The sequence below is a fragment of the Hyphomonas sp. genome, from assembly GCF_016125515.1.
Taxonomy (GTDB): domain Bacteria; phylum Pseudomonadota; class Alphaproteobacteria; order Caulobacterales; family Hyphomonadaceae; genus Hyphomonas.
Genome location: NZ_WGLO01000001.1, coordinates 230,687 through 286,141, shown reverse-complemented (window position 1 = coordinate 286,141; position 55,455 = coordinate 230,687). Strand labels below are relative to the sequence as shown.

The 55,455-nt window shown below is 64.6% G+C and carries 55 protein-coding genes (2 of these 55 only partly in view); 23 read left to right on the top strand and 32 right to left on the bottom strand.

The window, feature by feature from the left end; all coding sequences use genetic code 11:
• The 7 genes from GC148_RS01345 to GC148_RS01315 form a co-directional block, all read right to left on the bottom strand.
• On the bottom strand, positions 1-1,909 hold the 5' portion of the coding sequence (locus GC148_RS01345; RefSeq protein WP_291068226.1) for a 3-hydroxyacyl-CoA dehydrogenase NAD-binding domain-containing protein. Its footprint begins 326 nt before the window's first position; the window shows 1,909 of its 2,235 coding nt (coding positions 1-1,909); its start codon is at positions 1,907-1,909; its stop codon lies beyond the left edge, outside the window.
• Between the two features lie 25 nt (positions 1,910-1,934).
• On the bottom strand, positions 1,935-2,663 hold the full coding sequence (locus tag GC148_RS01340; protein WP_291068225.1) for a hypothetical protein: 729 nt from the start codon (positions 2,661-2,663) through the stop codon (positions 1,935-1,937).
• Between the two features lie 12 nt (positions 2,664-2,675).
• Entirely contained in the window at positions 2,676-3,881 is a 1,206-nt protein-coding gene (locus GC148_RS01335; RefSeq protein ID WP_291068224.1) for an acetyl-CoA C-acetyltransferase, read from the bottom strand.
• Between the two features lie 21 nt (positions 3,882-3,902).
• On the bottom strand, positions 3,903-4,337 hold the full coding sequence (locus GC148_RS01330) for a PaaI family thioesterase (RefSeq protein WP_291068223.1): 435 nt from the start codon (positions 4,335-4,337) through the stop codon (positions 3,903-3,905).
• Between the two features lie 6 nt (positions 4,338-4,343).
• Positions 4,344-5,519, bottom strand: a complete 1,176-nt coding sequence (locus GC148_RS01325) for an acyl-CoA dehydrogenase family protein (protein WP_291068222.1) — start codon at positions 5,517-5,519, stop codon at positions 4,344-4,346.
• Between the two features lie 109 nt (positions 5,520-5,628).
• Entirely contained in the window at positions 5,629-7,413 is a 1,785-nt protein-coding gene (locus GC148_RS01320) for an acyl-CoA dehydrogenase C-terminal domain-containing protein (RefSeq protein ID WP_291068221.1), read from the bottom strand.
• A 111-nt stretch (positions 7,414-7,524) separates the two neighbouring features.
• Positions 7,525-8,007 (bottom strand): MerR family DNA-binding transcriptional regulator, encoded by a 483-nt coding sequence (locus tag GC148_RS01315; RefSeq protein ID WP_291068220.1) that lies wholly within the window; start codon positions 8,005-8,007, stop codon positions 7,525-7,527.
• A gap of 253 nt (positions 8,008-8,260) precedes the next feature.
• On the opposite strand from GC148_RS01315, the gene GC148_RS01310 reads away from it, so the two are divergent.
• Positions 8,261-11,935, top strand: coding sequence for a peptidoglycan-binding protein (locus GC148_RS01310; RefSeq protein WP_291068219.1), 3,675 nt, complete (start codon positions 8,261-8,263; stop codon positions 11,933-11,935).
• A 12-nt stretch (positions 11,936-11,947) separates the two neighbouring features.
• Here the strand turns inward: GC148_RS01310 and GC148_RS01305 are convergent, their stop codons facing one another.
• The gene (locus GC148_RS01305) at positions 11,948-14,119 is read right to left on the bottom strand and encodes a beta-propeller domain-containing protein (RefSeq protein WP_291068218.1); all 2,172 of its coding nucleotides are present in this window, start codon (positions 14,117-14,119) and stop codon (positions 11,948-11,950) included.
• 115 nt (positions 14,120-14,234) lie between these two features.
• Between GC148_RS01305 and nudC the strand changes: the two genes are divergently transcribed.
• Positions 14,235-15,152: an NAD(+) diphosphatase gene (gene nudC / locus GC148_RS01300; protein WP_291068217.1), complete on the top strand. Its 918-nt coding sequence runs from the start codon at positions 14,235-14,237 to the stop codon at positions 15,150-15,152.
• Positions 15,153-15,201: 49 nt separating this feature from the next.
• Entirely contained in the window at positions 15,202-15,438 is a 237-nt protein-coding gene (locus GC148_RS01295) for a hypothetical protein (protein WP_291068216.1), read from the top strand.
• A 309-nt stretch (positions 15,439-15,747) separates the two neighbouring features.
• Here the strand turns inward: GC148_RS01295 and GC148_RS01290 are convergent, their stop codons facing one another.
• Together GC148_RS01290 and GC148_RS01285 are read right to left on the bottom strand one after the other, a co-directional pair.
• Complete coding sequence (locus GC148_RS01290; protein ID WP_291068215.1) at positions 15,748-16,206, bottom strand: YHS domain-containing (seleno)protein; 459 nt, start codon at positions 16,204-16,206, stop codon at positions 15,748-15,750.
• A gap of 86 nt (positions 16,207-16,292) precedes the next feature.
• Positions 16,293-16,820, bottom strand: a complete 528-nt coding sequence (locus tag GC148_RS01285; protein ID WP_291068214.1) for a hypothetical protein — start codon at positions 16,818-16,820, stop codon at positions 16,293-16,295.
• A gap of 181 nt (positions 16,821-17,001) precedes the next feature.
• On the opposite strand from GC148_RS01285, the gene GC148_RS01280 reads away from it, so the two are divergent.
• On the top strand, positions 17,002-17,898 hold the full coding sequence (locus tag GC148_RS01280; RefSeq protein WP_291068213.1) for a LysR family transcriptional regulator: 897 nt from the start codon (positions 17,002-17,004) through the stop codon (positions 17,896-17,898).
• Between the two features lie 22 nt (positions 17,899-17,920).
• Here GC148_RS01280 and GC148_RS01275 read toward each other — a convergent pair whose 3' ends face one another.
• Complete coding sequence (locus GC148_RS01275; RefSeq protein WP_291068212.1) at positions 17,921-18,757, bottom strand: prephenate dehydratase; 837 nt, start codon at positions 18,755-18,757, stop codon at positions 17,921-17,923.
• Positions 18,758-18,923: 166 nt separating this feature from the next.
• Here GC148_RS01275 and GC148_RS01270 point away from each other — a divergent pair, with 166 nt between their 5' ends.
• Entirely contained in the window at positions 18,924-19,670 is a 747-nt protein-coding gene (locus GC148_RS01270) for a cytochrome c family protein (protein ID WP_291068211.1), read from the top strand.
• A 71-nt stretch (positions 19,671-19,741) separates the two neighbouring features.
• Here GC148_RS01270 and GC148_RS01265 read toward each other — a convergent pair whose 3' ends face one another.
• Positions 19,742-20,590, bottom strand: coding sequence for an NlpC/P60 family protein (locus tag GC148_RS01265; RefSeq protein ID WP_291068210.1), 849 nt, complete (start codon positions 20,588-20,590; stop codon positions 19,742-19,744).
• 25 nt (positions 20,591-20,615) lie between these two features.
• Positions 20,616-20,996 (bottom strand): MarR family transcriptional regulator, encoded by a 381-nt coding sequence (locus GC148_RS01260; RefSeq protein ID WP_291068209.1) that lies wholly within the window; start codon positions 20,994-20,996, stop codon positions 20,616-20,618.
• Between the two features lie 141 nt (positions 20,997-21,137).
• Between GC148_RS01260 and GC148_RS01255 the strand changes: the two genes are divergently transcribed.
• Positions 21,138-21,623: a transcriptional repressor gene (locus GC148_RS01255; protein WP_291068208.1), complete on the top strand. Its 486-nt coding sequence runs from the start codon at positions 21,138-21,140 to the stop codon at positions 21,621-21,623.
• A complete protein-coding gene (locus GC148_RS01250) occupies positions 21,620-22,543 on the top strand; it encodes a thioesterase family protein (protein WP_291068207.1) in 924 nt (307 codons plus the stop codon). Before GC148_RS01255 ends, GC148_RS01250 begins: the two co-directional genes overlap by 4 nt.
• Positions 22,544-22,741: 198 nt before the next feature.
• Here GC148_RS01250 and GC148_RS01245 read toward each other — a convergent pair whose 3' ends face one another.
• Entirely contained in the window at positions 22,742-23,929 is a 1,188-nt protein-coding gene (locus GC148_RS01245) for an amino acid aminotransferase (RefSeq protein WP_291068206.1), read from the bottom strand.
• A 145-nt stretch (positions 23,930-24,074) separates the two neighbouring features.
• Here GC148_RS01245 and GC148_RS01240 point away from each other — a divergent pair, with 145 nt between their 5' ends.
• Positions 24,075-24,365 carry a DUF1330 domain-containing protein gene (locus GC148_RS01240; protein WP_291068205.1) on the top strand — a complete coding sequence of 97 codons (291 nt, stop codon included), beginning with the start codon at positions 24,075-24,077 and terminating at the stop codon, positions 24,363-24,365.
• 242 nt (positions 24,366-24,607) lie between these two features.
• Here the strand turns inward: GC148_RS01240 and GC148_RS01235 are convergent, their stop codons facing one another.
• The 5 genes from GC148_RS01235 to hppD all read right to left on the bottom strand — a co-directional run bounded on the left by GC148_RS01235 (position 24,608) and on the right by hppD (position 28,910).
• Positions 24,608-25,237 (bottom strand): CoA transferase subunit B, encoded by a 630-nt coding sequence (locus GC148_RS01235; protein ID WP_291068204.1) that lies wholly within the window; start codon positions 25,235-25,237, stop codon positions 24,608-24,610.
• Positions 25,237-25,944 carry a CoA transferase subunit A gene (locus GC148_RS01230; protein ID WP_291068203.1) on the bottom strand — a complete coding sequence of 236 codons (708 nt, stop codon included), beginning with the start codon at positions 25,942-25,944 and terminating at the stop codon, positions 25,237-25,239. Before GC148_RS01230 ends, GC148_RS01235 begins: the two co-directional genes overlap by 1 nt.
• A gap of 159 nt (positions 25,945-26,103) precedes the next feature.
• Complete coding sequence (locus tag GC148_RS01225; RefSeq protein ID WP_291068202.1) at positions 26,104-27,117, bottom strand: fumarylacetoacetate hydrolase family protein; 1,014 nt, start codon at positions 27,115-27,117, stop codon at positions 26,104-26,106.
• A 144-nt stretch (positions 27,118-27,261) separates the two neighbouring features.
• Entirely contained in the window at positions 27,262-27,810 is a 549-nt protein-coding gene (locus tag GC148_RS01220; protein WP_291068201.1) for a VOC family protein, read from the bottom strand.
• A complete protein-coding gene (gene hppD / locus GC148_RS01215) occupies positions 27,810-28,910 on the bottom strand; it encodes a 4-hydroxyphenylpyruvate dioxygenase (protein ID WP_291068200.1) in 1,101 nt (366 codons plus the stop codon). The genes GC148_RS01220 and hppD overlap by 1 nt, the downstream gene beginning before the upstream one ends.
• Positions 28,911-29,007: 97 nt before the next feature.
• Here hppD and GC148_RS01210 point away from each other — a divergent pair, with 97 nt between their 5' ends.
• Positions 29,008-29,475 (top strand): MarR family winged helix-turn-helix transcriptional regulator, encoded by a 468-nt coding sequence (locus tag GC148_RS01210; RefSeq protein ID WP_291068199.1) that lies wholly within the window; start codon positions 29,008-29,010, stop codon positions 29,473-29,475.
• Positions 29,476-29,478: 3 nt separating this feature from the next.
• Here the strand turns inward: GC148_RS01210 and GC148_RS01205 are convergent, their stop codons facing one another.
• Both GC148_RS01205 and GC148_RS01200 read right to left on the bottom strand, forming a co-directional pair.
• Positions 29,479-30,456 carry an alpha/beta hydrolase gene (locus tag GC148_RS01205; protein WP_291068198.1) on the bottom strand — a complete coding sequence of 326 codons (978 nt, stop codon included), beginning with the start codon at positions 30,454-30,456 and terminating at the stop codon, positions 29,479-29,481.
• Positions 30,456-31,178: a DUF4197 domain-containing protein gene (locus GC148_RS01200; RefSeq protein ID WP_291068197.1), complete on the bottom strand. Its 723-nt coding sequence runs from the start codon at positions 31,176-31,178 to the stop codon at positions 30,456-30,458. Before GC148_RS01200 ends, GC148_RS01205 begins: the two co-directional genes overlap by 1 nt.
• A 196-nt stretch (positions 31,179-31,374) precedes the next feature.
• Here GC148_RS01200 and GC148_RS01195 point away from each other — a divergent pair, with 196 nt between their 5' ends.
• The 5 genes from GC148_RS01195 (at position 31,375) to GC148_RS01175 (ending at position 35,778) form a co-directional block, all read left to right on the top strand.
• Entirely contained in the window at positions 31,375-31,740 is a 366-nt protein-coding gene (locus GC148_RS01195) for a BlaI/MecI/CopY family transcriptional regulator (protein WP_291068196.1), read from the top strand.
• Positions 31,737-33,773, top strand: coding sequence for a M56 family metallopeptidase (locus GC148_RS01190; RefSeq protein ID WP_291068195.1), 2,037 nt, complete (start codon positions 31,737-31,739; stop codon positions 33,771-33,773). Before GC148_RS01195 ends, GC148_RS01190 begins: the two co-directional genes overlap by 4 nt.
• A gap of 142 nt (positions 33,774-33,915) precedes the next feature.
• Positions 33,916-34,341 carry a hypothetical protein gene (locus tag GC148_RS01185; protein ID WP_291068194.1) on the top strand — a complete coding sequence of 142 codons (426 nt, stop codon included), beginning with the start codon at positions 33,916-33,918 and terminating at the stop codon, positions 34,339-34,341.
• A 21-nt stretch (positions 34,342-34,362) separates the two neighbouring features.
• Positions 34,363-35,172: a manno-octulosonate cytidylyltransferase gene (locus tag GC148_RS01180; RefSeq protein WP_291068193.1), complete on the top strand. Its 810-nt coding sequence runs from the start codon at positions 34,363-34,365 to the stop codon at positions 35,170-35,172.
• Between the two features lie 3 nt (positions 35,173-35,175).
• A complete protein-coding gene (locus tag GC148_RS01175; protein WP_291068192.1) occupies positions 35,176-35,778 on the top strand; it encodes a histidine phosphatase family protein in 603 nt (200 codons plus the stop codon).
• On the opposite strand, the gene GC148_RS01170 is transcribed toward GC148_RS01175, so the two are convergent.
• A complete protein-coding gene (locus tag GC148_RS01170) occupies positions 35,779-38,187 on the bottom strand; it encodes a PAS domain-containing sensor histidine kinase (protein WP_291068191.1) in 2,409 nt (802 codons plus the stop codon).
• 99 nt (positions 38,188-38,286) lie between these two features.
• Positions 38,287-40,908 carry an aminopeptidase N gene (gene pepN, locus GC148_RS01165; RefSeq protein ID WP_291068190.1) on the bottom strand — a complete coding sequence of 874 codons (2,622 nt, stop codon included), beginning with the start codon at positions 40,906-40,908 and terminating at the stop codon, positions 38,287-38,289.
• Positions 40,909-41,014: 106 nt separating this feature from the next.
• Between pepN and GC148_RS01160 the strand changes: the two genes are divergently transcribed.
• A complete protein-coding gene (locus GC148_RS01160; protein ID WP_291068189.1) occupies positions 41,015-41,386 on the top strand; it encodes a VanZ family protein in 372 nt (123 codons plus the stop codon).
• On the opposite strand, the gene GC148_RS01155 is transcribed toward GC148_RS01160, so the two are convergent.
• Entirely contained in the window at positions 41,387-41,962 is a 576-nt protein-coding gene (locus GC148_RS01155; RefSeq protein ID WP_291068188.1) for a hypothetical protein, read from the bottom strand. It abuts the gene before it with no gap.
• Positions 41,963-42,157: 195 nt separating this feature from the next.
• Here GC148_RS01155 and GC148_RS01150 point away from each other — a divergent pair, with 195 nt between their 5' ends.
• Entirely contained in the window at positions 42,158-43,273 is a 1,116-nt protein-coding gene (locus GC148_RS01150) for an acyl-CoA dehydrogenase family protein (protein WP_291068187.1), read from the top strand.
• 61 nt (positions 43,274-43,334) lie between these two features.
• Here the strand turns inward: GC148_RS01150 and GC148_RS01145 are convergent, their stop codons facing one another.
• Positions 43,335-43,859: a type VI secretion system tube protein Hcp gene (locus tag GC148_RS01145; protein ID WP_291068186.1), complete on the bottom strand. Its 525-nt coding sequence runs from the start codon at positions 43,857-43,859 to the stop codon at positions 43,335-43,337.
• 204 nt (positions 43,860-44,063) lie between these two features.
• Here GC148_RS01145 and GC148_RS01140 point away from each other — a divergent pair, with 204 nt between their 5' ends.
• The 3 genes from GC148_RS01140 (at position 44,064) to GC148_RS01130 (ending at position 46,211) form a co-directional block, all read left to right on the top strand.
• Entirely contained in the window at positions 44,064-45,266 is a 1,203-nt protein-coding gene (locus tag GC148_RS01140) for an acyl-CoA dehydrogenase family protein (RefSeq protein ID WP_291068185.1), read from the top strand.
• A 69-nt stretch (positions 45,267-45,335) separates the two neighbouring features.
• Positions 45,336-45,956 carry a Crp/Fnr family transcriptional regulator gene (locus tag GC148_RS01135; protein ID WP_291068184.1) on the top strand — a complete coding sequence of 207 codons (621 nt, stop codon included), beginning with the start codon at positions 45,336-45,338 and terminating at the stop codon, positions 45,954-45,956.
• 57 nt (positions 45,957-46,013) lie between these two features.
• Positions 46,014-46,211: a DUF2892 domain-containing protein gene (locus GC148_RS01130; RefSeq protein WP_291068183.1), complete on the top strand. Its 198-nt coding sequence runs from the start codon at positions 46,014-46,016 to the stop codon at positions 46,209-46,211.
• A gap of 6 nt (positions 46,212-46,217) precedes the next feature.
• Here GC148_RS01130 and GC148_RS01125 read toward each other — a convergent pair whose 3' ends face one another.
• The 4 genes from GC148_RS01125 to GC148_RS01110 are packed head-to-tail and all read right to left on the bottom strand — an operon-like array spanning position 46,218 to position 49,659.
• Positions 46,218-46,799: an ABC-type transport auxiliary lipoprotein family protein gene (locus GC148_RS01125; protein ID WP_291068182.1), complete on the bottom strand. Its 582-nt coding sequence runs from the start codon at positions 46,797-46,799 to the stop codon at positions 46,218-46,220.
• A complete protein-coding gene (locus tag GC148_RS01120; RefSeq protein WP_291068181.1) occupies positions 46,796-47,752 on the bottom strand; it encodes an MlaD family protein in 957 nt (318 codons plus the stop codon). The genes GC148_RS01125 and GC148_RS01120 overlap by 4 nt, the downstream gene beginning before the upstream one ends.
• A 6-nt stretch (positions 47,753-47,758) precedes the next feature.
• A complete protein-coding gene (locus GC148_RS01115) occupies positions 47,759-48,538 on the bottom strand; it encodes an ATP-binding cassette domain-containing protein (protein WP_291068180.1) in 780 nt (259 codons plus the stop codon).
• Positions 48,535-49,659 (bottom strand): ABC transporter permease, encoded by a 1,125-nt coding sequence (locus tag GC148_RS01110; protein ID WP_291068179.1) that lies wholly within the window; start codon positions 49,657-49,659, stop codon positions 48,535-48,537. Before GC148_RS01110 ends, GC148_RS01115 begins: the two co-directional genes overlap by 4 nt.
• 87 nt (positions 49,660-49,746) lie before the next feature.
• On the opposite strand from GC148_RS01110, the gene dgcA reads away from it, so the two are divergent.
• On the top strand, positions 49,747-50,730 hold the full coding sequence (gene dgcA / locus GC148_RS01105) for an N-acetyl-D-Glu racemase DgcA (protein WP_291068178.1): 984 nt from the start codon (positions 49,747-49,749) through the stop codon (positions 50,728-50,730).
• On the opposite strand, the gene GC148_RS01100 is transcribed toward dgcA, so the two are convergent.
• Positions 50,727-52,613, bottom strand: coding sequence for an ABC-F family ATP-binding cassette domain-containing protein (locus GC148_RS01100; RefSeq protein ID WP_291068177.1), 1,887 nt, complete (start codon positions 52,611-52,613; stop codon positions 50,727-50,729). The two genes, dgcA and GC148_RS01100, sit on opposite strands and share 4 nt — an antisense overlap.
• 117 nt (positions 52,614-52,730) lie before the next feature.
• On the opposite strand from GC148_RS01100, the gene GC148_RS01095 reads away from it, so the two are divergent.
• Complete coding sequence (locus GC148_RS01095) at positions 52,731-53,342, top strand: GNAT family N-acetyltransferase (protein WP_291068176.1); 612 nt, start codon at positions 52,731-52,733, stop codon at positions 53,340-53,342.
• A 3-nt stretch (positions 53,343-53,345) separates the two neighbouring features.
• On the opposite strand, the gene GC148_RS01090 is transcribed toward GC148_RS01095, so the two are convergent.
• Positions 53,346-54,458, bottom strand: coding sequence for a hypothetical protein (locus GC148_RS01090; RefSeq protein ID WP_291068175.1), 1,113 nt, complete (start codon positions 54,456-54,458; stop codon positions 53,346-53,348).
• Between the two features lie 102 nt (positions 54,459-54,560).
• Here GC148_RS01090 and GC148_RS01085 point away from each other — a divergent pair, with 102 nt between their 5' ends.
• Positions 54,561-54,980, top strand: coding sequence for a PaaI family thioesterase (locus tag GC148_RS01085; protein WP_291068174.1), 420 nt, complete (start codon positions 54,561-54,563; stop codon positions 54,978-54,980).
• On the top strand, positions 54,977-55,336 hold the full coding sequence (locus GC148_RS01080) for a DUF423 domain-containing protein (protein ID WP_291068173.1): 360 nt from the start codon (positions 54,977-54,979) through the stop codon (positions 55,334-55,336). The genes GC148_RS01085 and GC148_RS01080 overlap by 4 nt, the downstream gene beginning before the upstream one ends.
• On the opposite strand, the gene GC148_RS01075 is transcribed toward GC148_RS01080, so the two are convergent.
• Positions 55,333-55,455, bottom strand: the 3' end of a protein-coding gene (locus GC148_RS01075; protein ID WP_291068172.1) for a hypothetical protein. The gene runs 492 nt beyond the window's last position; 123 of the gene's 615 nt are visible here — the last part of the coding sequence; the start codon falls outside the window, past its right edge; the stop codon is at positions 55,333-55,335. The genes GC148_RS01080 and GC148_RS01075 overlap by 4 nt on opposite strands.

The window sequence follows — 55,455 nt, the reverse complement described above, 5'->3', positions numbered from 1 at the left end:
GGGCCGGCGGACATTCGTCGATCTTGACGGTGAGCTGCTTGTTGATGTCCGGCCAGAGGCGCGCGGGTTTGCCCTTCTCGTCATAGTCGTAGAAGCCCTTGCCTGCCTTGCGGCCAACGCGGCCCTGGTCTTCGACCAACCAGGCAAGGAACTGCGTGCGTTCATCCGACTGCAGATCGATACCGGTCGCTTCCGCCATCGCGCGCGTCACTTTGAGCGCGGTATCGAGACCGACGGAGTCGGACACTTCCAGTGCGCCCATCGGCATGCCGGCCTGACGGCCCACATTCTCGATGATCGCGGGGGCGATGCCTTCCGAGAGCATTTCCATGCCTTCGCGCGTGTAGGTGCCGAAGCAGCGCGAGGTGTAGAAGCCGCGGCTGTCACTGACGACGATCGGCGTCTTGCGGATGGCAAGGACATAGTCGATCGACTTTGCCAGCGTCGCTTCGCTGGTTTCCTTGCCCATGATGATCTCGACGAGACCCATGCGCTCGACCGGCGAGAAGAAGTGGATGCCGATGAAGTTCGCCGGGCGCTTCGACGCCTTGGCGAGGCCGGTGATCGGCAGCGTCGAGGTGTTCGATCCGAACACGGCGTCCTCACCGAGCACGGCTTCGGCCTGCTGGGTGATCTTCGCTTTCAGCTCTTCATTCTCGAACACGGCCTCGACCACGAGATCTGCGCCCTTGAAGTCATCATAGTTGTCGGTGGTCGTGATCAGGGCGAGCAACGCATCGCCCTTCTCTTTCGACAGCTTGCCGCGCGAGACATCCTTCTCGACGAGCCGGACGGAGTATTGCTTGCCCTTATCGGCAGCTTCCTTCGACACATCGACCAGAACGGTCGGGATGCCAGCCTTTGCCTGAACGTAGGCAATGCCGGCGCCCATCAGGCCCGCGCCGATGACCGCAATCTTCTTGAACTCCGTCTTCGGATGACCCGCCGGACGGTTTGCACCCTTGCCGAGCTCCTGCATCGACAGGAACAGCGAGCGGATCATCGCCTTCGCTTCCGGGCGCTGCTGGGTGTTGATGAAATAGCGCGTCTCGATGCGCAGGCCGGCATCGATCGGCACCTGGATGCCTTCATAGATGCAGGACAGGATATTCTTCTGCGCAGGATAGTTCCCATAGGTTTTCGAAGCGAGCATCATGTTCGCCATCGTGGCGACCTGGCCCACGCCCGGAGACTTATGCGGCACGCCGCCCGGTACCTTGAAGCCCTTCTCGTCCCAAGGCGCCTTCGCCTTCGGATTGGCTTTCACCCAAGCCTTTGCCCGCGCGACAGTTTCCGAGGACGGCGCAAGTTCCTGCACCACGCCCATCGCCTTCGCCTGCTCGGCCGTGAAGCTCTCGCCTTGAAGGATCAGTGGCAGGGCCGCCTGAACGCCGACCAGGCGCGGCAAGCGCTGCGTGCCGCCGGCGCCCGGCAGGAGGCCGATCTTGGCTTCCGGCAGACCGAATTGCAGCTTCGGATTGTCATTCGCCGCAACGCGGTAGTGGCACGCGAGCGCCACTTCCAGACCGCCGCCCAGCGCGAGGCCGTTCAGCGCCACCGCGACCGGCTTGCCGCAGGTCTCGAGCTTGCGCAGCGTGCCGTTCAGCGAGAAACCCGCATCGAACTGTTCTTTCTTCAGTTCGGCCTCGGACTTCTTCTTGGTCTCGGCGCCACCGCCGGCTCGGCTACCCATCTCGCCCAGGTCAGCGCCGGCGCAGAAGCCGCTTGCCTTTCCGGAAGAAATAACGAGGCCCTTGATAGCGTCATTGCTGGCAACTTCCTGGGTGATGGCGATGATGTCCGCAACGGCCTTGCCCGTCAGCGTGTTCATGCTGCGGCCCGGCACATCGAACACCGCATGTGCGATGCCGTCTGCGTCGATGTCCCATCCAAATGTTTCGAGCTTCATGTTCGGTCTCCTTGAATTCAGTGTGTCAGGTTTTGGCGGAAGGCAGATCGATCTCGGAACGGATGATCATGATCTTCTGCCAGATCTTGCTGGCAAGGTTTGTGGTCAGGCCTTCGATTTCGTTAACGGTGTGGATGATCACTTCGTCGCGCAGGCCTTGCATGTAGAGCGCGGCGAGCTTGCCGATCAGCGACAGCATTTCGGTACAGTAATCGAGATAGCGCATCAGGTCAGACGGGGTGAGGTCCCGCTCCGGCGACGAGGCCGTGCGCCCCGAACCGAGCAGGCTCGGCGGATCCTTGGTCAGCTGGTGCATGTCGATAACGTGCGCCATCGAACGAAGTTCGTGCAAAGCGGTCAGCGCTTGGGCCCGCTTGATGCGCGCTTCCAGATTGAGCAGGAACCAGATCGCCGCGCCCATCAAGATCAGGATGTTGGCGAGCGCCTCAATGCCTTCGAAACTGAGCTGCCCGCCATCAGGGCCGGTCAGCATCTCGACCTTCTGGGCAACGCCGATGCCGGTCACCGTGAGGCCAAGCACCAGCACGAGCGCGACGAGAATGCGAAGCAGAAGGTGCGGGCGGGCGACATCTCCGACGCGCTGCACATGCACCTTCGCGACGCGGCCGAGATCGCGCACCACGCTGGCCAGGCCCCGCTCCGGAAAACGCTCGACAACGCGATCCTCAAGACGGTAAAGCGTCTTGAGGATCGAAGCCGGCGACAGAGCGCTGTATTTGTCTTCCGGAGCCATCCGTGAACGGACCTAGACCCGCTCGATGATCGTTGCGGTTCCCATGCCTGCGCCAACGCACAGGGTGATGAGGCCCGTTTCCTTATCAGAGCGCTCAAGTTCATCGAGCACCGTGCCGAGGATCATGCCGCCCGTGGCGCCAAGCGGGTGGCCCATCGCAATGGCGCCGCCGTTCACGTTCATTTTCTCGTGCGGGATGTTGAGCAGTTTCATCATCAACATGACGACCGACGCGAAGGCTTCGTTCAGTTCATAGATGTCGATGTCTTCGACATTCATGCCGGCCTTTTTCAGGACCTTCTGGGTCACATAGGTCGGGCCGGTCAGCATGATGCCCGGCTCCGAACCGATGGAAGCCATTGCGCGCACGCGGGCGCGCGGCTTCAGGCCCATGGCTTCGCCCATTTCCTTCGAACCGAAGAGAACGGCCGACGCGCCATCCACGATGCCCGACGAGTTGCCGGCATGGTGCACGTGGTTGATCTTCTCGAGTTCCGGATAGCGCTGCTTGATGACTTCATCGAAGCCCATCGCGCCCATCCCGGCAAAGGACGGATCGAGCGCGGCCAGGGTCTGCATGGTCGTGTCCGGGCGCATGTGCTCGTCGTGCGCAAGGCGGATGCCGCCCATCTGGTCCTTTACCGGAACGATGGATTTCTTGAAGCGGCCTTCCTTCCAGGCCTGCGCGGCACGGCGCTGGCTTTCGAGGGCGAAGGCATCCACGTCATCACGGCTGAAGCCGTACTTGGTGGCGATCGTGTCGGCGCCGATGCCTTGCGGCGTGAAATAGGATTTCAGCGCGATCTGCGGATCGGTCGACCAGGCCCCGCCGGCGGCGCCCATCGGCACGCGGCTCATACTTTCGACGCCGCCGCCGATGGCCATATCGGCTTCACCGGTCATCACTTTCGAGGCGGCCATGTTGCAGGCTTCAAGGCCCGAAGCACAGAACCGGTCAACCTGCACGCCGGCCGTCGTTTCGGCATACTCGGCGTTCAGCACTGCGATCCGGGCGATGTCGCCGCCCTGCTCGCCGACTGGCGAGACGCAGCCGAACACCACATCGTCCACTTTCGATGTGTCAAGGTTGTTCCGCTCACGGATGGCCTGCAGAACCTGCGTGCCGAGGCTCAGCGCTGTGATCTCGTGCAGGGCGCCGGTGGACTTGCCTTTGCCGCGGGGCGTGCGCACGGCGTCGTAGATATAGGCTTCGGGCATTTGAAAGCTCCTTTCGGGGGATCAGGATGTAATGGCCGGCTTCGACACCGGATTGAGCGTAAGGGAGGCAGTGGCGCGGGCGGCTTCCTTACCGCGCGCGTCGAAGAGGTCGGCTTCGGCGAACACCATCGCCCGGCCGATATTGCGCAAGCGCGCGACGACCTCGATGGGGCCGACGCGCACCGGGCGCAGGAAGTGGGTGTGAAGGTCGACCGTCGAGGGCAGCTTCGAGGTTCCCGCCTTAACGGTCGTCAACATGCCGATGGCATCGTCCATCATGGCGACGAGATAGCCGCCCTGGATGAAGCCGGCCGGATTGGTGAACTCGGCCCGGCCGTCGAAACGGATCCGTGTCGTCATGGCCCGGGCATCCAGATCAAGCAGTTCAAAACCAAGCGACACCGAACTTGGCGCCGGCTTGGGAAAAACTTCGCGAAGGAGATGCCTATCGGGCATGATGGCTCAGAGCGTCCTCGCGATCAGCATTTTCATGACTTCGTTGGCGCCGCCATAGATACGCTGGACGCGGGCATCGGCATACATCTGCGCAATCGGATACTCGTCCATATATCCGAAGCCGCCATGCAGCTGCAGGCACTCGTCGATGATCTTGCACTGGAGGTCCGACACCCAGTATTTCGACATCGACGCTGTGGCCGCGTCGAGCTTGTCTTGAAGCAGAAGTTCGGTGCAGTGATCCATGAACACCTTAGCCACTGTCGCCTCGGTCTTGCACTCGGCCAGCTTGAACTGCGTGTTTTGGAAGTCCCAGATCGTGCCGCCGAAAGCCTTGCGGCTCTTCACATAGGCGACCGTTTCGTGGATCGCGCGCTCGATCATGCCGATGCCCTGCAGGCCGATGATATGGCGCTCCTGCGGCAATTTCTGCATCAACTGGATGAAACCCTTGCCCTCCTCGTCGCCGAGAAGGTGCGTGGCCGGCACGCGGACGTCATCGAAGAACAGCTCCGACGTGTCGGCGGCGTGCTGGCCGACCTTGTCGAGATTACGGCCGCGGCGGAAGCCGCCGTCGCCTTCCACCGGGTCCGTCTCGACACAGACGATCGAGATGCCCTTGGCGCCCTTGGTCGGGTCGGTCTTCGCGCAAACGAGAATCAGGTTCGCGGTCTGGCCGTTCGAGATGAAGGTCTTCGAGCCGTTGACCACATACTCGTTGCCGTCGCGCTTGGCCGTCGTCTTGATGTTCTGCAGATCAGAGCCCGCGCCCGGCTCGGTCATCGCGATGGCGGTGACGATCTCGCCCGAGCAGATCTTCGGCAGCCAACGGCGCTTCTGCTCTTCGGTTCCATAGGCGGTGATGTAGGGCGCGATGATCGCGTTGTGCAGCGTGATGCCGAACCCGTCGACGCCCTTCCACTGCTGTTGTTCGATGATGATGGCTTCATGGCGGAAGTCCCCGCCCGCGCCGCCATACTCTTCCGGCACCGAGGCGCCTAGCAGGCCCATCTCGCCCGCCTTTTTCCAGATCTCGCGGGGCACGACGCCGGCCTTGCGCCAGGCCGGCACATGCGGAACACACTCTTTCTCGAAGAACTGGCCCACGGCATCGGCAAAGATGTCGAGCTCCTCATCCTGGCGCCAGGCGGATTTGGGGACGTTGAGGGGGCTAGTCTGCATCGGGCAATCTCCAGGCCGGGTGCGGCACGCGGGTTGCCGCTTACGTTCACGTCAGCATGTAAGCGCTGCGGCACGGTTTCGCCATCCGTGCCGCAGCGTCAGCAGTATATCAGAACTGCGCTTCCGTGACCGCCATCATCGCGCCCGCGCCGGTCTTCACCTTCGCCAGGTGCGCCGCCGCGTCGGGCAGCAAACGCTCGACGAAATAACGGCCGGTCGCGAGCTTGGCCGCATAGAACGGATCGCCGGACTCTTTCTTCTCCAGAGCCAGTTTCGCCATCCGGGTCCACATGTAGGCCAGCGCCGTCAGGCCGACGAGGTGAAGGTAATCGTGGCTGGAGGCGCCGGCATTGTTGAAGTCGCTCATGCCGTTCTGCATCAACCACATCGTACCGTCCTGCATCTGGGCACGCACCGATTTCAGCCCGTCGAGGAACGGTTCCAGACCGGGCGTTCCCTCGGCCTGCGCGATGAACTCGTCGATCTCGCCGAAGAAGCTGAACACCGCACGGCCGCCATTTGCGCCCAACTTGCGGCCGACCAGGTCGAGCGCCTGAACGCCGTTGGTGCCTTCATAGATCAGGGTAATGCGGCAATCGCGGACGATCTGCTCCAGGCCCCATTCGCGAGTAAAGCCCGAACCGCCATGCACCTGCAGGCCGAGGTTCGCGCTCTCATAGCCCTTGTGGGTGAGGTAGGCTTTCACCACCGGCGTCAGCAGCGCCATGTAGTCACCGGCCTTCTCGCGCACCTTCTCGTCCGGAGACTTGTGCTGAAGGTCGCCCTGGAACGCCAGCCAGTAGGTGAAGGCGCGTGCGCCCTCGATAAAAGCCTTCTGGTCCAGCAGCATCCGGCGCACATCGGGGTGCACGATGATCGGGTCGGCCGGCTTGTCGGGCGCGGCCACGCCGGTCAGCGAGCGGCCCTGAACCCGGTCCCGGGCGAAATCGAGTGCATTCTGGTAGGCGATCTCCGCCTGCGACAGGCCTTGAAGGCCGACGCCGAGGCGGGCCTCGTTCATCATCACGAACATCGTGCGCATGCCCTTGTGCGCCTCGCCGACCAGCCAGCCGGTCGCGCCATCATAGTTCATGACGCAGGTGGCATTGCCGTGGATGCCCATCTTCTCTTCCAGGCCACCGCACGAGCAGCTGTTGCGCGCGCCGAGTGAGCCGTCATCGTTGACAAAATATTTCGGCACCACGAACAGCGAGACACCCTTGATGCCTTCCGGTGCGCCCTCGATACGGGCCAGTACAAGGTGAATGATGTTTTCGGTCAGGTCCTGCTCGCCGCCGGAAATCCAGATCTTCTGGCCGGTGATCTTGTAGGTGCCGTCGGCTTGCGGAACGGCCTTGGTCTTCATCAGGCCAAGGTCGGTGCCGCAATGCGGCTCGGTCAGGTTCATCGTGCCGGCCCATTCGGCCGAGGCCATCTTCGGACCGTACTTGGCCTTGAGTTCATCAGAGCCGCCCGCCATCAGCGCCTGATAGGCGCCGTGCGTGAGGCCGGGATACATGCCGAACGCCATGTTCGAGGACGAGACCATCTCGGTCCAGGCAATGTTCACCGCATGGGGCAGGCCCTGCCCGCCCATTTCCGGATGGGCCGACAGAAGCGGCCAACCATTCTCGACCAGCTGCTTGTAGGCGTCCGAGAACCCGTCCGGCGTTTTCACGCTGGCATCGTCGGCGCGCTTGCAGCCCTGCCGGTCACCCACGGCGTTCAACGGAAACAGCACATTCTTGGCGAACTTGGCGCCCTCATCGAGGATCTGGTCGATCACATCGGGGGTCGCATCGGCAAAACCGGGAAGGTTCGAATAGTTCTGCAGCTGAAGCATCTCGTGCAGGATGAACTGCATGTCGCGGACGGGGGCATCATAACGGGGCATTGAAGGAAGGCTCCTGGCAAACGGAAAGTCTGGTAGCCTGAATGGCAAAGCGTGTTGGAAAAGTCATTCCAACACGCTCTCTTTATCTACATTTTTATCAGTAGCTGGTTCTCAGACTTCGTCGAGCTGCTTGCGCGCCACCTGCTCATAGGCCGCGGCCTGGCGTTTGGTCTCTTCCGAGGGGCCATTATTGGCAACCAGATCTTCCAGCCACTCGATGCCTTTATAGAGTTCCGTTAGGGCGGTTTCGATATCGCCGCGCTGGATTTCCAGCTCGGCCGCCTGTTTTCGGAATTTCTCCAGCATCATGCGGGTCTGGGCGCGCTTGCCGTCATTCATGGCGTAGAGGTCGAGGATTTCGCGGATGTCGGCCAGCGGCAGGCCGAGGCGCTTGAGGCGGACGATGATCGTCAGCCGGGCGCGGTCCCGGTTGGAATAAAGACGCATCATGCCGTCGCGGGCCGGATGCAGCATGTCTTTATCTTCATAGAAGCGCAAAGCGCGCGGCGTCACCCCGAATTCCCGGGCAAGCTCGGAAATCGTGTAGGTCCGGGAATCGGCGGCAGAGATGGACGATATGGTGCGGTGTTGCATGGGTGGTTCCTCCGTTCGAGTCTGCTGACTTCTTTTCGGGAACTTTCTAAGCCGGCCCTTACGCGAACGTCAACGTAAATTTCCGCTTACGCGAAGGGAAACCGAGGCCCCGAGACTCTCCTCACGCGAAACCCACGCCGAATCTTACCTTTAACCCGACCTTAACGGACACGGGGCCATTTCTGGTCGGGTGTAAACAAATGGGCCCTTCTCCTTAACCTTGGGGAGCTGGCGCCGGCGTTAGGAGCGGCAGATGAGCCAGACTGGACCGTGGAACAAGTTCAGCAACGACCAGAGGGCTCGTGAGGCTGCCCGCGAGGCCGCCATGGCCGAGGGCATTACCCTGGGTGAATACCTCAACCGCCTGCTGACCATGGTGGAAGAGCCGCAGCCCGGCGAGACTCCTTATTCCTATACCCGCCGCACGGGCGCGCCGCCGCTGCCGCCGCAGCAGGACTCGGCCACCACGCTGGACCGTCTGACCCGCCGCATCGAAGCCACCGAGGCCCGCTCCACCCTCGCCATCAACGGAATCGACCACGCCGTAAACGGCCTTGTCGCGCGCCTCCAGAATGCGGAACAGACCACCGTGGCCGTTGCCGGCCATGTCGAAGGTCTGATCGACGAAATGCGCGCTACGCACGAGGCGCTGCAATCGAAGGTCCGCCGCCTCGAATCAGACGAAGGCAGCAAGGGCAACGTCGCTGCGCTGCGGGCGCTTGAGGACGCGCTCGGCAAACTCGCGACCCATGTGTACGAAGAAGGTGAGCTCACCCAGAACGAAACCGTGGCCATCAAGGGCCGCATCGAGTCCGGCTTCACCGAGCTCACCGACCGCGTGGACGGCATTGAAACGCGCGTCGAGCGCACGCTGTCCGATGCCGCGGCCCGTGTCGAACGCGCCGTCGAACAGGCTGAGCTTCGCGCTGAAGGCGCGGCGCGCGGCCTGGCCGACCGCATGTCGACGCTGGAGGAAAAACTCGCCCAGGCCGCGCCGTCCGAAGAACGCCTCAGCGCGGTGGAAGCCGACGTCTCCGGCGCGCTTGATTCCATGGAATCGACTCTGCTGCGGATCCAGGAACGCCTGAACCGTGCCGAGACCAGCACCGACTCCGCACTCAAGAGCCTCGAGACCACCTTCGCCCATCTCGACGAGCGGATCGAAGCGGTTGCCAGCCAGGTCGATCCGGAACTGGCTGAACGCCTGAAGCAGGAATTCGAACAGCGCTTCGAAGACCTCACGCGCTCGGTGCGCAGCGCGGTCGACAATGCCCGCCTCGAACTCGCCAACGAGATCACGGCCGCCGCAGCGGGCCAGGACGAAAAACTCGAAGAGCGCCTCAAGGCGGAAGTCAGTGAACTGAAGAGCCGCCTCGCCGAAGTCGAAGCGCGCGAGCCTGCAGATCTCACGGCCACCGTACAGGAAGAAATCGGCCGCCTCGGCGCCAATGTCGCCGAGCGGATCGACGCCCTCGCCGCGCATGTTGAAGACCGGCTCGAAGAGAGCGAGATGCGCAGCGCCGAAGCGATCGAACAGGTCGGCGAACAGGTCACCGTTGCCGCTGTCCGTCTGCAGAAACGTCAGGACGAAGCCATCACCGCGCTCGCCCAGGACATCGACGGCATGCGCAAGGCGTCCGACGCCCGCCTGTCCGACGCCCTCGCCGGTGTGTCGGAACGCCTTGAGAAGATCCAGTCGCAATCCTCGGAGTCGCTGTCGCCGGTGCAGCGCGCCATCGTGGCGCTCGCCACGCGTCTGGAAAGCCTCGAAGCCTTCACGACGCCGCCCCACGTCGCCGTGCCGCCGCCGGTGCTGCAGCCGGAATTCGTGGCCAGCACGGCGCCCATCACGGCCGCGCCTGAAACCGATCCGGTCTTCGACGAGGTCGATGCAACGGACGCGGACCTGCCTGCCTTCACCGAGACCAGCGACGACACCGACTTCGAAGCCGGTTTCGATGGCTGGGACCCGCGCGAGGACGCTGCCCCGCGCAGCCCCTACACTTCGGACTTCGAAGAACTGACCCAGGCCGTCCAGTCGATGGTGGCCGAAGTCGAAGCCGCCGAAGCCCAATCGGGCAGCGCCCCGGAAGCCGAAGCGGCCGGGTCCGACGACACACACAATTATATTGCCGATCTTCCGGCCGAGGAGTCTGAAGCGGACGACGCACGCGGCTTTGATCCGGTCTCGGAACTCGATGCCTTCGCCTACGAGGGCGATGACAGCCTCGAAGACAGCCACACAGAAACCCGCGAATCCGACATCTTCGACGATGAGCCCGACTTTGCCCGCACGCTGGCCGAAGCCGAACCGGTTGCCTCCGTGAGCGCAGCAGAAGACGAAAAGACCGCGGATTATCTCGCCCGCGCCCGGCGCGCGGCCCTTGCCGCTGCGGAGCAGAATGCGCCCCGAACCCGCAGCCGCGTTTCACCGGCCGGTCTGTCGGCGAAAGAGAACATGGCTCCAAAATCCGGCGGCAGCTCAAAGCTGCCGCTTCTCCTGGCGGCCTCGGCCGTCGCCATCACCGGCGCCGGGGTCGGAGGTTATCTCTACCTGCGCGGCAAACAGCCCGTCACCCCCACCCTGTCAGGCCCGGTCGACACCTATGTCGATCCGGAAACCGGCGAACCCGCCGCCACCACGACCCTCGCCGCCGCCGAGCGCCCGGCGCCGGTCGATGCAGAGCAGATCCTTTTCGAAGATGCAGGCGCCCAGATCACGGAAGATCTGTTCGGCGAAACCGAAACGGCCGCCGCCGACGCACCGTCGGACGACATCCTGACGCTCGCCCAGGTCGCTGCCGAAGCGGGCGCGCCTGAGACCGAAGCCGCCGCAGAGCCTGCCGCCGAACCCGTCCCGGTGATCGCCTCGGTTCAGCCGGCGCCGCCGCAGCCGAAACCGGCGACCCGCATCGCGCCGAAGCCGGAGCCCAAGCCTGCCGTCAAGCTGACGGCCGAACAGGCCGCGATCAAGTCGATCGTCACCGCCGCAGAAGCCATTGAAGCCGCCGAGCCGCCTTCCGCCAAACCGGACATCGCCCTTGCGGCCACCTCGCCGGCCGCCGAGCCGGCTAAGCTCACGGTACGCGGCGATGGCAGCTTCCCGCCCATTCCGGTCGTCGTCACCGTCGAGGCCGAAGCGAATGCCGGCAACGCCGTCGCGCAGTATCAGTATGCGCAGGTCCTGCTCGCCGACGGGGATCTGGAAAACGCGGCCTCGTTCCTGCGCCGCGCCGCCCAGAAAGGCATTGCGCCGGCGCAATATGATCTTGGCAAACTGTATGAGCGCGGCCACGGCGTCGACAAGGACATCACCGAAGCCCGCAACCTGGTCCAGAAGGCCGCCGAAGCCGGCCACACGAGCGCCATGTACGACTACGCGCTCTTCCTCGCCGAAGGCGAAGGCGGCCCGAAAGACGAAGCCGCAGCGGTCGACTGGTTCACCCAGGCGGCTGAACTCGGCGTCGTCGACGCGCAGTACAATCTCGGCGTCGTCAACGCCGAGGGTATCGGCGTGCCGAAGGACCTCGCCAAGGCGCTGTTCTGGTTCGAGGTCGCCGCCAAGGCTGGCGACACGGGCGCCGAACAGGAAGTTGCAAACCTGCGCACCCGGGTTTCGATGACCGAATCCATCGACGCCCGCGACCAGGCCAACAACTGGAAAGCCTCTGCCCCCAACGCGCTGGCCAACGGCAAGTTCGGTGCGCAACGCTGGAACACCGGCAATCCGCTGCAGGTGCAAGCGGTGCAGACTGCGCTCGGCCGTCTCGGCTTCGGTGCCGGCACGCCGGACGGTGTGCTTGGTCCGCGCACGGCGCAAGCGATCCGCGACTACCAGTCGATGGAAGGCCTCGAACAGACCGGCACGATCACGCCCGAACTGGTCGACCACCTCAACGCCCGCGCCACCGGCTCACGCCGCAGCTAGCACCGCGCAACCTTAATCGGGCTTCGCGGTGAGGTCGATGCGGCCGATCTCCTGGATCTTGCCGTCCTCGAGCTTGCCTTCGATCAGTTCGGAGTTGACCAGCGCCAGCACGCGCCCGCCGGTGAAGATCGGCCGCGCATTGCCATACCAATCGACACACGACACTTCGCACTCATAGCCCGTGGGGCTTTCCGCGTTCGGATCCCGCCGCGTCGCGATCAGGTCGCCGGCCGCCGAGAGCTTCCCGTTGGCATCGGTTCGCAGATAGCTGAGATCGGAGCTCTCCGACCACCACCACCAGCGCTCGGACTCTTCCGAAAGCGAGACGGTCGGCAAGCCGATCAGGCCGGTTCCGTCTGCATCGATCTTGCTGTTGAAGGCATGGCTGCGGTTCTCGCTCTCATACCGGTTCTGCATCACAAAGGTTCCCGAGACCGCGGGCTCTTCCTTGCGCAGATCGATCAGCGAAACGCTCAGCCCTTCCGAGTCGCGGTACCCGGTCAGCGCCATGTACGGCCCGGCACGCTCGGCACGGATCACGTCATGCGGAACGGTCAGCGTTACCGGCCAGGAGGGATTGTCGAGCGGCACCACGATCGCGCGGCCATCTTCCCTCGGCTCGTCTTCTTCATCCGGCGCCCAGCTGCCCCAGCCTTCGCGCGCGCCATAGACGAGGTGCGATTCGGTGAAGCGCGCTTCGTAATTGGTCTTGCCCGGCGTCGGCAGCGGCACGTAGCGTCCGCCCGGCGCATCGCCCAGCGTATCCGTCAGCGCGCTGAGCGGCGTGTCGAAGAAGGTCAGCGTCGCTGGCTTATCATAGGGGTCCGGGCACAGCGCCGCATTCCAGTCGACCACTGCGCGGAAGGTGCCTGCATCCATGTCCATCGAGAACTGGTTCTGCGGTTCACCGCGCACGCCGAGCACGGAAGGCTGGGTGCCATCGATGGGAAGTTTCACCAGCGCGGAGGGCACCAGTTCCTTGATTGGCGCGTGGGACTGGCGCGCTTCGCACGCGGCGATGGCTTCGTCGGGCACGCCGATGGTGTTGAAATCGCGCTCGGACCAGGACGGGCTCAGCCACAGCCAGAACGCGTCCTTCGTGACGAGGAACTCGTGGTCGTCTGTACCGATAATGGCGGTGGACTTGCAGGCCGGCACATCGACATCCGTAACGCCTGAAATATCGCAGACCGTGACCGTGTGGATCACCGGCTCCAGCACACGCTGCACCGGCATCCAGATGTCTTCGGCGCGGAACAGCGGATGACCGCGCAGGTGCTGGCGCTCGCCGTCCGGACCTTCGCGGCGCCATTCGCGGATCTCCGGCGGATCGAACGCATCCCACCAGCCGCGGCCGGACGTATAGATCGGCGTGTGGATCAGGAGCTTCCCGTCGATCATCCGCGACGCATAATTGCTGCCCGAGTAGTAATCGTCAGACGAGATATAGAAGGTCGCATCCCGCGTCACCTTCCCGTCTTCACCGAGGGTGAGCACTGTGAATTCGCTGGCATTCTCGGCATAGGAATAGCCGGTGACGAGGATCGTCCGGCCCGAGACGAGCATCTCGTCATACCAGGTGTCTTCCATGTCAGAGCGATACACATTGGCGCGGTCCGCGAGTTTCAGTCCCGGCTTGCCGCCAGGCATCAGGTCGGTGACGAACAGGCGCCCGTCCTGCAGCACGACGAGATAGTTCCCGATCTGCTTGACGATGCCGCCTTCATCCACACCGGCCTTCTGGTTGTTGGTGATCTCGGGGTTCGCATCTGCAGCACCCACCGAGCTTCCCGTAACGGTTATCGATTCCATGGCGGCGTCGGCTGCAGGCGCGGCGGACTCCATGGCGCCGGGCGGCGGCGCAGCCATGGCCACCGGCATGTCGCGCCACGAATAGACTCCGCGCGCCTTGGCAGCGGCGCGCACCGCCTTCAGCCAGTCAAGGAACTCCGCTTCGCTGCGGAACCGCGACAGGGTCGCAGAGCGCAGCGCATCGAGCGAAGGATCCGCATAAGCCGGCACCGACTCGTCCGGCTCACCGGGCTCCATGGCATCGAAGCGGTTCTGTTCGACGAGCGTGGTCACGGTTTCAGGTGCCTCGTCCTGTCCCCACGGATACATGGACGTGCAAGCCGCCGACGCCAACATCAGCGCGCCAAGGCTCGCAATGCGGATAACGTTCATGGGATTCCCCTCCCTTGTCTGGCTGCAGTAAGGCCACCAGACTTTGGCAGAGTAAAGGCAAAGGACGCGCGGTAACGTGTTCCCTCCGCGCTCAAACCGGATTACGTCGCTTCGCATGACGAACTCGAACGACATGCCCCTCGCCGCCAAGCCGATCGAACGCGCCGCACACCGGCGCAGCGATGAAGCCTGGCTTGAAGAAGCTTTCAAACGCGACGACGTGCTGATCTTCCTGATCCGCGACGGCGCACCCTTGCTCGCCCGCGATGGCGGGCTGGTCTGGCTCGGCCCGGAAGCGGCGCGCGTGTCGCCTGGCTCGCCGCGTCTCTTCCTCGGTGTCGACAAGGCGGGCACACCGGTCTTCGCGCTCGACCTGCCACCGAAGTTCGAACTCGAAGGTTCGCTGATCGAAGGCGTCGGCGAGTTTGCGGACTTCCGTCAGGGCGCCGCGCGCATGCCGGCGATGGATGCCAACTGCGCCTCCACCGCGCGCAGCCTCTTCCTCTGGCATGGCTCGCACGGCTACTGCGCAAAGTGCGGCGGCAAGAACGCTGTGACGGATGCAGGCTGGAAAGCGCAGTGCGCGATGTGCGGCGCCGAACATTTCCCGCGCACCGATCCGGTCGCCATCATGCTCGCGGTGAAAGACGGCAAGGCGCTGATCGGCCGCCAAAAGTTCTGGCCCGCCGGTTTTATATCGTGCCTCGCAGGCTTTTGCGAACCGGGTGAAACCATCGAGCAGGCCGCCGCGCGCGAGATCTTCGAGGAAGCCGGCATCGTCTGCGATCCCGCATTTGCGGAATACGTCGCGTGCCAACCCTGGCCTTTCCCTTCTTCGCTGATGATGGGCTTCATCCTGACCGCACAAACCGACGAGATCGAGATCGACTCGAAGGAACTCGAGAGCGCGCGATGGGTTCCGCGCGCCGAGATGCGCGAGATTCTTGCGGGTAAACATTCGTCACTTTTTTGCCCCCCGCCGACGGCAATAGCCCATCATATTCTGAAGGTTTGGGCCGAACGGGACGACTGACCGTGTACGGAGGGATACGGGGACTCGCCTGAAAAATGAATTTTTGGAGTTGCATTCCAACGAATCAGCATATTATTGGGATGCCACTCAAAGGAGATCGAAGATGGCAGTTGCAAAAAAACCCGCCGCCAAAAAACCGGCTGCGAAAACCGCTAAGCCCGCCGTGAAAAAAGCTGCGCCGAAAGCCGCCGCTAAGAAGCCGGCAGCTAAAACCGCCAAGCCTGCTGCGAAAGCTGCTCCGGCGAAAAAGCCGGCCGCAAAAAAGCCGGCCGCAAAAAAGAAGTAAGTCTACGGACATTCTTCAATACGAACGGGCGAGCGCAAGTTCGCCCGTTTTTTTATGTAAATTCAAGGCGTTTTGAAACAGTCTTCAGATGACGCGGCAAGCGGGCCCCTCGCGCGCCAGCCGGAAAATCAGCCGGCGCCCCGACCGCCGCGCCGGCTGTATCCCTTACCCCTCCTGCCCCCTCCAAACACCTTCGCGCACCTCTCGCGCATGCCAGCGGCGCGCCCGCACCCCCGCTCACCTGTCCGGAAATGAGACGGCGCCGGGGAGGTCTCCCCTCCGGCGCCGCATCCTGTTCCGCTGCCGTGTTCAGTCGACCAGACCCGGCCAATTCATATTCGCCGCAGACACGAATCCCGGAATGTCGGCTTCCCACTTCTTTTGTATCGAAGTGTTGTAGTTGAGATACAGTTTGCCATCGACGATCTTCCAGTTCCGGGCGTCGCCCTTCGCCGTGTAGCCTTGGCTGACCGCCCAGGCACAGTAGCCGCCATACTGCGGCGCGTAGGCTTCAGGGTTGGCGAGGAACGTGTCGCGGTGCGCAGCGCTCGCGAAGCGGAAGGTCGCACCCTTGTACTTCGCGGAGAAGGCCTTTTCGCCTTTGACCGGCTTGCCATCGGTGAAATACGCGACGGGATCATAGCCCTGCACGGCAAGGTCGTCGAAGGCGCCGGTATAGATCGGCGGCTCTGCCATTGCAGGCGCGGGCAACAGCACGGCGGGCGCAAGGGCGATCGCAGCAGCAACGAGAAGTGAACGGAGGTTCATGGCAACAGTATCCAGAGTTGTGAGTGAAAGGGAAGTTCTGGCCGCAGGCGCGTAGCCGGGGGGAGATCACGCACCCGCGGCCAGCATCAGGACCGCGCAGGGGCAGGCAGCGGTCCCTTGTCCTTGAGTTCGATCCGGTGCGCCACAAGCACACCGGCAATGGCCTGCACCAGTTCGGCCAGCACTTGGCGCCCGGCCACCAGCATCGCAATCGAGCTGAGCCAGACGACAACCGCCATCGCGAACAGTCCGCCGCCATCATTGTTGGGATCGATGCCGAGCGGCGTGAAGAGATGGAACGACACCGCGCCGCTCATCACTGCCACCGCGATCAGCGCGCCGATCACGCGCAGGCGTTTCAGCGCCGGGATAAGGCTAGCCAGCAGCAGCGCCGACGCGAGCAGCTCGGCTGAGCCGATCACGTACTGGCTGAACAGTCCCGTCTGCGCGAACAGGCCCTTGGCGCCCAAGCTGGCCGCCCAGGCATCGAGCCGGCCGAAGATGACCTGTGTTTCGACGGCATTGGTGAACTTGAACCGCAGGCTGTCGAGAAAGACAGCCGAGGCAATCGCCGAATAGGCAACCGGTGCGTAGGTGCGAAGTCTTGAAATCATGTCTGTGTCCTCAGCGTGCGAGGCTTTTGCCACGCGGCGCCTGTCGCACTCAAAGCACGCCTTTGTGAGGCGCAATCACGCCTGCGTGAGCGACCCGCCTCCTCTCGCGCAGCCCGACAGGATAAAGTAAGCATCATGCGGAAATTGCATGTGAGGGATCATGGTGGACCGGATTGATGCGATGCGACTGTTCATTCGGGTCGCAGACGCGGGCAGCTTCTCGCGCGCGGCGAGCGATCTCGAACTGGGACAGCCGACCGTTTCGCGCCGCGTGCAGGATCTGGAAGAGAGCCTCGGCACCACCCTCTTCCTGCGGACGACCCGTGCGCTGAGCCTGACCGAAGCCGGCGCGCGTTTCTACCGCCGCGCCACTGACATCCTCGCCGAGTATGATGAGGCCGAAGCTGAAGCGCGCGGTTTCGAGCATGCACCGGTCGGCCTGTTGCGCCTCTCCTGCTCCCACTCATTCGGACGCCGCGTCGTCGCGCCGCTCCTGCCCGGCTTTCTTGCCGCCTGGCCGCAGATTCGCGTCGACCTGATCTCCGATGATGCGATCACGGACCTTGTCTCCGAAGGCGTAGACATCGCGTTCCGTCTCGGCGAGATGCGCGACTCCAGCCTGATGGCGAAGAAACTCGGCGAAGCGTCGCAGGTGCTCTGGGCTTCGCCAGACTACATCGCCCGGCGCGGTGCACCGCAGCATCCTTCCGAACTGACCGAGCATGATGCAGTCGTGTTCCGGCACATCCGTCAGACGACCTGGGAACTCAACAACGGCAAGGAGACCATCAACGTGCGCGTCGATGGTCCCTTCCGCGCATCGTCAGGCGAGACATTGCTGGAAGCGGCGGCCGGCGGTCTCGGCATCTTCCTGGCGCCCGCCTGGCTCGCGTCGGAATGCACCGGCGAGATCCGCCTCGTCCGCGTACTGCCGGACTGGATCGGCCCCAGCCTTCCCATCCATGCTGTCTGGAGTTCAGGCAAGCTGCGCGGCAAGGCGAAGCTCTTCATCGACCATGCCGAACCATCGATCACTGCCGCGTGCGGCCTGTCGCGTCTCGAAGTGGCGCGCGCCTGACCCTCACGCCGCGCTGCACCGCTCAGAGCCGGGTGATCTGCGCTTTCGGGAATACGCCGAGGATCTTGATCGACTGCGAGAAGAACCCGAGTTCCTCCAGCGCGAGTTGAACCGGGCGTTCGTCTGGATGTCCCTCCACCTCGGCATAGAATTGCGAGGCCTCGAACGAGCCGCCGGTGAGATAGCTCTCGAGCTTCGTCATGTTGATGCCGTTCGTGGCAAATCCGCCGAGGCCCTTGTAGAGCGCCGCCGGAATGTTGCGCACCTCAAACAGGAACGCGGTCTTCGCCGGGCCGTCTTCGGCATCGATGTCCGCCGGCTCGCGCGACATGATCACGAAGCGGGTCGTGTTGTGGGCTGCGTCCTCGATATCCTCCGCGAGGATCTCCAGACCATAGACCTCCGCTGCCAGCCGGGGCGCGATCGCGGCCACGGCAGGGTCCTTCAGCTCGGCCACTTCGCGCGCCGCTCCGGCCGTATCAGCGGCCGTCACCGCTTCGATGCCATGCCGGCGCAGGAAGTTGCGGCACTGGCCGAGGCCCATGATGTGAGAGCGCGCCTTCTTCACGGCCTCCAGCTTGGTGCCGGGCAGCGCCATCAGCTGGAACCGGATCGGCAGGTAGTATTCGCCCGTGATGTGCAGCTGGGTCGACGGCAGCAGGTAATGGATGTCGCCCACGCGGCCGGCGATGGTGTTTTCCACAGGGATCATCGCGAGGTCCGCCTCGCCCTTCTCGACCGCGTTGAAACAGTCCTCGAAGGTTCGGCAGGCCATCGGCTCATGGCCCGGATAAGCCTCACCGCAGGCGATATGCGAGTTCGCGCCGGGTTCGCCTTGATAGGCAATTTTCTGTGTCATTGGGGATTTCCCTGCCCTGCACCCCGATTTCACGTGCGTCTGATCGCCGCGACGACCGGGGGAAGCGCCTCAACGAGGCACCGGTTATATTGTGCGCTCCCGGTTAGCGTGCCAAAAGGCGCCCGCCAAGACGTAAGTAACGGAATAGATTCGAAGGAACGCCCCAATGGGAGAACTCGGTCTCAACAAGATCTTCGGCGCCTTGCTGGCGACCGCTCTCGGCTTGATGGCCCTGATGCAGCTCCCTGGCCTGGTGTTCGGCGGCGAAGCCGCGCACCACGGCGAAGAGCATGGCGAGGAGCAGACGCTCAGCCAGAAGATGTGCGGACAGTTTCACTACTGTGTCGAAATCGCCGAAGCCGCTTCGGCCGGCGGACCGGCCGAGCCGGTCTTCGACCTCGGCGCCGCTCTGGCTGCCGCAGACGTGACCCGCGGCGAGCGCATCTTTGCCGGCCAGTGCTCGACCTGCCACACCATCACCCCCGGCGGCGCCAACGGCACCGGCCCGAACCTCAACAACGTCGTGGGCGCCCCGCACGCTCACCTTGCGGGCTTCAACTATTCGGGCGCCATGGCGGCCACTTCGGGAGAAGTCTGGACCTACGAGAACCTGAACGACTGGCTGAAGAGCCCGGCTGGCTACATCAAGGGCACCTCGATGTCCTTCGCCGGCCTCAAGAAAGATGCCGACCGCGCCAACGTCATTGCTTACCTCGCCGCCAATACCGAGAACGCCCCGGCCTTCCCGGCTCCGGCGGCTGTACCGGAAGCGACCGAGGGTGAGGCTGTCGCGGCGGAGGGCGAAACTGTCCCCGCTGAAGGTGAAGCCGTCCCGGCCGAAGGCGAAGCAGCTCCTGCCGAGGGTGAAACCGCTCCGGCCGAGGTCCCTGCCGAGGAAGCTGTGCCGACCTGATCGGCCGCCCTGCGCGCATGACAATCAGCCCCTGGCCCCTGGCTGGGGGTTTTTTGTTTGAGCGGCGGCGCTCAGCCCGCGGCGAGCCAGTTCGGCAGGCCGCCCCGCTGCGTCAACGCTACGCGGCGCACGCCGGTCACCTCGCCTGCCGCCGGCCGGATCCGCCGGATCGCGTCCTCCAGCGGCTCGCACTCGACCTGCAGGTGGTAGGCATTGGCGTGGAGCAACGTGCCCGGCGCCGTGAGCAGGCCGACATGGCCCGCCCAGCAGACCAGATCGCCTCGCTGCAGCGCGCCAGGGGCCTGCCAGTCGGGCACGGGCTCACCGGCCCAGGCGCCCTGCATGTCCGAATCACGCGGTAGCAGCACGCCGCAGGCCTCGAAGGCCTGCTGGACGAGGCCCGAACAGTCGATCCCCAGGCTTTCGCGTCCGCCCCAGAGGTAAGGCGTGCCGATGAACCGTTCAGCGACCGCGACCGGATCGGACTCGAACTCCGCGAGGCCGGCGAGATGGCGCCGGTGGACCCAGCCGGCCCGCCCGGCCTCGATCCAGACCCCCTCGACGCGCCCGGTCGCGGCGATCCTTGCGGCGAGCGACAGCAGGAAGCGCGGGGCGGACTTGAGATCCGGCTCGGAGAAACAATAGGTCCGCAGGGCGATCACCTTGTGCGTGACCGGCAGGACCGGCGCCGACAGCGCATCGAGACTGACCCAGCCGACATAGTGATCGCGCCGGCACTGGACGAGGCCGAACTCGCCCTCCTCCCGGAACAGGTCGACGGTCTCGCCATGCAACGCCTGTGTGGCGAGGCGGCCGTCCGGTGTGGGCGTTTCCCGCACCGCCGCGACCCCGGCGGTCACCTGGAGCGCCGTTGCAGCGCCCAGGGGGCGCGCAAGCCGCTTGTCGTTGAAGTCTGGCATGGCCGCAGCCTCCGAGGCGATCGCCTCAGGCCGCGTTGGAGCGCTTCGCCACAGGCTTTCCGCCCGCTTCTTCGCCGGACGCTGCGGCGAGAACAAGGCGAGCGAACGACCGCAGATAGGTCATGCCATCCGGGGTGCGCTCGATGAAGATCGACCGCAGGTCCGAATCGTCCGGCAGACGGCGGATGAAATTCAGCCGCTCCAGCGCGTCGAGAGCCCGCGTGATCGCAGGTTTGGCGATGCCCAGATGCTCGGCAAGGCCGCGCACCGTGTGCGGACCGGGCATCAGCGCCACCGACATCAGCACCGCCTGCTGGCGTGCCGTCAGGTCCGGCGCGTCCGAGCGCACCGAGGCGGTGACCGCCTTGCGCCAGAGTTCGAGCCCGTCCCGTTCGGATAACTGCATTGTCCAAAGCCTCCACACCACGCCCCGGCTGCTACCGGACGGTCGCGTATCAGGCGAATCTCAAGTGATTTGCGGAGGCCGTCCAGACCCGCAAAGCGGCCCGCCCCTTCACATTCGGGGCAAAACACCTGAAATAAGGGCATGGCCATTTCCCATTCCCACGATCACGGCGCCGCAAATACGCCGTGCAGCCCGCAGGACACCGAAGCGTTCCTGCAGGAGGCCGAAGCGCTGGTGGTTCGCCAGGGCCAGCGTATGACGAAAATCCGCCGCAAGGTGCTCCGCCTGCTGCTCGACAGCGACGGCCCCGCGAAAGCCTATGACCTGCTCGCGAACCTCGACGGCGAAGGGGCGGCCAAGCCGCCGACGATTTACCGGGCGCTCGACTTCCTCCAGGACACCGGCCTCGTCCACAAGATCGAGAGCCTCAATGCCTATGTTGCCTGCGGACATACCAGCCACAGCCACTCAGCCGTCTTCCTCATCTGCGACACCTGCAAGGGCGCCGAGGAGCTGCACGCCACGGCAACCAGCGCCTCCCTCAAGGCCGAGACGCACGCGGCGGGCTTCCACATGACGCGGGCCGTTGTCGAAGTGCGCGGCATCTGCCGGAACTGCGCCGCATGATCCCCCTCTGGCAAGGCAGCTGCAACCAGTGGGACTGCGACGAGATGGGACACATGAATGTCCGCGTCTATGTCGAGAAGCAACTGGAAGGCCTCGTCGCGCTCTGCCACGCGGCCGGCATGCCGAATGCTTTCCGCCCGAGTTCGCCTTCCACCGTATCCCCGACCGACCAGCATATCCGGTTCGTGCGCGAGGTCCTGCCGGGCCGGCCGCTGACGATGCAGGGCTGCGTGCTGGAGATCGGCGAGAGTGACGCCGTAGTCTACCAGGAACTGCGCCATGCCGATGGCACGCTGTCAGCTGCCTTCCGTACACGGATCGCCCATCTCGACACCGCCGAAGGCAAGGCCTTTCCCTGGACCCGCCGCGTGCTCGAAAAGCTCGATTCGCTGAGGGGCGCCACGCCCGACGAAGCCAAGCCCCGCTCCTTCGATCCCGACGCGCCGGGCCTGCCGGTCGAGGCAATCACCCTGGCCCGCGTCGCCGAGATCGGCGCGCCGCGCATCGGCCTCGGCGCGGTGCCCGCCACTCATTGCGGCGCCCACGGATGGATGACGCCGTCCTGGATCATCGGGCGCGTTTCGGATTCCGTGCCGAACCTACTGTTCGACTGGCGCACCCGTGTCGGCGCCAATGCCGGTGGCCGGCGGATGGGCGCCGCCGTGCTGGAATACCGCCTTCGCTATCACCGGATGCCCCGCGAGGGCGACAGATTCGTGGTGCACACTTCGCTCGGCAAGGTCGCCGGCAAGACGCACAACCTGATCCACTGGGTCATGGATCCGCAGACGGGCGGCCCTTGGGCGACCTGCGAAGTGATCGCCATCTCGCTGGACCTCGACGCCCGCAAGGCAGTCGAAGCGCCGCCGGAGATGATTGCCGAACTCGAGAAGATCGCGCCGCGCGGGCTGAGCATCTGACGATCGGATCAGCCTCGGCTTCGTCCTTCGCCTCGGCGCCACCGTTACCCTCCCCAAAATGGGGAGGGAATTCTCTCATCAACCGCCTATCGCTGACACATCCCCCAAAGCAACCTTTCCCCTCCCCGCTAACCGGGAGCTTGCGAGGACGCGAAATCGAATGCAATTTCCCGAGCTAGAGGGTGGAGCCCGGAGGTTCTAGAGATACCCTGCGAGGATTCTCGACAAGACTGGGATGTCCTTGGGGTTCAGGCCGGCGATGTTGATGCGGCCGGAAGATGGCATGTAGACGCCGTGTTTCTCGCGCAACTCGATCGTTTGCGCCGCCGTAACCGGCAGCTGGGAAAACATGCCATTCTGGTGCTTCAGGGCCGCAAGGGCGTTTGATCCAGTGGCCTTGACCAAGGCGTCGGAGAGGTCTTCGCGCAGCCCCTTCATCCGTGTGCGCATGGCATTGAGTTCGGCCTCCCATTCGGCGCGCAGTTCTGCGTCGCCAAGCACGGTCGCCACGATGCCCGCACCATGCGCCGGCGGCATCGACCAGGTGGCGCGGCCATTGTCAGCGATGTGCGTGGTGACCGCCTCGATGCCCGCCCGGGTTTCGCCGAGCACGAGGAAACAGCCCGTGCGTTCGCGGTACAGGCCGAAATTCTTCGAGCAGGAATAGGCGACCAACGCCTCGCCGGCTTCTTTCATGAAAGCGCGCACGCCGTCCATGTCGCGCTCAAGGCTCTGGGCAAAGCCGTGATAGGCCACATCCAGCAGCACCAGCAGCTCCTTCTCCTTCGCGAGTTTACCGAGTTCCTTCCAGTCATCGAGCGTGGGATCGATTCCGGTCGGGTTGTGGCACGGGCCCTGAATAATCACGCCGTCGCCGGGCTGGGCTTCGGAGAGGTCTGCCATCATGCCGAGCCGGTAGAACTCGCCGTCGCGGGCATAGGCATAGTCCTTCACTTCAAGGCCGAGCGATTTGACCACGTTTGGATGGTTCGGCCAGGTCGGCTTGGACACCCAGACGCGCTTGGTGCCGGTGCGTTTCATCAGGCTGATGCCGAGGAAAAGCGCGCCGCAGCCGCCGGGCGCGGTGAAGGAAATCGTGCGGCCTTCGGCGCGGGCGGGATGCTCGGCGCCGAAGACGAAATCCTCAACATGGGCGCAGAAATCCGTGTTGCCGCGCGGGCCTTCATAGACCTTGGTTGCCTGCGCGCCGATCAGGCGGGCTTCGGCTTTCTTCACCGCCGAGAGGATCGGCGTTTCACCGTCCGGGTCCTTGTAGACGCCGACACCGAGGTCGAACTTGTCGTGGCGCGGATCGGCGCGGAAGGCCGTCATCAGGCCCAGCAAGGCATCGGGCGGAAGGGTCGACAGGACGGTGAAATGGGACATGGGAGCTCTTCCAATTATGTAGGCGCAGACCTAGCGGTTTTTGTTGCAGCGCGGAACCCCGCCGGCCGGGCAAGCTGACGCAGGGTGACAATTGCGCCGCGCCGCCGGATTGCGGAAGCTCGGGCGAAACAAAGGAGAGACTGTCATGACTGCCTATGTGATCCTGATCCGTGAAAAGCTGCGCGACGAAGCCGCGATGAAGAAATATGCCGAGGCCGCAGGGGGTGCGCGCGGCGACCACAAGATCACGCCGCTGGCCTTCTACGGCCCGTGCGAGACGACCGAGGGCGCGGCCGCCGACGGCGTGGTGCTTCTGTCCTTCCCGACGATGGCCGAGGCCAAGGCCTGGTATGACAGCCCGGAATACAAGGCGGCCCGGGCACACCGTTTCCAGGCGGCGGACTACCGGGTTATCTTTGTGGAAGGCGTGGGTTGAGGGGTTTTCCTCGACCCCATTCTTTTGCCTCGCCCCAGCCTCCCCAAAATAGGGAGGGGACATGTCACTCTATCAAGCAGACTGAGCGCGCCCCACCAACTGATCGGTACCCTCTCCGGAACGGGGAGGGTTTGGGGGGCGAGGCAAGCACCAACATCCGGACCGGCAAGGCCATCCGGGTACAGAGCGTGGCCCTTCTCTCTCGAAGAGCCGTGCGCATGAGCTTGGGGGGACCGGCGCGTTCAGTCGACCAGGGTGGCTTCGGTCTTTGCCTTCACTTCGTCCATCGCGACGCCGGGGGCGAGTTCGATGACCTTGAGGCCGCCGGGGACGACGTCCATCACGCAGAGGTCGGTGATGATGCGGTTGACGACGCCCTTGCCGGTGAGCGGCAGGGTGCAGGTCTTGAGCACCTTGGACTCGCCGGCCTTGTTGGCGTGGTCCATCACCACGACAATGCGTTTGACGCCGGCGACGAGGTCCATCGCGCCGCCCATGCCCTTTACGAGCTTGCCGGGGATCATCCAGTTGGCAAGGTCGCCGTTCTCGGCGACTTCCATCGCACCCAGGATGGCGATGTTGATATGGCCGCCGCGGATCATCGCGAAGCTGGTCGCGCTGTCGAAGAAGCTGGTGCGCGGCAGCGTGGTGATCGTCTGCTTGCCGGCATTGATTAGGTCGGCGTCTTCCTCGCCTTCATAGGGAAACGGGCCCATGCCGAGCAGTCCGTTCTCAGACTGCAGCGTCACGTCCATGCCTTCGGGGATATGGTTGGCCACCATCGTCGGAATGCCGATGCCGAGGTTCACATAGTAACCGTCGTGCAGTTCCTTTGCGGCGCGCGCCGCCATTTCATCACGTGTCCAGGGCATCAGTAGCTCTCCCGCTTGCGGACGGTGCGTTGTTCGATGCGCTTCTCGAAGGTGCCTTTCACGATGCGCTGCACGAAGATGCCAGGCAGGTGGATCTGGTCGGGGTCGATATCGCCGGTGGGGACGATTTCCTCGACCTCGGCGACCGTGATCTTGCCGGCCATCGCCATGGGCGGATTGAAGTTGCGTGCGGTCTTGTTGAAGACGAGGTTGCCCTGCGTGTCGGCCTTCTCGGCTTTCACGATCGAGAGGTCGGCAACGAGGCCGGTCTCGAGGATGTAGGTCTCGCCATTGAACTCGCGGTGTTCCTTGCCTTCGGCGACCAGCGTGCCCACGCCGGTTTTCGTGTAGAAGCCGGGGATGCCCGCGCCCCCTGCCCGGCAGCGCTCGGCGAGCGTGCCCTGCGGGTTGAACTCGAGCTCGAGTTCGCCGGAGAGGTACTGGCGCTCGAACTCCTTGTTCTCGCCGACATAGGAAGAGATCATCTTCTTGATCTGGCGCGTCTTCAGCAGAAGGCCGAGGCCGAAATCGTCGACGCCGGCATTGTTCGAGATAGCCGTGATGTTCTTCGCACCGCTGTCGCGCAGGGCGAGGATGAGGTTTTCCGGAATGCCGCAGAGGCCGAAGCCGCCTGCCATCACCGTCATGCCATCGAAGGTAAGCCCGTCGAGGGCCTCCTTCGCCGATTTAAAGACCTTGCTTGCCATGGACCGGCCGGTTGCTCCCTGACTGCGGCGCGCGAACGCGCCTATCGCTGATGTTGCGTAGCACAATTTCCAGCGCGCTGAACCCGCGCGCGGAGATCAAGATTTCAACGGCCGTTGAATACACGGACGCAGGCAGAAAACAAGGCCGCCTGAGCGCGATCAGCTGGCGGCAGCGACCGTCTGCTCGATGGCGCCGAAGATTGAGTGGCCGGCATCGTCGTGCATGTCGATGCGGACGGTGTCGCCGGCTTTCAGGAACGGCGTTCTGGCCGTGCCGGATTCGATGGTTTCGATCATCCGGATCTCGGCGATGCAGGAATAACCAAGCCCCCCGTCGTTGACCGGTTTGCCGGGGCCGCCATCCTTGCCCTTGTTGGACACGGTGCCCGAACCGATGATCGTGCCGGCGGAGAGCGCGCGGGTCTTCGCCGCATGGGCGACGAGGCGCGGGAGGTTGAAGGTGGCGTCGATGGCAGCATTGGCGCGGCCGAAGGGCTGGCCGTTGAGATCGACGCGCAGCGGCAGGTGGACGAGGCCGTCCTGCCAGTTGGCGCCGAGCTCGTCCGGCGTGATGGCGACCGGGGAGAAGGCGCTGGCAGGCTTGGACTGGAAGAAGCCGAAGCCCTTGGCGAGTTCGCCGGGAATGAGCCCGCGCAACGAGACGTCATTGCAGAGCATGATGAGCTGGATGTGGAGGGCAGCTTCCTCTTCGCTGACGCCCAGCGGCACGTCGTCGGTGATGACGGCGATCTCGCCTTCCATGTCGCAGCCCCAGGCGGGATCGGCGAGCGGGATGGCATCGCGTGGACCGAGGAAACCGTCCGAGCCACCCTGGTACATCAGAGGGTCGTAGTAGAAGTTCTCCGGCACCTTGTCGCCCCGGGCGGCGCGAACCAGCTCGACATGGTTGATATAGGCCGAACCGTCCGCCCACTGATAGGCGCGCGGCAGCGGGCTTTCGCAGTCATGCTCGTGGAAGCGGAAGGTGGGCACGCTGCCCAGCTCCACCTGCTGGGCGAGCACGGCGAGTTCGGGACCGTAGATGGACCATTTGTCGAGCGCGGCCTGAAGGGTCGGCGCGATGCGGGCGGCATCGGTGGCACGCGTCAGGTCGCGGCTGACGACGACAAGGCGGCCATCGCGTGTGCCGTTGCGGAGGGTGGCGAGTTTCATGATATTTCCTCGGTATCCTTTTTTACCCCTTTCCGTTGGGAGCGGGGTTGGGGTGAGGGAGCACGCCCTCACGTGACATTGCAAGAGCGGAAATGGTGCGCCCCCTCACCCCCGGCCCGTCTCCCAAGGGAGAGGGGGGGAAGGTCAGCTTTCTGTCTTGATCTTCTCATGCAGCCAGGCCGCATGCCTCGGCGCTTTCTTGGTGGCGCTCCATTCCTCGATCATGGGCTCGGCGACAGATTTGAGCTGGGCCATCTGTTCGGGCGTGCCGATGTCGGCGGCGAGTTCGAGGCGGTGGCCGTTGGGGTCGAAAAAGTAGATCGACTTGAAGATGCCGTGATGGGTCGGGCCGAGCACGTCGATACCGAGGGATTCAAGGTACGCCTTGGTGGCCATGAGCTCGTCGAGCGAGCCGAGGCGGAAGGCGATGTGCTGCACCCATTGCGGCGTGTTCGGGTCGCGGCCCATTTCGGGTTGCTCGGGCAGCTCGAAAAAGGCGAGCACATTGCCGTTCCCTGCGTCGAGGAAAATGTGCATGTACGGATCATAGGCGCCGGTGGAGGGCACATGGTCCTCAGCGATCGCCAGCTGGAACGCCATGCCGAGCGTCTTCTTGTAGAACTCCACCGTCTCCTTCGCATCCTTGCAGCGATAGGCGACATGGTGGACTCCGCGAAGTCTGGGGGTGGTCATCACACTTTCTCCTCGGCCTTCAGCACGCCGCGCTCAAGCTGGTCGCGTTCGATGGATTCGAACAGGGCCTTGAAGTTACCTTCGCCAAAGCCTTCCTTGTAGTCGCCCTTGCGCTGGATGAACTCGAAGAAGACCGGGCCAATCTGCGGCTGGGCGAAGATTTGCAGGAGGAGGCGCGGCTCGCCGCCTTCGGTGGTGCCGTCGAGAAGGATGCCGCGAGATTTCAGCTCACCGACCGGTTCGCCATGGCCCGGCAGGCGCTTGTCGAGCATGTCGTAATAGGTGGCGGGCGGCGCGGTCATGAAAGGCACGCCCTTCTCCTTGAGCTTGTCCCAGCAGGCGACGAGGTCGTCGCAGATGAGGGCGATGTGCTGGATGCCCTCGCCATTGAACTCGCGCAGGAATTCCTCGATCTGGCCACCGCCGCCCTTGCCTTCTTCGTTGAGCGGGATGCGGATCTTGCCGTCCGGCGCGGTCAGCGCCTTTGAGGTGAGGCCGGTATATTCGCCCTTGATGTCGAAATAGCGAATCTCACGGAAATTCAAGAGCGTCTCGTAGAAGTCCGCCCAGTATTTCATGCGGCCGCCATAGACGTTGTGGGTGAGGTGATCGATCACCTTGAAGCCCGCGCCTTGCGGATTGCGGTCGACGCCCGGCAGGTAGTCAAAATCGATGTCATAGATCGAGAAGTTGCCATCGCCGCCGTCATAGCGGTCGACGAGGTAGATGATGGAATTGCCGATGCCTCGGATGGCGGGGATGTGCAGCTCCATCGGGCCGGTCTTCATCTCGACGGGCTCGCCGCCCTGCTTCAGCAGGTGGTCATAGGCGGCGCGGGCGTTGCGGACGCGGAAGCCCATGCCGCAGGCGGACGGGCCATGCTCGCGGCTGAAATACCAGGCGGGCGAATTCGGCTCGTAATTGGTGATCAGGTTGATGCCGCCCTGGCGCCACAGCTCGACATCCTTGGAACGGTGGCGGGCGACTTTTGTGAAACCCATGGTTTCGAAGACGGGCTCCAGCACGCCCTTCTCCGGCGCTGAAAACTCAATGAATTCGAAGCCGTCGAGACCGGCGGGGTTGTCGAAGAGGTCGGCCATGTGGGAGGCTCCTGACTTGAAGGGCTGAGAATATAGTTTCATATGTAACTAATTTCGACCCGCGCCGCAAGTCAAACCGAGGGATTTCCACTCAGCCATGCCCCAATCACCCCACCCCGCGCCGCTGCGCCTTGCGACGTTCCTGCCCTTCCGGCTATCGGTGCTGTCGAACGCCGTCTCGCAGCGGATTGCCGAGCTTTATGACCGGGAATTCGGTCTCTCGATCTGGCAATGGCGCGTGATGGCGGTGACGGCCGACACGCCCGGCATCAGCGCAACCGAAATCGGCCAGCGCACGCAGATGGACAAGGTGGCCGTCAGCCGGGCGGTCGCGGGCCTGATCGAAATGGGCTACCTGGAGCGGCGTCCGTCCACGGACGATGCGCGCCGGTCAAACCTGGTGCTGACGCCGGCGGGGCTCGGCATCTATGAGCTGATCGTGCCACTGGCGCTGGCCGAGGAGGCACAGCTCGTCACCGCCCTCAGCGACAAGGAACAGGCTGAGCTGGCGCGGCTGATGGGCAAGCTCGCAAAAGCGGCCTCGCCGGAGCGGGATTTGTGGTGAGCCCTACCCCGCCCGGCGCCGGCGCTGGCCGAGGCTGCGCGAGACGGGGGCGTCTTCTTCCAGGGTCAGGCGTTCGACGAGGCGCGCGATGAAGGCCGAGAGCTGGTCGCGGATCTCGTAGGGCGCTTCCATCGGCAGGAAGTGCGACGTGCCGCGGATGCCGCGCATCATCAGCGAAGGGTTCTGCTGGATGATCTGGGCGCGGACCTTTCCGGAAATCACGGAGTCGCGGTTCGGGCGGAGGATGACAATGGGGATCTTCTTCTTGCGCACCTTGCGGAGCGCCGCCCATGGACGGTGGCGATGCGCCCCGAAGGTCTTGGCTTCCCATTTCGGAGTGCACAGCAGTTTCCAGCTCTGCTTCTCGGCGTCCGCATGGCCATGGTCGGCGCGGTCTAGACCATCGAGCAGGTAATCGGCGAGGAAAGGTTCACGCCAGGACTTGAAGGCCGGCTTGCTGGAATAGTTGTCCAGCGCTTCGATGAAGGAGCTGAATTCGGCGCGCCGCTTCTTCGCGCGCGCCGCCATGTTGTTGCGCGACGTCAGCCAGTTGACCGGCGGAAAGACATGGTTCCAGAAATAGGTCTTGCGCGACAGGATCACCGGATCGGCGAGCACGAGGCCCTTCACGAGATCCGGCCGCTTGCCGGCGACCAGCAGCGCTACGCAGCCGCCCATCGAGTGACCACCCAGTACGACGCCGTGCGGCGCTTCCTCGTCGAGGAAGGCGATCACGTCGTCGCGGTACTTGTTCCAGGAGGCGAGCGAGCCCTTGGCCGGCAAGGTCGAGCGGCCATGGCCGCGCAAATCGAGCGCCGCCACGCGGGCGCGCAGGCCGAGCGGTGCGAGCATCGACTGGTAGGTCATCGCATTGAAGCCGGTGGCATGCAGCCAGACGGCGGCATAGGGCTTGATCGGATCGCCGAACTCGATGCCGGCCATCTCGCCGCCAGACTTCAAAGGCTCACGGAAACGGCGCATCAGCCAGCAGCTCCAAACACCTTGCGGAGCAGATCGGTCGTACGCGCCACTGGATTCTCCCGGATTTTCTTCTCCTCTTCCGCCACATAGAGGAAGATGCCGTCAAGCCCGAGCTTTACTGCATGCGACGTCAAGTCCGCCTGCACGCTCGACGTCGTGCCGCCGAGGCCGATTCCCTTCAGGTAGTTTTCCATCGACCGGAAGGCCCCGGACTCGGCCAGCGCAGTGCGCACGTGCGGAGTGAAGGCGGCGGTCAGCTGGGTCTCCGTCCGCGCGCGGAGGAAATCGGTGGCGGCTGTGGGGCCGCCGCGCAGGATGCCGAGGGCATCCTCGATGGTCATGTTGCGCACAGCGCCGAGGATCAGGGCCCGCGCTTCGGGAACCGAGGCTTCGGCCGCCCGGTTGAGGCGCAGCTCGACATCATCGAGCGGACCGCTGGCGCCGATCACGGCGAGGTTGCGTTGGACCTCGCGATAGGTTTTCGGCAGCGGGATGCGGATGCGCGGATCCCCGAAATAGCCGTTCTCCCTGCCCAGCTGGCTGGCAACATTCGTGGTGCCGACGGTCAGCGCCTCGCGCAGGCCTGCGTCGATTTCGGCGGTGGTCAGCGGCGCGGAGGGATCGGTGAGGATGGTGCCAAGGACGGGGGCATAGACGCCGGCCGATTCGCACCCTGCGGGGAGGATCGCAAGAACCAGAGCCGCAATCATGCCAGGTCTCATGCTTCAAACTCCCGGGGGCCGGACGGGGCCGTGATACGCTATACTGGTTAACCCTACAGGACCGGTTCGCGGAAATGAAGGGCACCCGGGCCCCTGTGCTGCGGAAGACGAGCTTACCTTCTTTTCATGTTGCCCCTGTTGACCACGGCTGTAGTCAATAATATGACCACGCATGTAGTCATATGTCAGGTGGAGCATGATGCAGATTTCCGCTTCAGAACTAGAAGTCATGGAGGTGCTGTGGGCACGTCCCGGCCTTGCGGCCAGCGATGTGCACGACGCCCTCGGCGACGGGCGCGACTGGAACGTGCGCACGGTGAAAACCTTCCTCGCCCGTCTGGTGGAGAAAGGCGCGTTGCGCACCGAAGAGGATGGCCGGCGCTACCTCTATTTCCCGCAGATCAAAGAAGACGAATACAAGGCCGAAGCGGCGACGCAGTTCATTGATCGCGTCTTCTCCGGCCGCGCCGCCCCGCTGGTGGCCCATCTTGCTGACAGCCGTGGCCTGACCCGCGAAGACATTGCCGCGCTCGAAAAGCTCCTGGGGGACCTGAAGAAATGATCCACGCTATCCTGAATGGTGATCTTTCGCATGCGCTGGAAACCCTGCTTGCGGTTTCAGTGCTGATCCTGGTGGTGCTGATGCTGCGCCGCGCCGTGTCGCGCCAGTTCGGCGCAGGGATTGTCTACCTCCTGTGGGCAATTCCGGTGGTGCGCTTCTTCATGCCGCCGATGACGACGCCGGTTTCGTTCCTGAACCTCGATCTCGGAGGTCTCGCGCCCGCCGCAACAACGACGACCGAGCACGTCACGTCACGCACGAGCACGGCGATCAATTCGGTGAGCGTCGAAGGGACTGTGTCGGTCGTGACGCCTGCAGGCCCGGCGTCCTTGCCGACGGCTGCACCTGCCATGATCGATGGCTCGGCCTTCCCGGTCGACCTGCTGACGCTGGCATTGATGACCGGCGTGGCCGTCTGGGTCGCTGGTGCCCTGTACTTCGCGGCCCGCAGCCTGATTACGCACTTCGAGTTCATGAAGACGGTCGAGCGTGAAGCGATGCCTGTGTCCACGCGGATGGCTGATGTCGCTGCGGATCTCGCCGCCGAGACCGGCCTGCGCCGTCCGCCCCGCGTCGTGGCGAGCCTGATCTCGCGCGGCCCGTTCGTGACCGGCCTACTGCGCCCGGTCGTGGTGATGCCGGCCTGGTTCGAGGAAGATTATACACCGTCCGAAGCCCGCGCCGCCCTGGCCCACGAGATGATGCATGTGCGCCGCGGTGACCTCTGGGCCCTGCAAGCTTCGGAACTGTTGGTGGCCGCGCTGTGGTTCAACCCGCTTGCGTACATCGCCCGCAACGCCTTCCGCACGGACCAGGAAGCCGCCTGCGACGCCGATGTCCTCAGCCGCTGCCAGACGAGCCCGCATGCCTATGGGTCGACGCTGGTGAAAGCCGCCCGCCTGCACCTGCCCGAACCTGTCCTTGCCGCCGCGCGGCTGCCCCTCACTCACGCCCTCAAAGAAAGACTGACCCGCATGTCCTATCCTGCCCCTTCGTCCCGCCGCCGCATGATCGGTTTCGGCGCAGCCCTTCTGTTCGGCGTCTCGACTCTGGCCATCACCTCCTCGGTCGCTGTCGCCGGCGAGCCGGACAAATCCGAGCCGGTCGAGCGCCATGAATTCCGGATCGAGATGGATAGCCTTGCGCTCAACGGCGGCGCCGAGGACCGCCAGATGGTGTTGCTGGGCGATCCGATGGCCAAGGTGTTGCCGGTTCCGCCGATGCCGACCGAAGTGCTGGAGCTGCAGCACCAGATCGAGATCGACGCCAACGAACTGTCCCGCCATATCGTGGTCGGCCCGGTCATGGACTGGACGGACAGCGCCGACTGGAAGGAATTCGAAGCCCTCGCCGAAGAGATGGCGAACCTGTCCGGCGACATCGTCGAGCACTCCGCCGATGAAGACGGCAAGCACGTTGTGGTGCGGGTGCGCACCTCCGGCGGCGAACTGACCGAAGAAGAACGTGAAGCCCTGATGGCCAAACTGGAAGCCAAAGGCGCCGCCCTGGAGGCCAAGCTGGCCGCGCGCGAAGCCGAGATGGATGCGCACGAGGCCAAGATGGAAAGCAAGATGATCGTTATCGAACGCCGGATGGAAGAGAACGGCGCAGAAATCGAGCGGATCATGGACGAGCGTTTCGGTCCCGAGTTCGAAGCACGGATCGAAGCCCAGGCTGATCTGGTCGAGGAACTGGTCAGCGCCTGCAAAGACGCCGAGCTGGCCACGGGCGAAACCCGCATCATCGAGCGCAAGGACGCAGATGGCGAAGCCGTGCGGCTGGCCTGCGTCGAAGGCGACCGTGCCAACCTCAAAGCGGCCAGCACGCTGGCTGCGGTCGACAGCTACCCCGGAATCACCGAAGCCGAAAAAGCCGCGTTTACGGCGGCCTCCGAAGGCCAGAAACGCAAGCATGTGATGGTGTTCCGCAGCGATGATGACGGAGACATGATCGAACCGCCAGCGGCGCCCGAAACCCCGGAAACGCCCGCGACGCCCAAGACACCTGACACGCCGAAGACTCCGCAGAAGTAAGAACAGATCGGCGCCCCCTCAATCAATCCCTTCAGCCCCGGCTCCTGCAGCCGGGGTTTTCTTTTGCCTGAGCCGCGCCGCTTTGCGCCGGCAGGCGGACCCGTTAGGGTGCGCGCCAACGACAAAACTGGGAGCCGCCGCCATGACCTTCAAAGCCCTCTGTGCCGCGCTGTTGCTTACAGCCTCGCTGAGCGCATGCGCCACCGCGCCCAAGCCCTGCACCACCGAATGGATCGACTACCGGACCGAAAAGGTGCTGCGCAATTTCGCAGTCGCCAATCGCGGCCTGGTGTCGGACCTGCGCGACCTGAAACGGGCGGACGGCGACATCGACCCCGTGCAAGCGATCCTGCTGGCCTCCAAGGCGGACGACCTGCGCAAGTTCGCCCGCAGCTTTGAACGGATTGTGCTGCCGGAACTGCAATCGGCCTATGACCAATGCGGCAAGGACGCGGAGTTCGTACCAGCCTTTACCGAGTTCCTGCGCCGCGAGGGCGTATCGGACGAAGCGCTTGAATGGGTCGGGCCGATCCTGGCGCTGAGCCTGGTGATCGACAGCCAGAACTGATCCGTCGTACAGGCTGCGCCCATGAAAACCCTGATCGTCGTTCCCGCCCGCTATGCCTCGACACGCCTGCCCGGCAAGCCGCTGGCCATGATCGCCGGGCGCACGATGGTGGAGCGCGTTGCGGGCCTTGCCCGCCGGGCCGCAGAGCAGCTGACCGATGCTGACTTTGCTGTGGCGACCGATGATACGCGTATCCTGGAATTCTGCCGCGATGCCGGCATTCCGGTGGTGATGACGGATCCGGCCCTACCATCGGGATCCGACCGCGCACTGGCAGCGGTTGAGGGGCTGGGCGCCGAGCCCGAATTCGTCGTGAACCTGCAGGGCGATGCGCCTTTCACGCCGTCGGCGCATGTGGTGGCTATCGTCGAGGCGCTGGCGACGTCCGGCACGGACGCGGCAACGCCCTGCATCCGTCTCAGCTGGGAGGCGCTCGACCGGCTGCGGGCGCACAAGCAAGAGACGCCCTTTTCCGGCACGACGCTGGTGACCGATCCGGCGGGACGGGCGATCTGGTTTTCCAAGATCATCCTGCCCGCGATGCGCAAGGAAGCCGAGCTGCGCAAGCTGAACCCGCTCTCGCCGGTGCTGCAGCATATCGGGCTCTACGGCTTCCGCCTGGAGGCGCTGCAGCGCTACTGCGCGCTGCCCGAGAGCCGGTATGAGCGGCTGGAAGGCCTCGAACAGCTGCGCCTGATCGAGAACGGCATGAGCGTGCAGGCGGTGGAAGTGCAACCCGGGCGGATCGCCATTCCCGGCATCGACACGGCGGAGGACATTGCGCTCGCCGAACGCCTGGTCGCCGAATACGGCGATCCGGATCTGGTGTGAGCCATGGCGCGCCTGTTTGTCGTCCGGCATGGCAACACGTTTGATGCAGGCGATGTGGTGACCCGCGTCGGCGGGCGCACCGACCTGCCACTGTCCAACTCCGGCAAGGCGCAGGCGGAAAAGTTGGCTGCGCACTTTGCCGGCACGCGCTTTGCCGGAGCGCTGGCCTCGCCTCTGGAACGTACGCGCGCGACGGCGCGGGCAATACTCAGTACACGAACGGATGCGCCGGCCCTGCTGATCCGCAGCTTCCTGCGCGAGATCGACTATGGCCCGGACGAGAACCAGGCTGAGGCAGTCGTGGTTGCCCGCCTTGGCGAAGCGGCGCTGAAGGCCTGGGACGAGGATGGCACGGTGCCGCCGGGATGGGATGTGGACCCTGCCGCGATCCGGGCCGGATGGGCCGCACTGCTGGCCGGAATCGCGGCGCTGCCCGACGCGGCCAATGTGCTCGTTGTTACAAGCAATGGAACGGCCCGCTTCCTGCCGGATGTGGTGGACACCAAGCCGGACGGCTTGGACCGGAAACTGAAGACTGGCGCTTGGGGTGAAATCGTGGTTGCGCCCGGCCGGTCAGAGATCACGGCCTGGAATGTGCGGCCCTGATCAGGCGACGTCGCGGGCAGCGATCTGGTAGCCGAGCGAGCCCGGCCCACCGATCGGAAGGCTGAAGGCCACTGTCGTGCCCTCGCCATAGATCGAGGCGATATTGAGCCGGCCGCCATGCATTTCGGCGAAGGACTTGGTGAGCGCGAGACCGAGGCCGGTGCCGTCGGTGTTGCGGTCCTTCGTCTTGGAGACCTGCTCGAACGGCTGCGCGAGGCGCGAGATGTCCTCCGCCGGAATGCCGATGCCGGTATCGGTGACGGCGAAGTAGATTTCCGGACCGCGCTGTTCGACGCGCACGGTGATCGTGCCGCCGGGATCGGTGAACTTGATGGCGTTGGACACGAGATTAAGGATCATCTGGCGGATCGCGCGGTGGTCGGCGTCGATATCCGGCAGGTTCGGCGCGGCATCGAGGACCAGCTCGATCTCCTTCTCCTCGGCCTTGCGCCGGATCATCCGCAGTGCGGCATCGACCGGATCGACCGGATCGATGGCCTGCGGCGTGATCGTCATCTTGCCGGCCTCGATCTTGGCCATGTCGAGGATGTCATTGATCATGTCGAGCAGGTGCTGGCCGGAGGTGAGGATGTCGCGGGAGTATTCTTTGTACGACGGATGGCCGAGCGGGCCGGCCAGCTCGTTCATCATGATCTCCGAGAAACCGATGATGGCGTTCAGCGGCGTGCGCAACTCGTGGCTCATGTTGGCGAGGAAGGCCGACTTGGTGAAAGCGGCGTGCTCGGCCTTCACCTTCTCCTCGGAATACTTGCGCGAGAGAGCTTCGGCCTTGCCTTCGGAACGCTGCAGGTCGAGCGCGGCGCGGCGCATCTTTTCCTGTTGCTTCTTCAGCTCTTCCTCGTTGCGAATGTTCTCCGACACATCAACGCCGACCGTCAGCAGGCCGCCATCCGGTGTGGCGCGCTCGATCAGCTTCAGCCAGCGTCCGTTGCGCAGGGCGAGCAATGTGGTGTGGGGATCGTCGGTCGACTGACGCTCCAGCAGAACAGCACCGGACCGCGCGATCTGGACCGTGGCGCGGCCCATGCCTGGGCGAAGCGTATCCTGCAGGCCGAAATCGAGCGCAAATGCGCGGTTCCAGTACAGCAGCCGGCCCTTTGAGTCCCAGAGCGCAAAGGGACCGTTGAAGCCTTCGATGGCCGTGCGCAGCCGGCGCTCGGCAGCCTTGATCCGGTCGTCGGCCTGCTTGCGGTCGGTGATGTCCATCATGATGCCGCCGAACACCTGGCTGCCGCTGGCGGGGTCGACCGAGACGCTGCCGCGCATTTCCACCCAGCGGCCGGGCAGCGTGGCGGCGGGAAATGTCAGATGGATCCAGCCGATGGTGCGGGCCTTGTCGAAGGCCTCGCGGATGCGTTCGTGGGAGTCCACCGGCGCGCGGGCGAGCAGGTCGTCGAGCGACAGGAGGCCGGGACGCGCAAGTCCGAGAATGTCGGCTGCACCTTCGCTGAAGAAGATTGCTTCGTTCTCGATCGACCATTCCCAATAGCCGGACTGGGCGCCGCGCATGACAAGGCCAAGGATCCGGTCCGATTCCTGGTTGCGGGTGGCATGGATCAGCAATTCGGTCTGGCGGTTCGACAGGCTTCGGGTGAGACCCAGCAGCGCCATGGCGGGCGCCGCGAGAAGCAGGCCGACAATGGCGAGGCGAACGAGATCAGCGGCGCTGATCAGGGGCCGCGCCGCCGTGAGGCAGATGTTGATGTCGCTGCCGGCGATACTGGCGCAGGCCGTGCCGGCCCGGTCGCTGCCTGCGATGGAACGGATGGCCGGGCCATGGGCCGGCACGTGGTCTGCGGCGGCGGCAAGCTGGGCATTCCCGATGCTGAACCGGGCGGCGGGCGAACGCAGCGTCAGGCGGGCGGACCGGGGCTCTGCGAAAGTGGCGGCAATCGGGGACAGGGCCAGCAGGACCGGCTGGTCCGGAACCGCGGACACAAACACGAAATCGCCCTGCGCAGTAAGCACAATGCCGGACTCGCCTTCCGCCAGCTGGCCGGCGGCCTTGGCGGCGGCGCCGAGACGGGAGGCCGGCAGGGACTGGCTGGCATCGTGGAGCGTCACCAGGGCGTCGATGCTGGGCGAGAGGGCCGCGACCTCGGACGTCGACAGGTCCTTCTGCCCCACGAGGCTGAGAATAACCTCGGCCCCTTCGGCGCGGGACGACACGCGTGCGGCGAGCATCTGCGCTTCCGCGTCCAGCTGTGCGAGAAAGGCGCGATCGGCGGCCTGGCGTTCGTCCCAGGCCTTGAGGCTGAGGCCGAGGGCGAGAAGGCCGAGAATGGCGAGAATCAGGGTCCAGGTGCGCTTGCCTTCGGCTAGCGGGGCGCGGTCTTCCGGTGCAACGGGACGTTTACCTGTGCTGGTGCGCAGCGTCGGCCTGGCCAAGATAGCTCCCTGTCCGGCGAACGGAGTCCCGGATTGTTGGAGTTTCGGCGGCAAAGATTGCCGCTTCGTTAACCAATCAGAGGGTTTTGTTAACGTGTTTCATCCTTCGCTTCCGAGTGCGCGGCCTGCGATATCCATCGCGTTTTCGGACAGGCCGGCCTCGATCATCCGCTTCAGGCACGCCTTGGCCTCGGCGCCTGCCCTTGGCTCAAGCACACGCCACTGCTCGAACGCGGTCATCAGCCGCGCGCCAAGGGCGGGGTTCACCTTGTCGGCAGCGAGGATAGTTGCCTCCACGGCCCGGTAGCCTGACCCGTCCGGCGCGTGGAAGGCGGCGAGGTTCTGCATGGCGAAGGCGGCGATGACGGCGCGCACACGGTTCGGATTCTTCAGGTCGAAAGCGGGATGGGCGACGAGGCGCTGCACATCCTCGGCCGTGCCGGTGGAAGCCTGCACCGAGAACCATTTGTCCATCACCAGCGCATTGCCAGACCAGACCTGTTCGAAATGCGACAGCGCCTTGTTCCGGGCCTCGCCCTTGGTGAAGGTCAGCGCGCGCAGGGTGGCGAGACTTTCGGTCATGTTCGGCGCGCGCTCATAGAGACCGGCGAGCGTGCTTGCGGCTTCGGCGGTGGCCGACGCGCCGAGCAGGCCGATGAAGGCTGTGCGCAGCGCACGGACGGACGCCTGTTCCGCTCCAGGATGATACGGCGCCGGTGCGGGCGCGGCGAGCGTCTCGGCGATAGAGCCCGCGAGTTCCTTGCAGAGCGCGCCCTGCAATTTCTGGCGCGCCGCAGCGAGCGCGACCGGATCGGCGGGCTGGCGTTCGAGGAAAAGCTCGCCCACTTCCGGCAGGCGTGTCAGCAAGGCGGCGAAGGCCGGGTCGTCGATCGCGCCGCGTACGGAACTCGCAACGGCCTCGACGAGGGCGTGGTCCGGCTTGGTCTGGGAGCCGTCGGACAGCGCCAGCATCTCTTCCTTGATCAAGGTCTGCAGGCCGTCCCACCTATTGAACGGGTCCGTCTCCGCATTGACGAGCGCGATGCGTTCGCTGCGCGACAGGCTACGCGTGATGCGGACCGGCGCGCTGAAATCGCGGCCCACGGACAGGATCGGACGCGAGCTGCCAGGCGGCAGGCGAAGGTCGAGCGTGACGGAGGCCTTGTCCAACACATGCAGGAACGGTTCGGCCGACGCATCATTTACCGCGACATGCCCGCCCTTGCCGTCCAGCACCGCGCAGAGCAGCGGGATTGGGACAGGGTGTTTGACCTTCTGTCCCGGCGTCGGCGGGGTCGATTGGGCGAATGTCACGCTGAGCGTCGCACTGGCCTCGTCCCATGTCTCGCTGACGCGCAATTCCGGCGTGCCGGCCTGGGCATACCAACGGCGGAATTCGGAAAAGTCGCGGCCCGTGACGGCTTCGAAACAGGCGTAGAAATCCTCGATCGTAACCGCCTGCCCGTCATGGCGCTCGAAATAGAGGTCCATGCCTTCGCGGTATTTCTTTGGGCCGATCATCCGGCGCAGCATGCCGATCAGTTCGGCGCCCTTCTCATACACCGTCGCGGTGTAGAGATTGTCGATGGCGCCATAGGTGTCCGGGCGCACGGCATGGGCCAGCGGGCCGGCATCCTCGCCGAACTGGCGCGCGCGCAGGCGGATGACATCCTTGATGCGCTGCACAGCGCGCGACCGCATGTCGGCGGAGAAGTTCTGGTCGCGGAAGACCGTCAGGCCTTCCTTGAGGCAGAGCTGAAACCAGTCGCGGCAGGTGATGCGGTTGCCGGTCCAGTTGTGGAAGTATTCGTGCGCAACGATGGATTCGATGGCTTCGAAGTCAAAGTCGGTCGCGGTCGCTTCGTCGGCGAGGACATAGGCGGAGTTGAAGATGTTGAGACCCTTGTTCTCCATGGCGCCGAAGTTGAAGTCGCGCACCGCCACAATGTTGAACACGCCGAGATCGTATTCGCGGCCGTAAACTTCCTCGTCCCAGCGCATCGAGCGCTTCAGCGAATCCATCGCCCAGGCGGCGCGGGCTGCGTCGCCCTTGTCGACATGGATGCCGAGATCGACCGTCTTGCCTGACATCGTGGTGAAGGTGTCGCGCAGCACGTCATAATCGCCGGCGCAGAGCGCGAAGAGATAGGCGGGCTTCTTGTGTGGGTCGACCCACTCGGCGAAGTGGCGACCATCCGGCAGGTCGCCGGAAGCGCCGGGTGTGCCGTTCGACAGGAGGATCGGGAACTCGGCCTTCGGGCCTTCCATCCGCACGCGGAAGGCACTCATCACGTCCGGCCGGTCCGGATAATAGGTGATGCGGCGGAAGCCTTCGGCCTCGCACTGCGTGCACAGGCGCCCGCCCGAGAGATAAAGGCCGGAGAGGGCCGTGTTGGCCTTTGGCGAGATCTCAACCTCCGTTTCGAGCACAAAAGCGCCGGCGGGCGGCGTGTGCAAGATGAGGCCGCGCGCATCGGTGGTGAAGTCCGCAAGGTCCAGCGGCTTGGCGGCGCTGCCGCCTTCCGCCACAGCGATGTAGCGCAGCTTCAGCGCTTCACCGTCGAGCCGCATCGGGCCAGTGCCCAGCGGCGTGATCGACAGGCGCGCCTTCACGATGGTCGTTTCCGCGCCAAGATCAAAGCGCAGGTCCACCGCATCGAGCGTGAAGGGATAGGGCGTATAGTCCTGGAGCTTGACCGCTACCGGTGTTTCCGTCCGCATGTTGGGGCTCCTGATCTGCCTGAAGATGACGCCGAGGAATATAGGGGTGCGGCGGAACCGTCGAGGGTTGTTGTCCGCGCAGGCCCGGGCTGGCAAAGGAAGCGCCATGAACCCGCAAAAGCTGCCCTACCCGCCTACGATCCGGCGCGCCGCCCTAATCATCACCGTGCTGCTGGCGGTGTTGATCGGCTACTTCTCGCTGGTTCCGCCGGGCGAGGCGCCCGCGCCGCAGATTTCGGACAAGGTCCGCCACTTCGCAGCCTATGCGATGCTGGCGGTGCCGGTGGCGATGTGGTTCAGCCCGAAGCGTCTCGCCGCTTGGGGCCTTACGGCGCTCTATGGCGGCGGACTGGAGATCGCGCAGATGCTGGCCGGAACCGGACGGGAAGGCTCGCCGGCCGATGCCCTGGCCAATGCACTGGGCGCCGGCGCGGGCGTGTTCCTGATCTGGGTTATCGCCCGCACGCGGCGGGTGTGATCATTCCGCCGCGACGGTAATTTCCTCGTCGAGGCGGTAGACGTTGCGCAGGATGAAGGCGCACGTCTGGGCGACGGATTTCAGCTCGCTTGGAAAGGTGTCCGGATGATCCGAAGCGTACTCGGCAATGCGGCGCGCCAAGCGCATCAGGTCCGGCGTATGCACGATCATCCGCGCTTCGTGTTCGACGCGCTGGGGGTCGCGGTCATACTCGCCGCCGCTGACGCGCCAGCCGCCGGTGCTGCTCTCATCCGTGGCGATCACCGGAAAGGTGCCGGGATTGGCCAGCGTGACACCGAACTCGCTGGGGCGCCATTTGATGGTGCGCCGGTCGATGTGCCAGTGTTCCAGCATCATGTCGTCGTCGCCGTCGACGATGCGGTTCTGGTTGTGGACCGCCTGCTCCGAGACCAGCTCATGGGCGTGGAACGGCCGGCCGAGGCCGCAATCATAGGTGATGCGCAGGGGTTCGTTGACGTCCTTAACCCAGTGGGGAACGACGGATTCGATGACCGCCCAGGTGCCGACCGGCTTCACGAACACGCGCTGTGATTTATGGAACAGGGCCTTGGCCATGTACGTCTCCTCAACCAACCGCCATCATCGCACGCGAACCTCCCCACGAGGTGAATGGAAACGTTGAAATTCAATCGAGTGACGCGGCGCCATTGCCGCTGGGTAACGGCTTTCCGCGCGCGTAAAGTGCGATATTCTCCCCTTCATCCGAGATAACGTGAACGCCCACGAGGGCGACGGGGAGCCAAACGCGCCATGAACTTTGATTTCTCTGAAGACCAGAAGTACCTCGCCGGGGAAGCCCGGAAATTCCTGTCGGCCGAGAGCCCGACATCGGAAGTCCGCAAGGTGCTGAACGACGATACGGTCGCCTATCACAAGGACCTCTGGAAGAAGGTCGGCGAAATGGGCTGGCTAGGCGCCGCCATTCCGGAAGAGCATGGAGGCCTCGGCCTCGGCATGCTGGAAATGTGCGTGCTGGCCGAAGAGATGGGCCGGGCCATTGCGCCGGTGCCGTTCGCCTCGACCGCCTACTTACTCACCGAAGCGGTGAAGCTGGGCGGCAGCGAAAAGCAGAAAGCCGCGATCCTGCCCCGAATCGCCGCCGGAGAAGTGATTGGCGCTTACGCCGCTTCCGAAGGCCCGGGCCATCCGGACGCCTCCAACCTGCGCACGACCTTCGACGGCAAGACGATCTCCGGCACCAAGATCCCGGTGACCGATGGCGATATCGCCACTCACGCCGTGGTGTTGGCGAAAGAGGGCAAGGACCTTGCGTTGGTTCTGGTCGACCTGTCGGCCAGGGGCGTTACGCGCAAGACGGTGCAGACCATCGATCCGACCCGCAGCCATGCCGAAATCCAGTTCGACGCCGTGCCGGCCGAGCGCCTCGGCGCCAAGGGCGAGGGCGACCGCCTGAACGCCGAGCTGCTGGACCGGGCGGCAGTGCTGATCGCCTTCGAGCAGCTGGGCGGCGCGTCGGTCTGCCTGGAGATGGCCAATGAGTACGCCAAGAACCGCTACGCCTTTGGCCGCCCGATCGGCGGCAATCAGGCGATCAAGCACAAGCTGGCCGACATGTACGTGAAAAACGAGGTCGCCCGCTCGAACGCCTATTACGGCGCCTGGGCGCTCTCGACCGATGCGGCGGAGCTGCCGGAAGCGGCCGCCGCGGCGCGCGTGGCGTCATCGGAAGCCTTCTGGTTTGCTTCGAAGGAGAACATCCAGACGCATGGCGGCATGGGCTTCACCTGGGAAGTCGACTGCCACCTCTTCTATCGCCGCGCCAAGCTGCTGGCGGTGCAGGCGGGCTCGCCCAAGGTCTGGAAAGAGAAACTGGTGCGCGCGCTCGAGGCGAAGAATGCGGCCTGAGACCCTCACTCCGGCACGGATCGGGCGGCGGGATCTCTCCCGCCGCCCGCAAAGTGCTGGCTTATTCGCCGGTATAGGTTACCGGCGGGGGCGCTTCCCAGGTGACCGAGTCGGTCGGCTTGGTCGCGCCGCCGGCATAGACCTCCAGTTTGGCAGTCTTGTAGGTGATGTCAAAATTCTCGACGACCTGCGCATTCTCGCCGGTGTAGGTCGAGTAGTTGTTCAGCACCGCATCGGTGAGCGTCCAGACCTGCTTGTCGGCAGAACCGTCGGTCGTGATGGTGATCTCGACCGCGGGAACAGCCGTGCCGTCCACGATGTGCTTGATGACCTTGACCGAGGAAGAGTCGAAGTTGCGGGTGACATAGATGCCACCGGCATAGAGGCTGGTCTTAGCCGGCTCGACCGGAATGTAGGTGACCGGGTCATAGACCGGCTGCTGCGAAACGCTGAATGTGACGGCAGTCGCCGGAACCTTGTCGCCGCCCACTTTGAGCTCGACGCCTGCATGCGCCAGACCGGCAATGAGCATGGAAGCCGCCGAGGCGGCAGCAATGCGGCGGGTGTGCGCAAGAATCTTCGACATGAGAGAGTGTCCCTTTCTACTGCGCCGCGGGCGGGAGCCCATCGCTCGTCTCCCCGGCGCACGAAACTCATACGACGCCCCAATTCGGGATGGAATATGGCGGACACTTGTCAGCAAGCGTTCACACAAAAATATTTTCACCAAGATCTGATCGGCCCCCTCGGCCGTAACCAACCCTCTGCCCCTTGAAGAACGGAGACCGACATGGACTTCAATGACACGCCCGCCGAAGCCGCCTTCCGCAAGGAAGCGCACGACTTCCTCTCGAAGCACCTGGAGCCGAAATCCGGCGCCCGTCCGCGGACCGGCTCCGGCGAATCGGCCCTGAAGCGCGCCAAGGACTGGCAGCGGACCAAGGCTGAGAACAAATTTGCCCAGATCACCTGGCCGAAGGAATGGGGCGGACGCGGCGGCACCTCGATGGAAGCCGTCATCTGGGGCCAGGAAGAGGGCAAGTTCGACGCGCCGACCGGCCCGTTCGCCATCGGCCTCGGCATGTGCATTCCGACCGTGATCGCCTTCGGCTCGGACGAACATAAGAAGCGCTATGTGCAGAAAGCTCTCTTCGGCGAGGAAATCTGGTGCCAGCTCTTCTCCGAACCCTCCGCAGGCTCGGACGTCGCAGGCCTCAAGACCAAGGCGGTCAAGGATGGCGACCATTGGGTGGTCAACGGCCAGAAGGTCTGGACCTCGGGCGCCCACTATTCCGACTTCGGCATTCTGCTTGTGCGCACCAACCCGAAAGTGCCCAAGCACAAGGGCCTCACCATGTTCATCGTGAACATGAAGCAGCCCGGCGTTGAAGTGCGCCCGATCCACCAGGCGTCCGGCGGACGCGAGTTCAACGAAGTCTACTTCACCGACGTGCGCATTCCGGACACGGACCGTCTCGGCGAAGTCGGCGCGGGCTGGAAAGTGGCCCTCGTGACGCTGATGAACGAGCGCCTCGCTGTCGGCGGTTCGCCCGGCCCGGACTGGGGCGAGATCATGGCCTATGCCAAACAGGCGGGCACCATGAGTGACCAGGCTTTCCGCGAGAAGCTCGCCGATTGGTATGTCGCCGCACAAGGCTACAAGCTGACCAAGTTCCGCACCATGACCGCGCTGTCGCGTGGCCAGACGCCGGGACCGGAAAACTCGATCGGCAAGATCATCACGGCCAACCACCTGCAGGACATCTGCAACTCGGCCATCGAGATGCAGGACCATTACGGCATCATCACCGAAACCGAGCGGATGCCGGCCGATGCAATCTTCCAGCAGAGCTTCATGTGGGCGCCGGGCCTGCGCATTGCGGGTGGCACGGACGAGATCCTGCGTAACATCATCGCCGAGCGTGTGCTGGGCCTGCCGCAGGACGTGCGCGTCGACAAGGACCTCGCCTTCGACGAGATGAAGGCCGGCTAGGGCGGGTCCGGACGATTTGACCTCAAGGGGCGGCTTGCGTGGCAGGCCGCCCTTTTTCATGATGGTGCGATGACGCATGCGACACCGCCTTCTTCTGGTGCCCGGCCGCTGGCCTGTCCGGCGGGCACGGTGCTGTTCCGCCCGGACGATACCTGTTCGGGCTTCGTGGTGCTGGCGGAAGGTTGCATCCGGGTGTCGCTGACGAGCCCGGGCGGACGCGAGATCGTGCTCTACCGGGTCCAGCCCGGCGATGTCTGCCTACAGACCTTCACCTGCCTCGCCGAGGGGCGGGTCTATTCCGCCGAGGGCGTGGCCGAAACCGAACTGAAGGGCGAGCTCATCCCGCCCGCCGAATACGAGCGGCGGCTGGCGGAGGACCCGGATTTCCGCCGCCGCGTGTTCACGGCCGTGGCGCATCGGTTTGCCGACTTCGAACACCTTGTGGAATCGCTCGCCTCGGCCAGCATCGAAGTGCGCCTCGCTGAGGCGCTTCTGGCCCGCGCCGACGCGCAGGATGACGTGCACCTGACGCATGATGCCCTCGCCGCCGAGATCGGTTCGGCCCGCGAAGTCGTCAGCCGCCAGCTGGCCCGGTTCGAACGGGCCGGCCTTGTCGGCCTGTCGCGCGGAAAGGTGACACTTCGGGCGAGAGCCGCCCTACAAAGGAAAGCCGCCGGTTCGGTGACTTAGTCACCGACGCCTTGGACTGGCAGGCTTAAGGTGTCTCCATCAACAAAGGAGACCGCCATGTTCAAGACCAATGAAGGCACCCTCGACCGCGCCCTGCGGGTCATCGCGGGCCTCGTACTCATCAGCCTCGTCTTCGTCGGACCCAAGATCGTCTGGGGCTGGATCGGCCTTGTGCCGCTGATCACCGGCCTCGCTGGCACCTGCCCGGTCTACAGCCTGCTGGGCATCAACACCTGCCCGATGAAAAAGGGCTAGGCCCGCCTATTCCGTCTTTGCCGTCTCCGCGACGATGAAGGCGGCCAGCTCACTGACGCAGGCCCGGCCCGCGTCGGTGAGCGCTTTGGCGCGTGCGGCGTTGGAATCGTCCAGCGCCACAGCAGAGGTGGCAAAGCTGGTCTGCGCGACGACCGCGCGCGTGCGACCCTGAACCAGTGTGGCGTCCACCCGGCAGCGGGCAAGTTCCCCGGCCAGCGTGAAGTCCGACAGCCGCCAGGTCAACTCGAACTGCGCCGGACCCGCCGAATCCGAAGGCAGGGCGGCAAACGGGCCCTCGCCGCTCAGCGAATCCAGCAAGGCGCCCTGCATCATCTGGGTGGCATTGTCCGTCCACTGGACACCGCGCACGATGCGTATGGCGCCCGTCTCGTCCTCGGCGGCCAGCGTGCGACCGGAAAAGATGCGCGAGGCTTCGGGCTCGTGGATGGTGACGGTGGCGTGCAGCTGGTGCATCGGCTCCATCGGGCCGATCCGGTAATAGGCGTCCGGCGCATCCGGCTGTTTCAGGACGCTGACACAGCCTGTGAGGCTCACCAGGGCGGCGGACAAGATCAGGGCGCGGATCATCGGCGCTTCTCCTCATATGGCACGGGCTCGCCGACAATGAAGCCCTGGGGGTTGCTCTCGATCTCGCGGACGACGCGGTCAAGCCGGTTGATGAGGACGCGCAGGTCCTGGCTGGCTGCCGTCGTGTTCTCGAGGGTTGCGGAGGCGGGGCCTTCCATTAGCGCCGTTGCGGCGGCCACAGCGCGCTGGCTTTCTTCGAGTGTGCCGGTGGCAGCGGTCGCCACACTGCGGAAGTCCGCAACAAGGGTCTTGATGTCGGCGCCCGCTTCGGTGACGGACGTCTCGGCCGCCTTGCCGAAGCCTTGCAAATCGACCGAGGCCGCCTCGAAGGCGTTCGATGCGGCAGACACATCCTTCAGCGTCGCGGAGGCTTCATTGATGAGGCCGTCATCGGCGGCGAGCTTGGCCGTGATGGTTTCAAGGTTGCGGATTGACGTACTGAGCGAGGCGATGTTCTCATCCGTCAGGATCTTGTTGATACCGTCAAAAGTGAGGTTGGCACGGCCGAGCGCTTGCGCTCCGCCGGCCACGATCTGGTCGACAAGGGTGCGCTCGGACTTGATGACGGGCACGGGCTGGCCGGGCTTACCTTCCAGAGGCTTGCCCGATCCGGCGCTGATCTGGACGAAGGTGGTTCCGGTAATGCCGGCCAGCTGGATGGAGGCGGTCGAGTCTTCCTTGATTGGTGTTTCGCGGGCGACGCGGATATGCGCACGCACCTTGGACGGGTCGGCCCGGTCGATGCGCACATCGGCCACCTCGCCGACCTTCACGCCGATATAGCGCACGGCCGACCCCTGTTCGAGCGAGACCGGCCCGTCGAACACGATGTCATAGGCCTTGTAGTCCCGCTGGAATTCGGACTGACCGAGCCAGAGGACAAAGCCGGCGATCAACGCCGCGGCGGCCAGGACCAGCCCGCCGATGAGTGCGTAGTTTGCGCGGGTTTCCATGCGTTTCTAAGCCCCTTGCTCAATCACTGGCGCCGCCGCACGTCCGCGCGGGCCGCTGAAATACTCCTGGATCCACGGATGATCGACCTGTCTCAACTCCGGAATGGTTCCCATCGCCAGCACCCGCTTTTCACCGAGAACGACAATCCGGTCGCAGGTGGCGTGCAGCGTATCGACATCATGCGTGACGAGGAAGACCGTCAGACCGAGCGCCCGTTGCAGCGAGCGCAGCAGGGCGTCGAAGCCAGCGGCTGTGATCGGGTCGAGACCGGCAGTCGGCTCGTCGAGGAAGAGGAGTTCCGGGTCGAGCGCCAGCGCGCGGGCGAGCGCAGCACGCTTGCGCATGCCGCCCGACAGGTCGGAGGGATACTTGTCACCCGCGCTGGCGTTCAACCCCGCGAGGCGGATCTTCATGTCGGCGAGGTCGTGCATCAGCGCGGGGCTAAGCCTCGTGTGTTCTTTCATCGGCACCATCACGTTTTCCCGGACCGTCAGGTTCGAGAACAGGGCGCCATCCTGGAACATGATGCCCCAACGGCGTTCGATAGCGGTGCGGGCCTCGCGCGGCAGGGTTTCAAGCTGCTCGCCGAACACTTCAACGCTGCCGCTTTCGGGCGGCTTCAGTCCGGTTATCGCGCGCAGCAGGACAGACTTGCCGCAGCCGGACGGGCCGATCACGCCGATCACTTCACCGCGCGGGATGTCGAGGTCGAGGTGCTCCAGCACCACCGAAGACCCGAAGGCAACCTTGAGGTTCCGGATACGGATGATCGGATCGCCGCTCATATGCCGAGTTCCATGTAGAAGATGGCGAACAGCGCATCGAGCACGATGATCGAGAAGATGGCCTGGACCACGGAAGTGGTGGTGCGATGGCCGAGCGATTGCACGCTGCCGCCGGTGAGCAGGCCCTGCCGACAAGCGATCAGTGCCACGACGAGACCGAAGACCGGCGCCTTCGTCATGCCGACCCAGAACTGGTCGAGCGGGACGGCGGTGCGCAGGCGTTCGATGAACACGCCGGGATTGATGTCCAGCGAGGTCCAGCCCACGATGACCCCCCCCGCTATGCCGGCCAGTGTGGCGATAAAGGCGAGAATGGGCGTCATCACCAGCATCGCCAGAACGCGCGGCGCGACGAGCACTTCCATCGGCTTCAGACCAAGGGTCTGCATCGCATCGATTTCCTGACGCATCTTCATCGTGCCGATCTGCGCGGTGAAGGACGAGTTGGTGCGGCCTGCCAGAACGATGCCGGTCAGCACGACGCCGAATTCGCGCAGCATCGAATAGCCGATCAGTTCGACCGTATAGATCTCCAGATCGAAATCGCGCAGCGTCGTGGCGCCGATATAAGCGACCACCATGCCGACGAAGAAGGACAGGAACGCGACGATCGGCATCGCGTTGAGACCAGCCTCCTCCATCACGGCGACGATCGACGTCCAGCGGAATTTCCAGGGCTGCGCGGCGAGGCGGAAGATCGTGGCGACCGTTTCGCCCAGGAAGGCGAGCGTGGCGACGAGTTCGCTGAGCATGTCCACCGTGCCGCGCCCGACGCGTTCAAGCAGGTCGATGATACCCAGCGGGCGATGCGGAGCCGGGGGCACGGGATCGGACACCGCGTGGACTTGCTCCAGCAGGCTGGCGGCCGAGTTGTGTGCGCCTTCGAACTGCGGGGGCCACACGCCGCCCGCGCGCAATTGCCGGTCGATCAGGAACGCGCCGGCCGTGTCCAGATGGCCAAGCGCCGACACATCGAGCACCACGCCTGCGGGCAGCGCGATTTCGGCAAATTCGCGCTCGACCAGTTGCAACGTCGCGACCGTCCAGTCGCCGGTCAGGCGGAGGATCGTCTTTTCGTCGCTTGTTTCAAGCGCGAAACCGGGGTCGACAGGGTTCATCATGTTCCGTACGGGCCTGACCTCTGTATCAAAACATGCTTAAGCACAGGGCTGGCCAGTCCAACACAATTCACCCAACGGGATTAACCCATGCGCAACAGAACGCTCGAAATCGCCCAAGTTTCCTCGCCTTTGCGTGCGGCATTCGCAATCTCGCGCGGGGCCAAGGCGCAGGCAGAAACCCTTCGCGTGCGCCTGACCGACGGCGCAGCCGCAGGACGGGGCGAATGCGTGCCCTACGCGCGCTTCGGCGAGACCGTGGAAAGCGTGATGGCGGCGCTGGAAAGCGTGCGCGGGCAGGTCGAGGCGGGGCTGGACCGTATTGGCCTTCAGGCCGCCCTGCCGGCCGGCGCCGCGCGCTGTGCACTCGACTGTGCGCTGTGGGACCTCGAAGCGAAACAGGCCGGCAAACCTGTCTGGCAGCTCGCCGGCCTGCCCGAGCCCCGGCCGGTTGAAACCGCAGTCACCATCAGCCTCGACACACCGGACGCCATGGCCAAAGCGGCGAAGGCCGTACCCGGCCAGCTGTTGAAGCTGAAACTCGGCGGGCCGGAGGATCTGGACCGGCTGAAAGCCGTGCACGCGGCCCGGCCGGACGCGCGGCTGATCCTCGACGGTAATGAAGGCCTCGCGGCCGACGCCTACCCGGCCCTTGCCCGCGCCGGCGTAAAGCTCGGCGCGGTGCTGATCGAACAGCCCTTTCCCGCCGGCCGGGATGACGCGTTGCTCAAACGCCCCGGCCCGGTTGCGGTGTGTGCGGACGAAAGTGCACACACCAGCGCCGACATCCAGACCCTGGCGAAAACCTATGACGCGGTGAACGTGAAACTGGACAAGGCAGGCGGCCTCACCGAAGCGCTCGCCATGGTGCAGACCGCGCGCCGGTCCGGCATGGGTGTGATGGTCGGCTGCATGGTGGCGGGCTCCCTGTCGATGGCGCCGGCGGTCTTGTTGGCCGGGCTCGCGGACGCCGCAGATGTCGACGGCCCGCTCTGGCTGGCCGATGACATCGCCGATGGACTCGTGTTCAGCGGCGGAATGGTCTCACCGCCCAGCGCCGCGCTCTGGGGCTAGCGCACGGCCGCTTCGTAGGCTTCACTCGCTTCGAGCCAGGCGGCCTCGGCAGCTTCCTTTTCCGCGACGAATTTCGCGCGCTCCTTCAGGCGCTGGCGCACCTCATGGGGCTGGATGTCCGGGCGGGCAACCTCGACGTCGAGCGCCGCGATCTTGGCGGCGAGGCGTTCCATCGTTTTCTCCGCCTCCTGAGCTTTTTTCTTCAGTGGCGCAGCGGCCTCACGCGCGTGCGAGGCACGGCGGCGCTCGTCGGACTTGTCGCCGGTCTCGGCCGGCGCAGCCGCCGTCTTCGACGAACCCTTCTCACGGTCCGTGCTGAGCACCAGCGTGCGGTAATCGTTGAGGTCGCCGTCATAGCGCGACACGCGGCCATCCTTGACCAGCCACAATTCGTCCGCCGTCGCCTCGGCGAGGTAGACATCGTGCGTGATCAGCAGAACGGCGCCGGGGAAGTCGTTGATCGCGTAGATCAGCGCTTCTCGGCTGTCGATATCAAGATGCGATGTCGGTTCGTCGAGAATCAGGATGTGCGGCTTTTCCAGCGCAATCAGGCCGAGGATCAGGCGAACCTTTTCGCCGCCCGAAAGCGCCTCGACCTTGGTTTCCACCTTCTCATGGCTGAACCCCATCTGCGCTGCGACCGCACGCTGCTTCGCTGGCGGCGTGCCCTGCGGCAGCGCGCGCATGACGTGTTCGAGCAGCGTGTCGCCGGCGGTCAGTTCGTCGAGCTGGTCCTGCGAGAAATAGCCGATCCGCACCGCTTTCGGCGCGAGCCGCTTGCCCGCCATCAGCGGCAGACGCTCGGCTATGGATTTCACCAGCGTCGTCTTTCCCTGCCCGTTGGTGCCGACAATCGCAATCCGGTCGTCCGGATCCAAACGGATGTCGACATTGTTCAGGATGCGCGCGCCCTCGCCATAGCCGAGGTCTGCGCCCTTGATCTCCAGCAGCGGCGGCGACAGTTTCGATTCCGGCGCAGGGAACAAGAACGGCGTCGTGCGTTCCGCAATCGGGATCGACACGTCCTGCATCTTTTCCAACATCTTCACGCGGCTTTGCGCCTGCCGCGCCTTGGAGGCCTTGGCGCGGAATCGGTCCACGAAGGCCTGGAGATGTTCGCGCTCGGCCGCCTGTTTGGCGCGCTGGCTTTCGAGCTGGGCGAGCTTGGCCGCGCGCAGGCGCAGCCAGTCATCATACCCGCCGGGCGTGATCGACAGCTTGCGGTGTTCCAATGCCAACGTGTGCGTGACCGAACGGTTGAGCAGCTCGCGGTCGTGACTGACGATCAGCACCGTGTTCGGATATTTGCGCAGATAGCCTTCGAGCCACGCCGCGCCTTCAAGGTCGAGATAGTTCGACGGCTCGTCGAGAAGCAGCAGGTCCGGCTGGGCGAACAGGGCGCCGGCAATCGCCGCGCGCATCCGCCAGCCCCCGGAGAATTCCCTCGTCGCACGCGAGAGGTCTGCATGCTTGAAGCCGAGGCCCATCAGCACTTCGGCCGCGCGCGCCTCGGCCGACCAGGCATCGATGTCCAGAAGGCGCGCATGGATCTCGCCGATCCGGTCCGGATCGGTCGCGGTTTCCGATTCCGTCATCAGCGCATGACGCTCGGCATCGGACTGCAGCACCACGTCCATGATCGTCTCGTCGCTGGGCGCGACTTCCTGCGCCACCCAGCCGAGACGGGCTCCGTTCTGCAGGCGGATCGGGCTGTCCTTGCCGGGCGCAGCAATCTCTTCGCGGATCAGGCGCAACAGGGTCGACTTGCCGGTGCCGTTGCGGCCGACAAGGCCCACTTTCCAGCCAGCCGAAATCCGCGCCGACGCCGATTCGAACAGCGGGCGCGCTTCCACGCGGTAATCCAGGTTGCGTATCTCAAGCATGGCGGGCCTTTACCCTGCTGCGCCGCAAAAAACACCTGCTTTCCGCAAAATGCCAGAACGTCGCATTACGTATTTCTGCCCTTTTGCATCCATTGTGCAGTGCACAAATATCACTCCATGGACAGTATTGGCGTTTCCACGCACCTCGCCACCGGCGAAGCAGTTTACCTAAGGCCTATCGGTCGGCGGGACCGTGCGCGTGAAATCGACATAATTTCAAGGCTGTCACCGCATTCGCGCTATCTGCGCTTCTTCTCGGGCGCCGCCACATTTCCCGATGCGATGATCGACCAGCTGGTAAACACCGACGGGTACAACCACATCGCCTGGGGCGCGCTGGACCTCGACACGCCGGGCGCGCCGCTGATGGGTGTGGTGCGGGCCATCCGGCGGGGCAATTCCCGCGAGGCCGACCTCGCGCTCGCGGTAGTGGACAACCATCACGCCAAGGGCCTCGCCCGGTTGCTGCTGGAAGCGGTGGTCAGCCAGGCGCGCGGCGTGGGCATAACCCGCTTCGTGGCCGAGACCCTGCACGAGAATGCGCCGGCCCGGCGCCTGTTCAAGACCATCGGCGGCAAGGCCGGGGGCCCGGTTGGCGGGGTGGTGGCCACTTATGGCTTCGACGCAGTGACGGTTGCCGAACGCCTCGCGGCCATGCCAGGCGGCGAGGCCGCCGCAGACCTGCGCGCGGCGCTGACGCTGATTGAGCCGGCGCTGGACCTCGTCTGAGGCTCAGGCGGCGCCGTCGAGAACATCCTTGAAGCCCGAGGGGGCGTGCGGCCCGAGGAAGAGCTGTTCGAACGTGCCGATGCCCTCCGACCCGGCCCCGTCCGGCCCCTTGTGCACGGCCTTGACGATCTCCTGAATGTGCAGGTTCTCGAGCGCCTGCCAGGGCGCGCCGGCGGCATCGAAATCCTCGCGCTGAACTTTCAGCTGGTCGCCCTGGAACGCGCCGTGGCGCCAGACCGGGTGGCCGTAACCGATCCCCTTCATCAGGAACGTGCCAAGCGGCGTGAAGTCGACCGTGTGCGGACGGCCTGACGGATCGGTGACCGACAGGGTGGCAGATTGCATGCGGCGCGTGCCTTTCGCATAGCGCACGTCCATCTTCGGGTTTGCGAGGTGGATGCCCTCGCCCTGCTCTGAACCGTCCATCACCAGCGAGGCGCGCTGGTTCCACGCTTCGCCCTCACCGTCATCATTGACGTGGAAGAACATCGAGAGGTTCGGGAAGTTGGTCGGCGTCCAGATCCAGTAGAATTGCGGCGGCATTGCCGGGATCGCCGGCTGCGGATCGGGCGCGCCGATCGGGCGCACGCCCCAGCTGCGATCGCGGGTGCCGGTCCAGCTGTCGGGGCTTACCTTGATTTCGGTACCGTCGACCTTGAGCGTGCCCGACCAGCGGCCGTTTTGCGTCATGCGCGTCAGGTCCATCATCATGCGCGGCCCGATGCGGCGGGTGAAGCGCGGCTCCTCGATCGGGAAAGCGCGGCCGGTGAACTCCACGTCGAGTGCGAGGCCCTCGGTCTCCTTCAGCGTCAGGCGCACCTTCTTCAGCGGCTCGACCACGCTGACAGAAAGCGGGCCGACAAACGTGTCCATCCGCTCCATGTTCAGCGGGCGCGACATGAAAATGGAGGATTGCTTGCCATCGCGCAGGATCGAGACCGATCCGTCGATGATGTTGAGGTGCGGATAGACGCCCATCGCCGCAGCGAAGAAGGTCTTCCCGTCGGCGCTGTAGCCGTTGAAGAAATACCGGTCGTAGAAGTTCCGGTCGGAGCCGGCGAAGGCCACCGGTTCCGGTGTCTGGTGGATCGGATATTCGTCTCCGGCGCTGAGCATGGCGTCATCCTTCCTTTGCGTGACCACTTGGCGGTCTTGTCCTTGCCGCTAGGTTGGCGCCCGGGGAAAAGACAATCAAGCCGTGCCGCCGGGAGAGCAGCGATGACCAAATTCACGGCCGAAGAGGCCAACACCTTCCTCAGCACCGCCTTCAAGGGGCGCGGGGGGCAGAGCCAGGTGATGAAGATGGAACCCGGCCTGGCCGTGATGCGGCTTGAGGCCGACGAGACACACCTGCGCCCAGGCGGCTATATTTCCGGACCGACGCAGATGAGCCTTGCCGACAGTGTGGCCTATATGGCCATCATGACGCTGACCGGACTGGAACCTATGACCGTGACGAGCAATCTCAATATCAACTTCCTGCGCCCCTGCATCGGCGCGGCGGTGATCGCGGAAGGGCGCATCATGAAGATGGGCCAGGCGCTCGCCGTGATCGAAGTCGATATCCGCGTCGAAGGGGCCGACAAGCCGTCGAGCCACGCCATCGTCACCTACGCGCTGCCCAGGAAAGACGCATGAACCGGCTCGTCGCCGCCGCCGCCTTGCTCGGCTTCTGCGGGGTCGCGTGCGGCGCGTTCGGCGCGCATGCGCTGTCCGGACAGTTCAACGATGAGGCGCGCGGCTGGTGGACGACCGCCACCGCCTATGTGTTGCCGCATGCCGCGGCCGCGCTGGCGGCGGGGCTGAGCGGACAGGCCGGACGGATCCGGCTGGGCGGTTGGCTAATGGTGGGCGGCGCGGCGGTCTTTGCGGGCACGCTTTATGCGATGGCCTTGGGCGCACCGCGCATTCTTGGGGCGGTCACACCATTCGGCGGGCTGGGATTGCTGGCAGGCTGGCTGACGCTGGCGCTGGGCGCCCTGCGGAAAACCTAGGAGCCGGCCGACCCGTCGGCCACGTAGCGCTCGGCCAACCGGTCGGCGATGGAACGCGCATTATCGATCAGGCCGGCAAATTTATCGATTTCGAGCGCAATCGGCTGGACGTCCATGTC

Coding starts and splice junctions, on each gene's coding strand:
- GC148_RS01340 (WP_291068225.1), bottom strand. CDS start 2,663: ATGGCTCCGGAAGACAAATACAGCGCTCTGTCGCCGGCTTCGATCCTC.
- GC148_RS01335 (WP_291068224.1), bottom strand. CDS start 3,881: ATGCCCGAAGCCTATATCTACGACGCCGTGCGCACGCCCCGCGGCAAA.
- GC148_RS01330 (WP_291068223.1), bottom strand. CDS start 4,337: ATGCCCGATAGGCATCTCCTTCGCGAAGTTTTTCCCAAGCCGGCGCCA.
- GC148_RS01325 (WP_291068222.1), bottom strand. CDS start 5,519: ATGCAGACTAGCCCCCTCAACGTCCCCAAATCCGCCTGGCGCCAGGAT.
- GC148_RS01320 (WP_291068221.1), bottom strand. CDS start 7,413: ATGCCCCGTTATGATGCCCCCGTCCGCGACATGCAGTTCATCCTGCAC.
- GC148_RS01315 (WP_291068220.1), bottom strand. CDS start 8,007: ATGCAACACCGCACCATATCGTCCATCTCTGCCGCCGATTCCCGGACC.
- GC148_RS01310 (WP_291068219.1), top strand. CDS start 8,261: ATGAGCCAGACTGGACCGTGGAACAAGTTCAGCAACGACCAGAGGGCT.
- GC148_RS01305 (WP_291068218.1), bottom strand. CDS start 14,119: ATGAACGTTATCCGCATTGCGAGCCTTGGCGCGCTGATGTTGGCGTCG.
- nudC (WP_291068217.1), top strand. CDS start 14,235: ATGACGAACTCGAACGACATGCCCCTCGCCGCCAAGCCGATCGAACGC.
- GC148_RS01290 (WP_291068215.1), bottom strand. CDS start 16,206: ATGAACCTCCGTTCACTTCTCGTTGCTGCTGCGATCGCCCTTGCGCCC.
- GC148_RS01285 (WP_291068214.1), bottom strand. CDS start 16,820: ATGATTTCAAGACTTCGCACCTACGCACCGGTTGCCTATTCGGCGATT.
- GC148_RS01280 (WP_291068213.1), top strand. CDS start 17,002: ATGCGACTGTTCATTCGGGTCGCAGACGCGGGCAGCTTCTCGCGCGCG.
- GC148_RS01275 (WP_291068212.1), bottom strand. CDS start 18,757: ATGACACAGAAAATTGCCTATCAAGGCGAACCCGGCGCGAACTCGCAT.
- GC148_RS01270 (WP_291068211.1), top strand. CDS start 18,924: ATGGGAGAACTCGGTCTCAACAAGATCTTCGGCGCCTTGCTGGCGACC.
- GC148_RS01265 (WP_291068210.1), bottom strand. CDS start 20,590: ATGCCAGACTTCAACGACAAGCGGCTTGCGCGCCCCCTGGGCGCTGCA.
- GC148_RS01260 (WP_291068209.1), bottom strand. CDS start 20,996: ATGCAGTTATCCGAACGGGACGGGCTCGAACTCTGGCGCAAGGCGGTC.
- GC148_RS01255 (WP_291068208.1), top strand. CDS start 21,138: ATGGCCATTTCCCATTCCCACGATCACGGCGCCGCAAATACGCCGTGC.
- GC148_RS01250 (WP_291068207.1), top strand. CDS start 21,620: ATGATCCCCCTCTGGCAAGGCAGCTGCAACCAGTGGGACTGCGACGAG.
- GC148_RS01245 (WP_291068206.1), bottom strand. CDS start 23,929: ATGTCCCATTTCACCGTCCTGTCGACCCTTCCGCCCGATGCCTTGCTG.
- GC148_RS01240 (WP_291068205.1), top strand. CDS start 24,075: ATGACTGCCTATGTGATCCTGATCCGTGAAAAGCTGCGCGACGAAGCC.
- GC148_RS01235 (WP_291068204.1), bottom strand. CDS start 25,237: ATGCCCTGGACACGTGATGAAATGGCGGCGCGCGCCGCAAAGGAACTG.
- GC148_RS01230 (WP_291068203.1), bottom strand. CDS start 25,944: ATGGCAAGCAAGGTCTTTAAATCGGCGAAGGAGGCCCTCGACGGGCTT.
- GC148_RS01225 (WP_291068202.1), bottom strand. CDS start 27,117: ATGAAACTCGCCACCCTCCGCAACGGCACACGCGATGGCCGCCTTGTC.
- GC148_RS01220 (WP_291068201.1), bottom strand. CDS start 27,810: ATGACCACCCCCAGACTTCGCGGAGTCCACCATGTCGCCTATCGCTGC.
- hppD (WP_291068200.1), bottom strand. CDS start 28,910: ATGGCCGACCTCTTCGACAACCCCGCCGGTCTCGACGGCTTCGAATTC.
- GC148_RS01210 (WP_291068199.1), top strand. CDS start 29,008: ATGCCCCAATCACCCCACCCCGCGCCGCTGCGCCTTGCGACGTTCCTG.
- GC148_RS01205 (WP_291068198.1), bottom strand. CDS start 30,456: ATGCGCCGTTTCCGTGAGCCTTTGAAGTCTGGCGGCGAGATGGCCGGC.
- GC148_RS01200 (WP_291068197.1), bottom strand. CDS start 31,178: ATGAGACCTGGCATGATTGCGGCTCTGGTTCTTGCGATCCTCCCCGCA.
- GC148_RS01195 (WP_291068196.1), top strand. CDS start 31,375: ATGATGCAGATTTCCGCTTCAGAACTAGAAGTCATGGAGGTGCTGTGG.
- GC148_RS01190 (WP_291068195.1), top strand. CDS start 31,737: ATGATCCACGCTATCCTGAATGGTGATCTTTCGCATGCGCTGGAAACC.
- GC148_RS01185 (WP_291068194.1), top strand. CDS start 33,916: ATGACCTTCAAAGCCCTCTGTGCCGCGCTGTTGCTTACAGCCTCGCTG.
- GC148_RS01180 (WP_291068193.1), top strand. CDS start 34,363: ATGAAAACCCTGATCGTCGTTCCCGCCCGCTATGCCTCGACACGCCTG.
- GC148_RS01175 (WP_291068192.1), top strand. CDS start 35,176: ATGGCGCGCCTGTTTGTCGTCCGGCATGGCAACACGTTTGATGCAGGC.
- pepN (WP_291068190.1), bottom strand. CDS start 40,908: ATGCGGACGGAAACACCGGTAGCGGTCAAGCTCCAGGACTATACGCCC.
- GC148_RS01160 (WP_291068189.1), top strand. CDS start 41,015: ATGAACCCGCAAAAGCTGCCCTACCCGCCTACGATCCGGCGCGCCGCC.
- GC148_RS01155 (WP_291068188.1), bottom strand. CDS start 41,962: ATGGCCAAGGCCCTGTTCCATAAATCACAGCGCGTGTTCGTGAAGCCG.
- GC148_RS01150 (WP_291068187.1), top strand. CDS start 42,158: ATGAACTTTGATTTCTCTGAAGACCAGAAGTACCTCGCCGGGGAAGCC.
- GC148_RS01145 (WP_291068186.1), bottom strand. CDS start 43,859: ATGTCGAAGATTCTTGCGCACACCCGCCGCATTGCTGCCGCCTCGGCG.
- GC148_RS01140 (WP_291068185.1), top strand. CDS start 44,064: ATGGACTTCAATGACACGCCCGCCGAAGCCGCCTTCCGCAAGGAAGCG.
- GC148_RS01135 (WP_291068184.1), top strand. CDS start 45,336: ATGACGCATGCGACACCGCCTTCTTCTGGTGCCCGGCCGCTGGCCTGT.
- GC148_RS01130 (WP_291068183.1), top strand. CDS start 46,014: ATGTTCAAGACCAATGAAGGCACCCTCGACCGCGCCCTGCGGGTCATC.
- GC148_RS01125 (WP_291068182.1), bottom strand. CDS start 46,799: ATGATCCGCGCCCTGATCTTGTCCGCCGCCCTGGTGAGCCTCACAGGC.
- GC148_RS01120 (WP_291068181.1), bottom strand. CDS start 47,752: ATGGAAACCCGCGCAAACTACGCACTCATCGGCGGGCTGGTCCTGGCC.
- GC148_RS01115 (WP_291068180.1), bottom strand. CDS start 48,538: ATGAGCGGCGATCCGATCATCCGTATCCGGAACCTCAAGGTTGCCTTC.
- GC148_RS01110 (WP_291068179.1), bottom strand. CDS start 49,659: ATGATGAACCCTGTCGACCCCGGTTTCGCGCTTGAAACAAGCGACGAA.
- dgcA (WP_291068178.1), top strand. CDS start 49,747: ATGCGCAACAGAACGCTCGAAATCGCCCAAGTTTCCTCGCCTTTGCGT.
- GC148_RS01100 (WP_291068177.1), bottom strand. CDS start 52,613: ATGCTTGAGATACGCAACCTGGATTACCGCGTGGAAGCGCGCCCGCTG.
- GC148_RS01095 (WP_291068176.1), top strand. CDS start 52,731: ATGGACAGTATTGGCGTTTCCACGCACCTCGCCACCGGCGAAGCAGTT.
- GC148_RS01090 (WP_291068175.1), bottom strand. CDS start 54,458: ATGCTCAGCGCCGGAGACGAATATCCGATCCACCAGACACCGGAACCG.
- GC148_RS01085 (WP_291068174.1), top strand. CDS start 54,561: ATGACCAAATTCACGGCCGAAGAGGCCAACACCTTCCTCAGCACCGCC.
- GC148_RS01080 (WP_291068173.1), top strand. CDS start 54,977: ATGAACCGGCTCGTCGCCGCCGCCGCCTTGCTCGGCTTCTGCGGGGTC.